This is a genomic window from Halanaerobium congolense (assembly GCF_004366375.1).
In the GTDB taxonomy this organism is placed as follows: domain Bacteria; phylum Bacillota; class Halanaerobiia; order Halanaerobiales; family Halanaerobiaceae; genus Halanaerobium; species Halanaerobium congolense.
This window is the reverse complement of sequence record NZ_SOEF01000022.1, coordinates 1-43,263: the sequence shown is the minus strand read 5'-3', so window position 1 is coordinate 43,263 and position 43,263 is coordinate 1. Positions and strand designations below refer to the sequence as shown.

General features: G+C 33.2%; 42 protein-coding genes, 3 tRNA genes and 1 other RNA gene. 4 read left to right on the top strand and 42 right to left on the bottom strand.

Translation table 11 applies throughout. The features are described from left to right. Positions 1 to 125: 125 nt before the first annotated feature. The 35 genes from C7954_RS08965 to C7954_RS08800 all read right to left on the bottom strand — a co-directional run bounded on the left by C7954_RS08965 (position 126) and on the right by C7954_RS08800 (position 32,863). Positions 126 to 1,613: a sodium:solute symporter family protein gene (locus C7954_RS08965; RefSeq protein ID WP_133618033.1), complete on the bottom strand. Its 1,488-nt coding sequence runs from the start codon at positions 1,611 to 1,613 to the stop codon at positions 126 to 128. Then, on the bottom strand, positions 1,613 to 1,813 hold the full coding sequence (locus C7954_RS08960) for a hypothetical protein (RefSeq protein WP_134059638.1): 201 nt from the start codon (positions 1,811 to 1,813) through the stop codon (positions 1,613 to 1,615). The genes C7954_RS08965 and C7954_RS08960 overlap by 1 nt, the downstream gene beginning before the upstream one ends. Positions 1,814 to 1,873: 60 nt before the next feature. Beyond that, a complete protein-coding gene (locus C7954_RS08955; protein WP_081374551.1) occupies positions 1,874 to 2,404 on the bottom strand; it encodes a transcription repressor NadR in 531 nt (176 codons plus the stop codon). Between the two features lie 176 nt (positions 2,405 to 2,580). After that, on the bottom strand, positions 2,581 to 4,068 hold the full coding sequence (locus tag C7954_RS08950) for a sodium:solute symporter family protein (RefSeq protein ID WP_133618033.1): 1,488 nt from the start codon (positions 4,066 to 4,068) through the stop codon (positions 2,581 to 2,583). After that, a complete protein-coding gene (locus C7954_RS08945) occupies positions 4,068 to 4,268 on the bottom strand; it encodes a hypothetical protein (protein ID WP_134059638.1) in 201 nt (66 codons plus the stop codon). Before C7954_RS08945 ends, C7954_RS08950 begins: the two co-directional genes overlap by 1 nt. Positions 4,269 to 4,328: 60 nt before the next feature. Beyond that, the gene (locus C7954_RS08940; protein WP_081374551.1) at positions 4,329 to 4,859 is read right to left on the bottom strand and encodes a transcription repressor NadR; all 531 of its coding nucleotides are present in this window, start codon (positions 4,857 to 4,859) and stop codon (positions 4,329 to 4,331) included. Positions 4,860 to 4,987: 128 nt separating this feature from the next. After that, entirely contained in the window at positions 4,988 to 5,416 is a 429-nt protein-coding gene (locus C7954_RS08935; protein ID WP_073158484.1) for a hypothetical protein, read from the bottom strand. A 14-nt stretch (positions 5,417 to 5,430) separates the two neighbouring features. Continuing rightward, positions 5,431 to 6,066: a class I SAM-dependent methyltransferase gene (locus C7954_RS08930; protein WP_134059635.1), complete on the bottom strand. Its 636-nt coding sequence runs from the start codon at positions 6,064 to 6,066 to the stop codon at positions 5,431 to 5,433. A 118-nt stretch (positions 6,067 to 6,184) separates the two neighbouring features. Further along, positions 6,185 to 6,664 carry a 23S rRNA (pseudouridine(1915)-N(3))-methyltransferase RlmH gene (gene rlmH / locus C7954_RS08925; protein ID WP_073158478.1) on the bottom strand — a complete coding sequence of 160 codons (480 nt, stop codon included), beginning with the start codon at positions 6,662 to 6,664 and terminating at the stop codon, positions 6,185 to 6,187. Between the two features lie 2 nt (positions 6,665 to 6,666). After that, the gene (locus C7954_RS08920) at positions 6,667 to 7,485 is read right to left on the bottom strand and encodes an MBL fold metallo-hydrolase (protein WP_134059632.1); all 819 of its coding nucleotides are present in this window, start codon (positions 7,483 to 7,485) and stop codon (positions 6,667 to 6,669) included. 4 nt (positions 7,486 to 7,489) lie between these two features. Beyond that, positions 7,490 to 8,146, bottom strand: a complete 657-nt coding sequence (locus C7954_RS08915) for a redox-sensing transcriptional repressor Rex (RefSeq protein WP_134059629.1) — start codon at positions 8,144 to 8,146, stop codon at positions 7,490 to 7,492. Between the two features lie 22 nt (positions 8,147 to 8,168). After that, complete coding sequence (gene metG, locus C7954_RS08910; RefSeq protein WP_134059626.1) at positions 8,169 to 10,136, bottom strand: methionine--tRNA ligase; 1,968 nt, start codon at positions 10,134 to 10,136, stop codon at positions 8,169 to 8,171. Positions 10,137 to 10,160: 24 nt separating this feature from the next. Beyond that, positions 10,161 to 11,030 carry a 16S rRNA (cytidine(1402)-2'-O)-methyltransferase gene (gene rsmI / locus C7954_RS08905; protein ID WP_134059623.1) on the bottom strand — a complete coding sequence of 290 codons (870 nt, stop codon included), beginning with the start codon at positions 11,028 to 11,030 and terminating at the stop codon, positions 10,161 to 10,163. Between the two features lie 78 nt (positions 11,031 to 11,108). Beyond that, a complete protein-coding gene (locus tag C7954_RS08900) occupies positions 11,109 to 11,831 on the bottom strand; it encodes a tRNA1(Val) (adenine(37)-N6)-methyltransferase (protein WP_089716741.1) in 723 nt (240 codons plus the stop codon). A 3-nt stretch (positions 11,832 to 11,834) separates the two neighbouring features. After that, positions 11,835 to 12,161: an initiation-control protein YabA gene (locus C7954_RS08895; protein WP_073158468.1), complete on the bottom strand. Its 327-nt coding sequence runs from the start codon at positions 12,159 to 12,161 to the stop codon at positions 11,835 to 11,837. Positions 12,162 to 12,181: 20 nt separating this feature from the next. After that, positions 12,182 to 12,988: a PSP1 domain-containing protein gene (locus C7954_RS08890; protein WP_134059620.1), complete on the bottom strand. Its 807-nt coding sequence runs from the start codon at positions 12,986 to 12,988 to the stop codon at positions 12,182 to 12,184. A 21-nt stretch (positions 12,989 to 13,009) separates the two neighbouring features. After that, entirely contained in the window at positions 13,010 to 13,999 is a 990-nt protein-coding gene (gene holB / locus C7954_RS08885) for a DNA polymerase III subunit delta' (protein WP_089655613.1), read from the bottom strand. 17 nt (positions 14,000 to 14,016) lie between these two features. Further along, the gene (locus tag C7954_RS08880; protein ID WP_089655612.1) at positions 14,017 to 14,376 is read right to left on the bottom strand and encodes a cyclic-di-AMP receptor; all 360 of its coding nucleotides are present in this window, start codon (positions 14,374 to 14,376) and stop codon (positions 14,017 to 14,019) included. Further along, positions 14,376 to 15,002, bottom strand: a complete 627-nt coding sequence (tmk, locus tag C7954_RS08875; RefSeq protein ID WP_089655611.1) for a dTMP kinase — start codon at positions 15,000 to 15,002, stop codon at positions 14,376 to 14,378. Before tmk ends, C7954_RS08880 begins: the two co-directional genes overlap by 1 nt. A 221-nt stretch (positions 15,003 to 15,223) precedes the next feature. Continuing rightward, positions 15,224 to 16,276: a thioredoxin-disulfide reductase gene (gene trxB, locus C7954_RS08870; protein ID WP_089656179.1), complete on the bottom strand. Its 1,053-nt coding sequence runs from the start codon at positions 16,274 to 16,276 to the stop codon at positions 15,224 to 15,226. Between the two features lie 210 nt (positions 16,277 to 16,486). Next, positions 16,487 to 17,950 (bottom strand): IMP dehydrogenase, encoded by a 1,464-nt coding sequence (gene guaB, locus C7954_RS08865; protein WP_073158453.1) that lies wholly within the window; start codon positions 17,948 to 17,950, stop codon positions 16,487 to 16,489. A 307-nt stretch (positions 17,951 to 18,257) separates the two neighbouring features. Further along, the gene (recR, locus tag C7954_RS08860) at positions 18,258 to 18,857 is read right to left on the bottom strand and encodes a recombination mediator RecR (protein ID WP_073158450.1); all 600 of its coding nucleotides are present in this window, start codon (positions 18,855 to 18,857) and stop codon (positions 18,258 to 18,260) included. Next, complete coding sequence (locus C7954_RS08855; protein ID WP_073158447.1) at positions 18,857 to 19,165, bottom strand: YbaB/EbfC family nucleoid-associated protein; 309 nt, start codon at positions 19,163 to 19,165, stop codon at positions 18,857 to 18,859. Before C7954_RS08855 ends, recR begins: the two co-directional genes overlap by 1 nt. 1 nt (position 19,166) lies before the next feature. Beyond that, positions 19,167 to 21,035, bottom strand: coding sequence for a DNA polymerase III subunit gamma/tau (gene dnaX / locus C7954_RS08850; protein ID WP_134059618.1), 1,869 nt, complete (start codon positions 21,033 to 21,035; stop codon positions 19,167 to 19,169). A 66-nt stretch (positions 21,036 to 21,101) separates the two neighbouring features. Continuing rightward, positions 21,102 to 21,368, bottom strand: an RNA gene (ffs, locus tag C7954_RS08845) — signal recognition particle sRNA large type. A gap of 32 nt (positions 21,369 to 21,400) precedes the next feature. Beyond that, positions 21,401 to 21,492 (bottom strand) — tRNA-Ser (locus tag C7954_RS08840). Between the two features lie 54 nt (positions 21,493 to 21,546). Then, positions 21,547 to 21,639, bottom strand: a tRNA-Ser gene (locus C7954_RS08835). Beyond that, positions 21,626 to 22,090 carry a tRNA adenosine(34) deaminase TadA gene (gene tadA, locus C7954_RS08830; RefSeq protein ID WP_133505587.1) on the bottom strand — a complete coding sequence of 155 codons (465 nt, stop codon included), beginning with the start codon at positions 22,088 to 22,090 and terminating at the stop codon, positions 21,626 to 21,628. The genes C7954_RS08835 and tadA overlap by 14 nt, the downstream gene beginning before the upstream one ends. Positions 22,091 to 22,110: 20 nt before the next feature. Further along, positions 22,111 to 22,187, bottom strand: a tRNA-Arg gene (locus C7954_RS08825). 271 nt (positions 22,188 to 22,458) lie between these two features. Beyond that, positions 22,459 to 25,026, bottom strand: a complete 2,568-nt coding sequence (locus tag C7954_RS08820; RefSeq protein ID WP_134059615.1) for a S8 family peptidase — start codon at positions 25,024 to 25,026, stop codon at positions 22,459 to 22,461. Positions 25,027 to 25,052: 26 nt separating this feature from the next. Beyond that, the gene (locus C7954_RS08815) at positions 25,053 to 26,024 is read right to left on the bottom strand and encodes an AAA family ATPase (RefSeq protein WP_134059612.1); all 972 of its coding nucleotides are present in this window, start codon (positions 26,022 to 26,024) and stop codon (positions 25,053 to 25,055) included. 231 nt (positions 26,025 to 26,255) lie between these two features. Beyond that, positions 26,256 to 26,405 (bottom strand): hypothetical protein, encoded by a 150-nt coding sequence (locus tag C7954_RS13670; RefSeq protein WP_166667705.1) that lies wholly within the window; start codon positions 26,403 to 26,405, stop codon positions 26,256 to 26,258. A gap of 29 nt (positions 26,406 to 26,434) precedes the next feature. Next, complete coding sequence (locus C7954_RS08810) at positions 26,435 to 29,419, bottom strand: type I restriction endonuclease subunit R (RefSeq protein WP_134059609.1); 2,985 nt, start codon at positions 29,417 to 29,419, stop codon at positions 26,435 to 26,437. After that, positions 29,361 to 30,758, bottom strand: coding sequence for a restriction endonuclease subunit S (locus tag C7954_RS08805; protein WP_166667704.1), 1,398 nt, complete (start codon positions 30,756 to 30,758; stop codon positions 29,361 to 29,363). The genes C7954_RS08810 and C7954_RS08805 overlap by 59 nt, the downstream gene beginning before the upstream one ends. Before the next feature lie 8 nt (positions 30,759 to 30,766). Further along, positions 30,767 to 32,863, bottom strand: a complete 2,097-nt coding sequence (locus C7954_RS08800) for a type I restriction-modification system subunit M (RefSeq protein ID WP_134059603.1) — start codon at positions 32,861 to 32,863, stop codon at positions 30,767 to 30,769. A gap of 141 nt (positions 32,864 to 33,004) precedes the next feature. Between C7954_RS08800 and mntA the strand changes: the two genes are divergently transcribed. Together mntA and hepT are read left to right on the top strand one after the other, a co-directional pair. Continuing rightward, positions 33,005 to 33,394, top strand: a complete 390-nt coding sequence (mntA, locus tag C7954_RS08795; protein WP_166667703.1) for a type VII toxin-antitoxin system MntA family adenylyltransferase antitoxin — start codon at positions 33,005 to 33,007, stop codon at positions 33,392 to 33,394. Further along, positions 33,394 to 33,801 carry a type VII toxin-antitoxin system HepT family RNase toxin gene (gene hepT, locus C7954_RS08790; RefSeq protein ID WP_134059597.1) on the top strand — a complete coding sequence of 136 codons (408 nt, stop codon included), beginning with the start codon at positions 33,394 to 33,396 and terminating at the stop codon, positions 33,799 to 33,801. Before mntA ends, hepT begins: the two co-directional genes overlap by 1 nt. 102 nt (positions 33,802 to 33,903) lie before the next feature. Here the strand turns inward: hepT and C7954_RS08785 are convergent, their stop codons facing one another. From C7954_RS08785 to C7954_RS08770, 4 genes are all read right to left on the bottom strand, one after another. Further along, positions 33,904 to 34,995: an NADH:flavin oxidoreductase gene (locus C7954_RS08785; RefSeq protein WP_134059594.1), complete on the bottom strand. Its 1,092-nt coding sequence runs from the start codon at positions 34,993 to 34,995 to the stop codon at positions 33,904 to 33,906. Positions 34,996 to 35,040: 45 nt separating this feature from the next. After that, positions 35,041 to 36,204 carry an iron-containing alcohol dehydrogenase gene (locus tag C7954_RS08780; RefSeq protein WP_134059591.1) on the bottom strand — a complete coding sequence of 388 codons (1,164 nt, stop codon included), beginning with the start codon at positions 36,202 to 36,204 and terminating at the stop codon, positions 35,041 to 35,043. Between the two features lie 55 nt (positions 36,205 to 36,259). Further along, entirely contained in the window at positions 36,260 to 36,814 is a 555-nt protein-coding gene (locus C7954_RS08775; RefSeq protein ID WP_134059588.1) for a nitroreductase family protein, read from the bottom strand. 88 nt (positions 36,815 to 36,902) lie between these two features. Continuing rightward, positions 36,903 to 37,337 (bottom strand): MarR family winged helix-turn-helix transcriptional regulator, encoded by a 435-nt coding sequence (locus C7954_RS08770; RefSeq protein WP_134059586.1) that lies wholly within the window; start codon positions 37,335 to 37,337, stop codon positions 36,903 to 36,905. 399 nt (positions 37,338 to 37,736) lie between these two features. Between C7954_RS08770 and istA the strand changes: the two genes are divergently transcribed. Together istA and istB are read left to right on the top strand one after the other, a co-directional pair. Further along, entirely contained in the window at positions 37,737 to 39,311 is a 1,575-nt protein-coding gene (gene istA, locus C7954_RS08765; protein ID WP_134059583.1) for an IS21 family transposase, read from the top strand. Positions 39,312 to 39,325: 14 nt separating this feature from the next. Then, positions 39,326 to 40,081, top strand: a complete 756-nt coding sequence (istB, locus tag C7954_RS08760) for an IS21-like element helper ATPase IstB (RefSeq protein ID WP_134059580.1) — start codon at positions 39,326 to 39,328, stop codon at positions 40,079 to 40,081. Between the two features lie 34 nt (positions 40,082 to 40,115). On the opposite strand, the gene C7954_RS08755 is transcribed toward istB, so the two are convergent. From C7954_RS08755 to C7954_RS08745, 3 genes are all read right to left on the bottom strand, one after another. Beyond that, the gene (locus C7954_RS08755) at positions 40,116 to 40,388 is read right to left on the bottom strand and encodes a hypothetical protein (RefSeq protein WP_134059577.1); all 273 of its coding nucleotides are present in this window, start codon (positions 40,386 to 40,388) and stop codon (positions 40,116 to 40,118) included. Positions 40,389 to 40,859: 471 nt separating this feature from the next. Beyond that, positions 40,860 to 42,224, bottom strand: a complete 1,365-nt coding sequence (locus C7954_RS08750; RefSeq protein WP_134059574.1) for a hypothetical protein — start codon at positions 42,222 to 42,224, stop codon at positions 40,860 to 40,862. Positions 42,225 to 42,357: 133 nt separating this feature from the next. After that, positions 42,358 to 43,173 carry a protein kinase domain-containing protein gene (locus C7954_RS08745; protein WP_134059571.1) on the bottom strand — a complete coding sequence of 272 codons (816 nt, stop codon included), beginning with the start codon at positions 43,171 to 43,173 and terminating at the stop codon, positions 42,358 to 42,360. Positions 43,174 to 43,263 lie beyond the last annotated feature (90 nt).

Below are 43,263 nucleotides of genomic sequence, written 5' to 3'. Positions count from 1 at the left end.
CCTGATCAATGTTTTTAATTTTTTAATTTTAATTATCACTTGATTTTTAATAATTTTATCTTATAAAAGATCTTTTGTCAAGCTCAATCTGAATTAAAATTATAGATTATAATTGTCAATAACTTTTAAATTATATTTCTTTGCCTACATTCTTCATTTATATAATCTATAAATTGATCAGCTTTTTCTGTCGGAGCTTCAGTAAATAAGCTGCCAATAACAAAAACTGCTGTTGAAACGAGCAGTGTCCAAACTCCGGCACCATGACCCAGTGGACTCCAGCTGCTAAACTGGAGGTATAAAGCAGTAATCGAACCAATTATAATACTGCTCAAAGATGCAGCAGCTGTAGCTTTTTTCCAGAAAAAAGCACCAAAAATCGAGGGAACTACAACCAGCAGTCCAATTGAAGCTGCTACTGAGAGAGTGGCAATTAAGTCGAGCTCCTGAATAGCAAAGAAAAATCCTAAAAGAGCGATAATCAAAATAGCAATTTTAGCTGTCCGCAGCTGTCTTAAATTTTGCTCTTGATCCAAATTATCCTCCATATTTTTGAAAATATCTCTAACTACAAGTGAAGATAAAGTCAGCATTATTGAATCAATGGTGGAAATTGCAGCAGCTGTTATTCCAATCATGGCTGCCAGTGCTAAAGCAGTTGGCACATATTGAGATGCTAGAAGCTCTGGTGTTGCCAAATCTGCATTACTCAGTCCAGGAATTAAAAGTCTAGCTGAAAATCCCCAAAAAACTGAAACTAAAGTATAAATAAATCCAAAAACTAAAAAGCCTTTGATCATTGTTTTCATAGCTTTTAAATCTCGGGGAATAAAAAGACGCTGACTAACCTGGGGATTAGAGATAGAAAAGAAAAACCAGGGCAGACTCAACCCAAGAAATGTTTTAAATTTAAAAAATCCTGGTCCAGGTACAGTTAATACATTTCCTTCCAGAGCTGCAAGTGAATCAAAAAAATCTTTAAAACCACCCAAATTCTGATAGATTACATAAAATAAAATAATTACACTGATTACAATCATAATTAATGACTGCAGAGAATCAGTCCAGGTAACAGATTTCATGCCAGCAATTAAGGCCCAGGCGATTGCCAGCATTACAGCTATTGCGACTCCAAAAATAAATGGAATTTCACCATCTGAGAGTCCATTCAAGAGATAGCCAACTCCCATTAGCTGAACTGCAAGATATGGAATTAAAAAAATGCAGGCCGAAAGTGAAGCTGCAAAAGCTATCCACTGATTTTGATAACGATCACCCAACATTTCATAAGGTGAAACATAATTATTTTTTTTCCCAATTAACCAAAACCGGGGACCAAAAAATGCTACTAGAGACAAGCCTGATAAATAAATAAGCTCAAATCCAAGTGCTCCAACTCCACCTGAATATGTAAAGCCTGCCAGACCAATCATCATAAAAGCACTATAGGTAGTAGCACTATAAGAAAGAGCAGCCACAACCCCCCCTGTATTCCTACCACTTAAAAAATATTCGACAACTCCATCATTCATTTCTCGTCTGGCCATTAAAGCAACTATCGAGCCAATTATTATGTATAAAATTATTGCTGTATATAAATATGATATCGGCATTAATTATCCCTCCAGTAAGTTGTAATTTTTATAGTTAAAAAGATAACAATTAAAGCAAAAAAAAGCCAGAATAGAAAAGCCCCTCTAAAAAGATTAATCGAATTTAACATAAGATAAGGAACAGTCAAAGCACTAAGTACAAGCAGTAAAATCAATGCCACATAAAGTAATCTTAATTTTTTTAATTTATCATTTCCCAAATTTATAACCCCCAATATTATAGCTGAATATACAGCTGTCTTTACAGTAAAAATAAAAAATTATTCCTCCAACAAATATCCTTTTTCTTTTAATTCTTCTTTAATCTTTTTTAAAACCTGCCTATTAACAGCTTCAATTGTATGCAAATGGACACCCTCTGTAAGTTTAGAAAGTAATGAGGCCTCATTTTCTCTGTAATTTTTTATAAAATTATCAACATCTTCTCTGCTGCTGATCATTAAGTTACCGCTTAAATCACCATAAATTGGATGTTCAACTTTAACATCAATAACTCTACCTCCATAATTAACAACAGTCAAAAGTTCATCTTTTAATTCTTGCTGATCATCGTGAGAGCAGGCAATAGAAGCTTTAACAGTTGGCATCCCCAAATTTTTTTCATAGAAATATCCCTGAGAAGTGGCAACTATCTTCTCCCCTTCTGCCCTCAAAAGAGCAATATCTTGAACAATAACCTGACGACTAACCCCAAATTCCTCTGCCAATTGAGAACCAATCAATGCCTGCTGAGACGCTTTTAATCTCTGCAGCAATTTACCTCGTCTTTCCTTAGTTTTAATTTTTATCACCTCAATAATTAAATTTAGCTGCTATGCTAAACATTCTATCATCTGTCATGACATCTGTAATGTTTTTAATTTTTTAATTTTAATTATCACTTGATTTTTAATAATTTTATCTTATAAAAGATCTTTTGTCAAGCTCAATCTGAATTAAAATTATAGATTATAATTGTCAATAACTTTTAAATTATATTTCTTTGCCTACATTCTTCATTTATATAATCTATAAATTGATCAGCTTTTTCTGTCGGAGCTTCAGTAAATAAGCTGCCAATAACAAAAACTGCTGTTGAAACGAGCAGTGTCCAAACTCCGGCACCATGACCCAGTGGACTCCAGCTGCTAAACTGGAGGTATAAAGCAGTAATCGAACCAATTATAATACTGCTCAAAGATGCAGCAGCTGTAGCTTTTTTCCAGAAAAAAGCACCAAAAATCGAGGGAACTACAACCAGCAGTCCAATTGAAGCTGCTACTGAGAGAGTGGCAATTAAGTCGAGCTCCTGAATAGCAAAGAAAAATCCTAAAAGAGCGATAATCAAAATAGCAATTTTAGCTGTCCGCAGCTGTCTTAAATTTTGCTCTTGATCCAAATTATCCTCCATATTTTTGAAAATATCTCTAACTACAAGTGAAGATAAAGTCAGCATTATTGAATCAATGGTGGAAATTGCAGCAGCTGTTATTCCAATCATGGCTGCCAGTGCTAAAGCAGTTGGCACATATTGAGATGCTAGAAGCTCTGGTGTTGCCAAATCTGCATTACTCAGTCCAGGAATTAAAAGTCTAGCTGAAAATCCCCAAAAAACTGAAACTAAAGTATAAATAAATCCAAAAACTAAAAAGCCTTTGATCATTGTTTTCATAGCTTTTAAATCTCGGGGAATAAAAAGACGCTGACTAACCTGGGGATTAGAGATAGAAAAGAAAAACCAGGGCAGACTCAACCCAAGAAATGTTTTAAATTTAAAAAATCCTGGTCCAGGTACAGTTAATACATTTCCTTCCAGAGCTGCAAGTGAATCAAAAAAATCTTTAAAACCACCCAAATTCTGATAGATTACATAAAATAAAATAATTACACTGATTACAATCATAATTAATGACTGCAGAGAATCAGTCCAGGTAACAGATTTCATGCCAGCAATTAAGGCCCAGGCGATTGCCAGCATTACAGCTATTGCGACTCCAAAAATAAATGGAATTTCACCATCTGAGAGTCCATTCAAGAGATAGCCAACTCCCATTAGCTGAACTGCAAGATATGGAATTAAAAAAATGCAGGCCGAAAGTGAAGCTGCAAAAGCTATCCACTGATTTTGATAACGATCACCCAACATTTCATAAGGTGAAACATAATTATTTTTTTTCCCAATTAACCAAAACCGGGGACCAAAAAATGCTACTAGAGACAAGCCTGATAAATAAATAAGCTCAAATCCAAGTGCTCCAACTCCACCTGAATATGTAAAGCCTGCCAGACCAATCATCATAAAAGCACTATAGGTAGTAGCACTATAAGAAAGAGCAGCCACAACCCCCCCTGTATTCCTACCACTTAAAAAATATTCGACAACTCCATCATTCATTTCTCGTCTGGCCATTAAAGCAACTATCGAGCCAATTATTATGTATAAAATTATTGCTGTATATAAATATGATATCGGCATTAATTATCCCTCCAGTAAGTTGTAATTTTTATAGTTAAAAAGATAACAATTAAAGCAAAAAAAAGCCAGAATAGAAAAGCCCCTCTAAAAAGATTAATCGAATTTAACATAAGATAAGGAACAGTCAAAGCACTAAGTACAAGCAGTAAAATCAATGCCACATAAAGTAATCTTAATTTTTTTAATTTATCATTTCCCAAATTTATAACCCCCAATATTATAGCTGAATATACAGCTGTCTTTACAGTAAAAATAAAAAATTATTCCTCCAACAAATATCCTTTTTCTTTTAATTCTTCTTTAATCTTTTTTAAAACCTGCCTATTAACAGCTTCAATTGTATGCAAATGGACACCCTCTGTAAGTTTAGAAAGTAATGAGGCCTCATTTTCTCTGTAATTTTTTATAAAATTATCAACATCTTCTCTGCTGCTGATCATTAAGTTACCGCTTAAATCACCATAAATTGGATGTTCAACTTTAACATCAATAACTCTACCTCCATAATTAACAACAGTCAAAAGTTCATCTTTTAATTCTTGCTGATCATCGTGAGAGCAGGCAATAGAAGCTTTAACAGTTGGCATCCCCAAATTTTTTTCATAGAAATATCCCTGAGAAGTGGCAACTATCTTCTCCCCTTCTGCCCTCAAAAGAGCAATATCTTGAACAATAACCTGACGACTAACCCCAAATTCCTCTGCCAATTGAGAACCAATCAATGCCTGCTGAGACGCTTTTAATCTCTGCAGCAATTTACCTCGTCTTTCCTTAGTTTTAATTTTTATCACCTCAATAATTAAATTTAGCTGCTATGCTAAACATTCTATCATCTGTCATGACATCTGTAAAGACATTAATTCTATTTTTAAAATTAAAATAAAAATCCCTGCAGAACTTTACAGGGATATTTTTTTATTTAATTTTCATTATCAGTTGAAATTAATACTCTACCGCCACCTATGTAGCTCTTGTTTGGAAAAACTACTCTTACTTGATAAGGATAATTTTCACCACTCATTGTATCCTGATAACTTTTTTTCATAATTATTACCTGAAATTGAATAGCATCATTTTCAACATAATAAATCTTATCTTCACCAGCTGGTCCAACCCATAGATCATCAACTGGGGCTTTCATTTCTAATTTACCATAGTCATTAACAAATCTAATTCTTTTATCATCTATTATCTCAACCAGCCATCCAGGCTCATTACCAACTGCCCGGAAATGAACTCCTTCCGCTTTTGCCTTTTCCCAAACATCCATTTCTTCAGCACTTACTCCTGCTGTTAAAAGTAAACCAATTGCAAAAATTACTGCTAAGGACACTAAAACTTTTTTCAAGAGTCTCTCCTCCTCTAAGCTTTAAAAAGAATATATTTTTCAAAATCAGTATCAACAATTTCTAAATCAAAGATTGAAGCAATTTTGTTAAAGGTAATTTCATTATAAAAAACAATATGAGTAGAATCCCATTTATACCACCAATCAGCAAAGTTTTCTGGCCCCGGATGCAAAAAGGTCATCACTGCCAGATAAGAACCCTTTTTTAAATGTGAAGTTAATAGTTCCATTTCTTTAATGGGATCAGAAAAATGCTCGAAAACTTCGGTAGATGTAATTAAATCATACTTCTTATTTTTAAATTTTTTTTTCGGAAAAAAGTATGGATCATATTGATCAACATTAAATTTTTTCTCTCTTAAAAGATCCGCTAAAACTGGGCCTGGTCCACAACCAAAGTCCAAAACATCTTTAACGGCTTCAAAATCTATATTTGGCTCTAATAAATTTGATATGAATTTCCTAAACATCTTAACATAACCGTCATTTTGATGATTATTATCATGACCCTGATATCTTTCCTTTTCTGCTTCCGGATCAACAATTTCTGCAGAGTCAATAAAAATCACTTCACAGTTATTACAAAAATAATAAGTATCTTTGTTCTCTATTTCTTCCAAATCATTACTGCCGCATATTTTACAGCTCAAAATTCCACTCCTCACAGCTTAATATTATTCATTCTAATCTTGATTTACATTTAGATTAATGGCATTTTTTTATTCTTATCAATATTTTTTTAGCGCTTCCAAAAATGAAAGCTGTAATTTATAAATGGTATGGTTCATTATTATTAATTTTAAAGGCTCTATAAATCTGCTCTAATAATATTAAGCGAATCATCTGATGAGTAAACGTTAGATGTGATAATGAAAATCTATAATCAGCAGTATTCAAAACAAAATCACTTAAACCAGTTGCTCCGCCAATAATAAAGGTAAAAGAACTATAACCTCGAACCTGTAAATTATTAAGAGATTTTGCAAAGCCGATAGAAGTCATCGGTTTACCTTTTATCTCAAGCGCAAATACATAACTTCGTTCAGGTATATTTTTAGTTATTCTCTCACCTTCTAAAGCTTGTAGAGCTTCTATATCTTTTTTAGAATAATTTTTAGGAACAGCTTCATCTTTAACTTCAATAATATTCAAATCACAATAACGGCTTAAACGTTTTTTGAATTCCTGAATACCCGGCTCTAAAAATGAAGATTTTAAGCTGCCAACTGTTATGATATTTATATCCATAGTTAAAATATTTCCTTTTTCTTTGCCTTTTGATCAATTCTAAAAAGTGATGTTGTCTTAGACTGAGCAGCACAGCCCATTCTTAAATCTTCCCCCACTTTAAAGCCTGCTTCTTTAAGTGCATTATTAACTGTTATATAAGCAACTTTAGGGTTATTATTTTCTTCACTCAAATGAGCCAAAACAACTGTTGGAAAGTTATCTTTTATTAGGGCAGGTAATAAGGCGGCAGTATCATCATTTGACAAATGACCCTTTTGACCTTTAATCCTATTCTTTAAAAAATAAGGATATTTACCAGTCATCAGCATTTCTAAATCATGATTTGACTCAAGTACAAAAAAATCTGCCCCTTTAATTTTTGCAATCATTTTTTGATTCATGATTCCTGTATCTGTAGCTAATACAATCTTTTTGCTGCCGGCATAACAAACATAGCCCACCGGCTGAGAAGCATCATGTGAAATTACATATGGTGAAAATTTTAAATCTCCGATTATAAAGTCTCCCGTAAAAACTCTACGATTTTCAGCTTTTATTTTACCCAATTCAGACTCTGCTGCAGCCCAGGTCCCATCATTTGCATAAATAGGAATGTCATAGCGGCGGGATAGAATTCCTACCCCTTTGATATGATCTTTATGTTCGTGTGTAATAAGTAGAGCATTTAAATCTTCCGCCTTCAAATCTAAAGTTTCCATTCTCTGCTCTAAAGCCTTACCGCTTAAACCGGCATCAATTAAAACAGAATATTCTCCAGCTCTTATATAGGTAGAGTTACCTTTACTGCCGCTGGATAAAACTGCTGTTTCGATTTTCACTTCTTTATTCACCCTTTGTTTCCATTTCTTCCTGCCAACTTAAATGATAAATCAAAGAAACAATACCAACTGCCAGGTCTTCATTTTTAACTTCTATTTCTGGCGGAACCCGAAGTCTAGTTGGAGCAAAATTCCAGATAGCCTTAATTCCAGAATCGATCATCTCATCTGCAACAACTTGAGCTGCATCTGTTGGAACTGCAATTACTCCTAACTTAATATCAGTTTCTGCTACTATTTTATCTATATTCTTAATATCCTGTACTTTTTTTCCATTAATCATATTTCCAATCTTAGCTGGATCATTATCTAAAACACATGCAATTTCAAAACCCATCATGGAAAAACTTTTATAATTGACTAGAGCATGTCCTAGATTACCTGCCCCAACTAATATTGCCGGCCACATTCTATCAACACCTAAAATTTTACCTACCGATTTCTTCAGCTCATTAACATTATATCCAACCCCGCGGCGTCCAAACTCTCCATAATAGGAAAGATCTTTCCGCACTTGAGTTGATGGAATATCCAGTTTTCCTCCCAGATCTTTAGAAGAAACTACATCTATATCTTCAAAAGTATCCATCTTATCAAGACATCTGTAATATAAAGGGAGCCTCTCAATTGTTGCTTTAGGTATATTCTCTCTGTTTTTCACTTTAATTCCTCCCAATAAATTTTTATTTTACTTGACTTCCATTTGCTATGTTGTCTCCAACTGTTGATAATACCATGTTGCCATCAGGATCTGAAGCAGCTAAAATCATTCCTTCTGATTTAACTCCAAAAATTGTTGCAGGTTCTAAATTAGCAACAATCAATATTTTGCGTCCAATCACATCCTCAGCACTAAAATGTTTGGCAATCCCAGCAACTAATTGCCTTTTTTCTAAGCCAATGTCTACCTTTAATTTTAGAAGCTTATTACTACCTTCAATTTTTTCAGCTTCTATAATTTCAGCAACCCTAATGTCAGTATTCATAAATTCTTCAAAAGTAATTCTATCTTTAACTTCTGCTAATTCCAAATTATTTTCCTCCTTATTATCATCTGCCTCTGCTGCAGATTCCTCCTTACGAGCCTCAACTTTTTCAAAATACTCTTCTAAATCTATTCTTGGAAACATTGGCTCTCCATTATAAACCTTAACACCTGTCTTTAAAGAACCCCATTTGCTATCATCCCAACTGGCGTTTTCTATTGCTTCCAGCTGTCCCAGCTGTTCACCCATTTTATAAGGGGCCTCAGTTAAAAATGGTTTTAACATGACAGCTATAATTCTTAAAGCTTCTAATAAATTATAGAGGACTGTTTTTAATCTTTCTCTTTTATTCTCTTCCCTGGCTAAAATCCAGGGGGTTGTTTGATCAATGTATTTATTTGTCCGACGAACCAAATTCCATATTTTTTCTAAAGCAACAGTATATTTCAATTTATCCATCTGAGACTCAACCTCTGTTTTGGTTTCAGCGGCCAGGTTAATTAAGTCTTGATCCACTTCTTCTACAACAGATGGCTCAGGAATTTCACTGTCAAAATACTGTTCAACCATAGAAACAGTTCTATTTAATAAATTACCTAGATCATTTGCTAAATCAGAATTTATTCTTTGAATTAAAGCTTCAGTAGAGTAGGTTCCATCTGTACCAAAAGCTACCTCACGCAAAAGATAGTAACGAATAGCATCTTTGCCAAAATCATTGATTAAAACTACTGGATCAACAACATTCCCCTTTGATTTTGACATTTTTCCAGTATCACTCAAAAGCCAACCATGACCAAAAACCTGAACAGGTAGTTCTAAATCTAGCCCCATTAAAATAATGGGCCAAATTACTGTGTGAAAACGGAGTATGTCTTTTCCTACAAGGTGTAAATCTGCAGGCCAGTAATGTTCAAAATTTTCTGGATCAGTTTCATAACCAATTGCAGTTATATAGTTGCTTAAAGCATCGATCCAGACATAAATAACATGATCTTCATCAATTGGAACTGGAATTCCCCAATCAAAGGTAGTCCTTGATACACTTAAATCATCAAGGCCATTCTCAATGAAATTGATCATCTCATTCCGGCGAGATTCTGGTTCAATGAATTCTGGATGAGTTTTGATATGTTCTAAAAGTCTATCTGCGTATTTCCCCATTTTGAAGAAATAACTTTCTTCTTCAACCCATTCTACCGAGCGGTGACAATCAGGACAGACTTTTTCCCCATTCTCTTCCTCTAACTGTCTTTCTGTCCAAAAAGATTCACAAGGGGTGCAGTACCAACCTTCATAATTACCTTTATAGATATCTCCTTTATCATAAAGTTTTTTAAATATTTTCTGTACTACTTTTTCATGCCGCTCTTCAGTAGTACGAATAAAATAATCATAGTCAATATCAAGTTTATCCCACAGCTTTTTAAATGTCTTAACTATTTGATCAACATATTCTTGAGTTTCTTTGCCAGCTGCCTGTGCCTTACGCTCAATTTTCTGGCCGTGTTCATCAGAACCAGTTAAAAACATGGTATCAAAACCACGCATTTTCTTATATCGAGCTATAGTATCAGCAGCAACTGTTGTATAAGCATGACCGATATGTAATTTGTCACTCGGATAGTAAATTGGTGTTGTTACATAATAAGTATCTCTGCTCAAAATAATCATCCTTTCCAAATTTGTTTATTCAAATTTATCTTTATCAACTGAAATGACAACTGCTTCTTTATAAACATCGCTCTTAGGAAGGTCACGTAGTTTGGCAACCTTTTTGATTGCCTGTTTTTTTGTCATTCCGTTTTCAATTAAAAGCTTTAGATGTTCTAAAATACTTAAATCTTCCCAGCCTTCACTTTCTTCTTTAATTTCACTTCTGCCAGCAATAACTATCACAATTTCTCCCTTGATCTCCTGATTTTTTAATTGCCCTTCCAGTTCAGCTGCAGTTCCATAATATTTTTGCTCATGAATTTTAGTTATTTCTCGCGCTACAACTGTTTGTCTTGCTGCTAATTCAGCACTAAAATCACAAAGATCCTTCAAAGTGTCTTTAATCCTATAAGGAGACTCATAAAAAACTGTAGTATCTTTTGCTAAAGCTAATTCCTCAAAAAAACTCTGTCTTTTTTCTCCAGAGCGGGGAATAAACCCCTTATATGAAAAAGATGAAAGATCTAATCCTGAAACTACTAATGCTGCTAAAAAAGCACTGGGCCCTGGAATCGGTATGACTTCAACACCGGCAGCTACTGCCTGGCGAACTAAAATTTCTCCTGGATCAGAAATTCCAGGCATCCCGGCATCACTAACTAAGGCAATTTCCCTACCTGATTTTAAATGTTCAATTAACTCCTGGCTCCGCTGTTTTTCATTGTGTTCATGGTAGCTGATTAATTTTGTTTTGATAGAAAAATAATTTAAAAGTTTTTGGCTTCTGCGAGTATCTTCACAGGCAATCAGATCTACTTTTTCTAAGGTATCCAGAAGTCGCTGACTCACATCGTCTAAATTACCGATAGGAGTACCACACAAATAAAGATTTGCTGCTTGCAAAAAATAACCTCCAATCTCTGCCTTAAATTTGCTAAATTTATATCAACAGTAAATTTATATCAACAGCTAGATTCACTGCTATTTTTGACCATATATTTCTTTTAATTCAGCTGTATATTCACAGCTGTCATCCTGATAAATTATAAGTACTGGTTTAACTCTGAGTCCTGGATTAGCCCCTTTTTTTGCTTTCAGCAGGAAAATATCAGCTTCCTTATCCCTCCGAGCCTGAACTAAGCGTAATTCCTTTGCCTGACAGTTATATTTAGCAAGAACCTCAATAACCTCTGTTAGTCTTTCAGTTCGATGAACAAGAAAAAAATGACCTCCATATTTTAAGAGACGGGCTGCTTCTCCAACCACATCTTCTAAATCAGCATGAATTTCATGTCTCGCAATTGCTACAAAATCATTTGCTTTCATCTTGCCACTTTCTACAGGTAAATAAGGTGGATTAGAAACAACAATATCAAAACTTCCTGCCTCCAGCTGTGGTTTAAGACTGCAGAGATCAGCATTAATTATCTTAATTTTTCCTTCCAAATTGTTAAACTTTACATTCCGCTCTGCTAAATCAGCGGCTTCGGGTTGAATTTCAACACCAGTTACTTCTACATCCCTATTCTTATATGCTAAAAGCAGTGGGATTACACCACTGCCTGTACCAAGATCAATTACTTTATCTCCAGTTCGGAGTTCAACAAAATTTGCTAAAAGTACAGAATCAGTTCCAAATTTGAAAAATCTATCATCCTGTATAATTTCAAGCTTATCTTTTATTAAATAATGAATCTCTTCCATCAATTACTTCTCCTTACCCTGATTTTCCAGCAGATTCAAACAGAACAGACAGTCCCCTTTTCTTCTTTCACCAAAACTTAAAGGACACACATGATAACCTTCATCATAAATATGAATTAAATTACTGTAACCCTCTTTTTTAACTACAGCTTCTTCTGCTTTTTCTTGATCTTTAAAAAGTAGAGATTTTAATTCTTCGTTTTCACGCTGTAATTCTTCGTTTTCTTGATAAAGCTGATAGGTAATATCTTTAAGCTTATGAAATCGAAGGGAAAGGGCCTCAATTTGCTCCTGAAAATGGGCAAGGCTGCTTAATATTTCCTGATCCATTAAATTTCCTTCCTTTCCAATCAATTTAAATCATATTTATCTAAATCGTCTACATTTACTTCTAAATTCTCATCTGTTCCAATATCAACTTCTACTGTATGTTTAACAAGATTTCTATCTACAACTTTTCCTTTACCCATTTCTAAATCTATTTTTTCACCTACATTTGGCATTAATTTTTTCAAGCTCTTATAAGTTTGGGATTCATACTGCAGACAGCACATTAATCGCCCACAGAGACCTGAGATTTTGGAAGGGTTAAGTGAAAGATCCTGCTTTTTTGCCATTTTAATTGAGATAGGTTGAAAATCTCTCAAAAAAGTAGCACAGCAAACTGGTAAGCCACAAGGGCCAAGTCCACCAAGCATTTTGGCTTCATCTCTGACCCCAATCTGTCTTAATTCAATTCTAGTTTTAAATACAGATGCCAAATCTTTAACTAATTCTCTAAAATCAACTCTGCCATCTGCCGTAAAGTAAAATATAATTTTATTGTGATCAAAAGTATATTCTACATCTATCAATTTCATTGGTAGATTATGCTTATCAATTTTCTTTAAACAAATGTCATATGCTTCTTCTTTTAGTTCCAAGTTCTTTTCATGTCTATCTCTATCTTTTAAAGTTGCCTTTCTAATTACATCTTTTAAAGGAGCAACAATCTCATCATCGGATATTTCTTTTTTACCAACAACTACTTCGGCATATTCTATGCCCCGGGCAGTTTCTACTATTACATAATCTCCAGCTTTTATTTCAAGTTCTCCCGGATCAAAATAATAGATTTTTCCGGCTTTTTTAAAACTAACTCCAACTACCGTATTCATTAAAATACACACCTCATTTATCTATTCTTGATCAGGCTGGCGCAGTTTAAAAAATAAGACTTCTAAACTAAGTTCTTCTCTAATATTGCGTTCAATATATTCTTCACTTTCAGTTATTAATTCTAAACTACGAATGATATTCTGCAAACTTAACTTCTCTGCCATAATTTTCAAATCTTCTAAATAATCTTTATTTATCACTGCATCCAGATAATCCTGTTTAATCAACATTATATCGCGATACCAGTCTGATAGCAAATTAAAACAGGGAAAACCGCTTTTAAGCAGTGAGACCAACTTTTCTGTTATTTTGAAGATCTCTATTGTGTTTTTAGATTTAATATCTTTTAAAAAATCATAAATTTCTTGACGATGTTCAAAATAATCATCTATTTTTATAATTTCCAAAGCTCTGCCCGGACTTCCAGCAGCAGTTTTGCTAATTATAGCTGCCTGTTCTTGATTTAATCCTTCAGCTAAAAGTAAATCTTTAATCTTTTGCTGACTAACACTACTTAATTTAATTTGTTGGCAGCGAGAAACAATTGTCGGTAGTAATTTGCCACTATCTTCTGTTAGTAAAATTATTGTAACAAAGGACGGTGGCTCTTCTAAAGTTTTCAAGAGCGAATTAGCTGCCTGCTTTGTCATTTTTTCTGCAGGCTCAATAATATATATTTTATGATCACTATCATAGGGTTTATAAGCTATTTCCTTTTTTAACTCTCTAATTTGATCAATCGAAATAGCAGTTTTGCCTTCCAGAATAGAAATTGTTTTAAAATCAGGATGGTTTTGGTGATCCATTTTTCTACAGTTAAGGCAGCTGCCACAGCTGTCAACTTTAGACTCCTCACAAAAACTGGCCTTAGCAAACTCAAAAGCCAGTTTTGTTTTACCACTGCCTTTTTTTGCAGAAAAAAGATAGGCATGGCTGATTCTATTTTTTTCTATTTCATCCTGTAAAATTTCTACAGCTTCTTTCTGACCAATAACTGAGTCAAAACTCATTTAAAAACTCCTTTTAATTACATTTTAATAAACTGTTCTACATCAATAATAAATACAGTTGCTCCGCCAATTTTAATTTCCATTGGGAAAGAATAATATCCTTCTAAAGAATTAGCAACAGGGGACATTGGTGCCACAGTTTTTTTGCGTGCTTCACAGTTTTTTCTAATAATATCTAAAACTTCTTCTACATGACCTTCATCAGAGCCAATAATAAAAGTAGTGTTACCTTCCCGTAAGAAACCACCGGTAGATGCCATTTTAGTTACTTGAAAACCTGAAGTAGTTAAAGCCTCCATTAGATCAGCTGCATCGTGGTCGTGAATAACTGCAATTATCATTTTAACTGTTTTGCCAGTTTTTGCTCTTTTTTTCATTAGAATAACCTCCTGCTAATTATATTTTCTATATTTTTTTGGACATTTTCTATACTTTCACCAGCATTTACTAAGGCAAAACGTTCTTTTTCTGCCATTTGTAAATAAGCATCTCTTACCCGCTGGTGAAATTCGTCTACTTCTCTTTCCAATCTATCACCTTCAGCCTCAGAACTTTGAGCTCTAGCCCTGTTTAGGCCTTCTTTAATATCAATATCTAAAATAAAAGTTAGATCTGGCCAAGTAGAGTCAATTACCCAATCATTAATCTGATAAACCATCTCATAATCTAAACCCCGGCCAGCTGCCTGATAGGCTAAATTAGAATCTGCAAACCTATCGGAAATAACTATTTTGCCTTTTCCTAAAGCTGGTTTTATTTTTTCTTTGACATGCTGAGCTCTATCAGCGGCATATAGAAGAATTTCTGTTCTGTAATCCATAAAATCATATTGAGGATCTAAAAGTAAATTTCTAATCTTCTCACCTAAAGGAGTGCCGCCTGGTTCTCTACTAACCAAAACTTCATATCCTTTATTTTGTAAATAATCTGCAAGCAGGCGAATCTGTGTTGTTTTACCTGATCCTTCAATACCTTCGAATGTAATAAAAAATCCTTCTGCCAAAACTGTCAGCCCCTCTCAAAACTTTGTTAAAATAATCTTATTTATATATTAATTATATAATAATCAACTGGCTAATGCAATAAAAGAAAAGCCGACTGAAACACCCCACCCTACTGCTGAAATGTTTTGTCGACTCTTAATTAATTAGTATTTAGTAAATATTATTTTTAGACCCAGGCTGAACTATCTGCAGCCAAAGTCTAAACTGGAACTGTAAAAAGCTAATCCAAATTAAGACTTAAACTTAATCCACCTTCCTCTTTTCCTTGATCAGCAGATTTACCAGATTTATTATCTTCATTATAATTTTTAATTTTAACTTCTTTTGCCGGGAAGGAATCCTCTTTTTCTTCAATATATTCTGAAGCCTCAATTGCTGCTTTAGCTCCAGATCCGGCAGCGATTACTACCTGCCTGTAGTCAGGATCCTGCACATCTCCACAGGCAAAAACGCCTTCAATATTGGTATGCTGTTTTTTATCTGTCACTATATAGCCGTAATCATCAAGTTCTACCTGGCCTTTTAAACACTTAGTTCTTGGATGATGACCGATAGCAACAAATAGTCCATCTACATCAAGGCCGCTCTCTTCATCTGTTTTATTATTGAAAATACGCAGACCTTCTAATTTTTTCTCACCTTTGAGATTTTTAACCTCTGTATTCCATAAAATTTCAATGTTTTCTTTTGCTTTAACCCGATCGCCAAGAATCTTGGCTCCTCTAAATTTATCGCGTCGATGTAAGATATATACTTTAGAGGCAAATTTAGCTAAAAATGTTGCCTCCCATAATGCTGTATCTCCTCCACCTACAATTGCCACCTCTTTGTTTCTAAAAAATGCAGCATCACAAGTTGCACAATAAGAAACTCCATTACCCCGCAAGCTGTCTTCTTTATCCAAACCTAAAGTTTTTGGCTCAGATCCAGTGGCAATTATGATAGAATCTGCAATGTATTCTCCTGCTTCTGTTTTTACAATGAATTTATCTCCTGAAAAGTCAACTTCTTCAGCACTTTCATATTCCAGACGAACCCCAAAATTTTCCGCCTGTTTTGTCATTTTTTGAGTTAATTCAAAACCACCAATCGATTCTGGGAAACCAGGATAATTTTCTAATTCAGAGGTTGTTGTAATCTGTCCTCCAGGTTCCGGTCCATTTAAGACTAATGGGGCAACACCATTTCTGGCTGCATAAATTGAAGCAGATAACCCCCCCGGTCCACCACCAATAATAATTAAATTTTCTTCCTGTCTATTTTTATCATTCATCATTAATTCCCCCTGTTTAAAGCTTTGATCTAATTAAATTTATTTAAATTTGATTTATATCTCAACTTTCAAATATTATCGTATTACTATTCCCCCGTTTTTTCTGTTAAACCAGCAACAAAAGCCTCGCCCTGGTAACAATTTTAAGCAAACCTAAGAAAACTCCCTGCTGATACAGCAGAGAGCTGACTTTAAAAATCTGATTTAATTTTAATCAACACTATAATTTGGAGCTTCTTTTGTTACTTTGACATCATGTGGATGGCTCTCCCGCAGGCCAGCTGCAGATATTTTAATCATTTTTGAATCTTTAATAAGAGCATCAATATCAGGAGTTCCACAATAACCCATACCTGATTTCAATCCTCCAACCAGCTGATAAATTGTTTCTGCTAAAGTACCTTTATAAGGGACTCTACCTTCTATTCCTTCTGGCACAAATTTTTCTGCTTCAGTTTCATCTTCCTGGAAATAACGATCTTTACTTCCTTTTTTCATTGCTCCAACTGAACCCATTCCACGATAAACTTTATAACTTCTACCTTTATAAATCTCTAATTCACCTGGACTCTCTTCTGTACCTGCCAGCAGACTTCCGATCATAACTGTACTGGCACCTGCAGAAATAGCTTTAACAATATCTCCGGAATATTTTATTCCACCATCTGCAATGACAGTTTTTCCGTACTTTTGAGCAACTTGAGCAGCATCATTAATTGCTGTAATTTGAGGAACACCTACTCCTGCTACAACTCGAGTAGTACAAATCGAACCAGGTCCAATACCAACTTTAACTACATCTGCTCCAGCCTGAATCAAGGCTTCAGTTGCTTCTGCAGTTGCTACATTTCCTGCTATTATAGGCAGTTCTGGATATTTATTTTTAATTTTTTCTACTACATTCAATACATTTTGAGAATGTCCATGAGCTGTATCAATTACTAAAATATCAACACCTGCTTCAACTAAAGCAGCAACACGTTCGTCGGTTTCTGCGCCTGTACCAACTGCAGCTGCAGCTAATAATCTTCCCTGTTTATCTTTGGAGGCAAAGGGATACTGTTTTGCCTTTTCTATATCTTTGATAGTTATTAAACCTCTTAAAATTCCATCATCATCTATAATTGGTAGCTTTTCGATCTTATGTTTTCTCAGCTGTTCTTTTGCCCCTTCTAAATCAGTTCCAACAGGAGCTGTAACCAGTTCTTCCTCGGTCATCACTTCAGAAACAGGACGCTTATAATCTTCTACAAAACGAAGATCTCTATTTGTTAAAATCCCTAATAATTTTTCATCTTTATCAACAATTGGTACACCAGAAATATGATACTTGGACATCAAGGCTTCTGCTTCTTCAATTAAAGCATCTGGAGATAAAAAAAATGGATCAACAATAACTCCACTTTCAGAACGTTTTACCCGGTCAACTTCAGCAGCCTGAACTTCAATCGGCATATTCTTATGGATTACACCAAGCCCACCTTCTCTAGCCATAGAAATTGCCATATCACCTTCAGTAACTGTATCCATCCCGGCTGAAATAATCGGCGTGTTTAAATAAATTTCATCAGTCAGTTTAGATCTTGTACTTACTTCTTTTGGAACGACATTAGATTCTGCGGGTACCAGCAGAACATCATCAAAAGTCAAGCCTTCTTTAATTATTTTTTCCATAACCAACCTCCTAGATTTTTGTGAATATTAATACTTATAAAATTTTAAAATATATGTAAATTAATAAAACGATTGGATATTTATTGTTCAAAAATAAATCTAATATTTTAAGTATTTTAACAGAGCTTAGAGATAATGTCAAGGGATAAACGTGCACCTACCGTTTACGAACCCATATATTTCCATAAAAATTAGTAAACCTAAGCTTTTTTTAAAAACCCACTATTTCTGGTTTAAAATAGTGGGTTCGCTTAATCTTTTACCATTTTATGGTTCCATAAATAGTAGTGCACACGCAAAGTTTTTATTATAATTCTCTCCGTCCCTCTAATGCTTTAGAAAGGGTAACTTCATCTGCATACTCTAAATCTCCTCCAACAGGGATTCCATGGGCAATACGGGTTACCTTAACCCCTAGAGGTTTAATTAACTTAGCCAGGTACATTGCAGTAGCATCACCTTCTGCATTCGGATCTGTTGCTACAATAACCTCTTTCACCTTGTCTTTCTCTAACCGAGGAATAAGGGATCTAATTTTTATTTCATCTGGCCCGATTCCATCCATTGGTGAAATAGCTCCATGCAGCACATGGTACAGACCATTGTATTCTCCAGTTTTTTCCATTGCTACCACATCACGCGGGCTTTCTACAACACAAATCGAAGTTCTATCTCTTTCTTCAGATTGGCAGAAAGTACAAGTTTCCCCTTCAGTTAAGTGATTGCAGTTAGAACAGTAATTAATTTTTTCACGGGCTTCAATTAAAGCATCTGCCAGATTCTTGACATCATTTTTAGGCTGACCCAGTATATAAAAAGAAAGACGGCGAGCAGTTTTAGGCCCTATTCCAGGCAGTTTACTGAGCTCGCCGATCAATTTCCCCATAGGTTTAGGATATGGATTCATTAAGGCATCCCTGGTAGATTCATTCCACCAGTTACTTTACCCATTTCCTCATTTACCATTTCTTGAATTTCTCTCATACCCTGATTAACAGCTGCCAGCACTAAATCTTCAAGCATTTCTACATCTTCTGGATCAACTACTTCGGGATCAATCTGCAAATCAACAACTTCCTGCTTACCATTAACTACTACCTTAACAGCTCCGCCACCAGCAGTAGCTTCAAGTGTCTTTTCTTCTAATTCTTCCTGCATTTTAGCCATCTTAGCCTGCATCTTTTGTGCTTGTTTCATCATTTTTTGCATATTCATTTTATTTTCCTCCCCTATTTTCCAATATTGATTGGTCAACTTCAATGATTTCACCAGAAAAAATTCTGGCTAAATTTTCTATATCTAAATCACCAGCAAAATTATCATTTTCCTTAGATTTAGAAGCCGGTGTTTTAGTTTTTTTATTATTTTGAGAATTACTGCTGTCTTCAACAATATCAGCATCATTTTTTTTAGCCTGATTAGTCTTTGCTTCATTTAGCTCTTTTTTTTTAGCACCCAACTGCAGCTCTAATTCTACTGCTTCATTTAAAACATTTCTTAAAACTCGAGAAATCAAAGCTTTATTAGAAACAGCACCTTTATAATGAAATTTCTTAGTCTCAGGAAAAGCTACAGTGACTGTCTTCTTATCTACAGCCAGTGGTTCTCCTTCTCTTAAAAGCGCCTGTACAGATACATCGAGCTGGCGAATTTCGTTTAAAACTCGGCCCCAATTATCTTTAACCTGTTCCAAAGAAAGATTTCCTGTTCCGGCAGAACTGTCTGATTTAGCATTTTCCTTTACTGCTGGAGTTTTAGGTTCTATTTCCTTTTTAGATTGAGAGTCCTCTTCTATCTGTGCTTTTTGCTGATCAGAGCTATCATTTGTAGACTCTTCTTTATTTTTTTGAATATTATCGTCCACTGCTGCAGAACCAAGCTCCGATTTTTTTGCAGTCAGTTCTTTTTTGAAATTAGAATTATCTTTGTTAGTTAATAAATTATTCAATTTAAATTCAATTTCAGAGAGTCTGGCTTCTAATCCACTACCACTGCTCTCTCTACTACTTAATTTTATAACACTTATCTCCAATTGTAAACGGGGTCTAGCACTTGAACGCAATTTTTCTTTTAAAGAAGCAAATTCATCTATGATCTGAGTGATCTCTTTAGTACTTAAATTGGCAGCTGCAGAAGCAATTTCTTCTAAATAACTGCGGGAATACTCTAAAATTCCAGAATCAATACCACATTCCTTAATCAAAAGTAATTCACGACAATATTCAATCAGCTCATCACTGAATCTTTCTATTCCCAAACCAGATTCTAACTGTTTATTTAATAATTCTAAAGCTTGTTGACTTTGTTTTTTACTTAAATGAACTAAAAATTGTTTTAAATCAGTTTTATTAATCCGGCCAAGCATTCTAGTGATCTTCTCAGCACTTAGCTGACCATCGCTAAAAGAGATTGCCTGATCTAAAAGACTAATTGCATCTCTCATTCCACCCCGAGCACTTCGAGCCAAAATATCAAGAGCTTCTTTTTCTATTTCATATCCTTCTGAATCTGCAATATATTCTAACCTCTGCTTTAGATTGTTTAAGGTTAAGAGGGTAAAATCAAAACGCTGGCAGCGGGACATAATTGTTGTAATAACCTCATGTGGTTCTGTTGTTGCTAAAATAAAAACAACACTTTCTGGCGGCTCCTCTAAAGTCTTTAATAGAGCATTAAAAGCACCTTTGGTCAGCATGTGCACCTCATCAATAATATACACTTTATACTTACCTTCACCAGGATAAAATTTGACCTTTTCTCTCAGTTCTCGAATTTCATCAATCCCACGATTGGAAGCTGCATCGATTTCAATTACATCAAGAGAATTTCCTTTTTCTATGCGCTGACAGGAGTTACACTCACCACATGGTTCAAAATTTGGAGACGGATTAGCACAATTGAGTGATTTAGCAAAAACTTTTGCAGTCGATGTCTTGCCAGTACCTCTAGGCCCAGCAAAAAGATAAGCGTGAGCAACTCTGTCATTTTTTAGAGCATTTTTTAAAGTCTGTTTTACCTGATCCTGTCCAATTAAATCATTGAAATTCTCAGGCCTATATTTTCGATAAAGAGAGAGAAAGGACATTTTTTTCACCTCTAAAATAGTATTATATAACAAAAACACCCTATTCCGGGTGTTTTAAAAAAGTGGCCGCACACCGTGTTTCGAAAATTTTCCCCCAGGCGTTACCCTGACAGTTAGCTCGAACCAGGCACCCTCGCGGCACATGAAGCGACTTGCTTACCGCTGCTTCCTCCCGGACCTGACGGGGTTCACAAGACTTCATTGCGCGAGACCCAATTGTCAACACTACTTATCAGGGCCAGACCCTGAAAGAAAAAATTCTCAGCCACGGCGTCAATCCTGCTTTAGCGGTTTGCAGGTTACAGGGTACCGCTACCACCCCATCTAGTGCGGCCAAATCTTAACAAAAATTATAAAGTTTTTAATGGCGGAGAGGGAGGGATTCGAACCCTCGGTAGGTTTGAGCCTACACCCGCTTTCCAGGCGGGCCCCTTAAGCCAGACTCGGACACCTCTCCGTAAAGTCTCTACTTTGAAAATTTATATATAATTCTATGGATGACAAAATCTAATGGCGGAAGGAGAGGGATTTGAACCCTCGAGACAGTAAAACTGTCTACTTGATTTCGAGTCAAGCGGTTTCAGCCAGACTCACCCATCCTTCCGTTGTCGTAACTCACGGAAAAAATCTTTTAAAAGCTGAGCTGATTCTTTTTCCAGTACACCTGCTTCAACTTCTACCTGATGATTAAATCGATTATCATCTAATAGCTGATACAGACTTCTGACAGCTCCTGCTTTGGGATCACTGGCACCGTAAACAAGGCGTTTAATTCGCGACTGTAAAATTGCACCTGCACACATTGGGCAGGGCTCTAAAGTCACATAAAGCTGACAATCTTCTAAACGCCAGCTGTCCTCATTTGCGGCAGCTTCTCTCAGAGCAATCATTTCGGCATGAGAAGTTGGGTCCTGAGTTTGCTCCCGGAGATTAAACCCACGGCCAACAACCTGATCATTACAGACAACAACTGCACCAATAGGAACTTCAGCTCTTTGATAAGCCTTCCTGGCTTCTGCCAGGGCCATCTGCATATATTTTATATCATCTTCCATAGAATATCTCCTGTTTAAAATGGCGCGCCCGAGAGGATTCGAACCCCTAGCCTACTGATCCGTAGTCAGACGCTCTATCCAGTTGAGCTACGGGCGCACAGTAAGTTGATTATGTCGGGGATCTCTCCCTCTGTTTAACCCTTTCAGAGATTAAAACCAGAAATCAACAGCCGATGAACGACTGATTATTTCAGACGACGATTATTATTATAACAGCATATAAGGGTCTCGTCAAGGACTTTTTGAAATAAATTAGTATTGTTTAGTTTGACAGCATGTAGGAACTGTTATGAATTAAAATTCAGGCGATTTAACACTAGTTAGAAAGGTGAATTATCAGAAAAACAGTTGTTATAGGCTTAGAAAAATTATGTTCTAATCTGTTCTCTCTGTTGATTAATTATTCTTACCTTTTCTTCTATTTCATTATAAATATTAATATCTTCTTCAATTTTTAGTGTAACTGCGAGTGCATAAGGAATTTTAAAATCATTCTTTTTTAATTCATTTGTTTTATCATAGCAGTTAACACTAACCTCTATATTATCACTATCATAATAAACACTGGCTTTATCACCTGTTAAAATTTCATGCTGAAGAGTCCCTCTCATTACAGCATGCCAGTCCGCCTGACTTCTTCCCAACATTAATTCATCTTGTGGCGGTTTAAAATATAATTTAGCCAATCGATAATTTTTAAACTGAGATTTAATTGGGCTAAACCAGGCCAAAGTAATAATTAGATCTCTTGGAATAGTTTTACTTTCAAGACTTTCAGGTAAAGGAAAAATATATTGATGTCCCTCCTCAGCCTTGATTTTTGATGTGGTAAATAAAGTAACCTGACTTTCAGTGCACCCATATATTTGTTCTGGACTAATAAAACCATAACCTAAAAACTTTTGTGCATGTTTTCTAAAATAATTAACATTTACTTCTTGAGACAATGTTTCTTCCAATAATTCATATCCATTATTCCAGTCTGCATAATGAACTAGCAGACATTTTATTAATGCTGTTATCTCATCATCTGGTATATTAGTAAACTCTTCATTGGTTTTTAGTAACTCATATAATTCAGCTGCTTTATGAGTTGCCAAGGCATTGGCATTACTTGTACCCGTAGTATAAGCAAAATTATTTAATCCTGGACTTGATCCAGGAAAAGCAACTTTTAAACCAGGGGGGTTATGTGGTGAAAAGTTAGGAGTAAATCTATAATTTCCCTCAGGTAAGTAATTCTTATTATATATCTGTCTTCCACCTGGCAATAAAATATCTGGTTTAACTGTTCTATTATAACCTAAACCAAAGCGTGAAATAGGACTGGGTAAATCATTATGCTCTTCGAAAAAATCGACATGTATATTACTATTTAAAGAAAACTCACTATAATCTTTATGTTGAGCTCCAACAGTAATTGAATTTATTGACTCTGCAGGTGACAAAATTTTACTATTTCTTAAATTTTCATTTATATTTTTTAATAAGCTGTCCTTTGTGTATTCTCCCTCTTCGAAATCAAAATTCTCAACTTTATTACCGGCACTAACCATAAAAAGAACTTTATATTTCCATGAAAGCCAATCTAATAGTCTGGCCAGAGAACTCATCTTATCTAAGTATGGACGATATTTATCACCAATGGAAAAATTAATGATCTTTATTTCAGAAGCTACCCCATCATTTCCTTCTTCGAATAGTCTTTTTACAGCCTGATAAATCCTTTTTATAAATAATATATCTTCAGGGATAGTTTCTCTTATTTGACCATCAAAATTATTTTCTAAGTCTGGCTTTAGTATTGGTCTAACATAAATAGGCCTTTCATGTTTAAGAAAAGAATTATTTAAATCTCCATTTAAAATCAAAGAAGCCATACTTGTACCATGTAATCTATATTTAGCCAGATAATTATCCTCAAAATCTTCAGGATCATCAATAATTAATTTATTTTTTATAGACTGATGGTTTTGCAGAGGCAAACCATCAAATAAAGCAACCACTGGCTCCATACCGGTTTGTTCTGTAGTACCAATATTGTCGGTATCGGTAGCTGATTCTTCCAATTCTTCAACCTGAAATTTATAATCCGCCTGTGGGAGTGGATTAAAGAACATTACAGACTCAGACTTTAAAAGTTTATTATCATTGTTTTCTTTAAAGTCAACAACTAATTTTTCAGCTGAAACAACAGGGATTTCTGCTAAAAAAGCATGATATTTAATCTCTTCGATTAAAGCTGAATCGATAATTTCACCTTCAAATTCCTCGATTTTACTTTTAAAATCAGACTCAATTAATCTTTGCTTATCTTGATCATTATTAAACCAGAATTCTATTTCAAACTTCACTGAGTCTTGATATTCTAAATCTTCTTTCCATCTTTCTAACAGACCCGTATCTTGAAGCCTATCCTCTACACCCCAGGTTCTAATATCTTTTAAATGATTAAAAATCTCTCTCCAACCTTTTTTACCTCGAGGAAGTTCTTCTTCCCTATTGAATTTATCCCATAACTGAAGTAACTGTTCCAGAGCAGTCCTATTTGTTAAAAGCATATATAACTTGCATTTTAATTCCTTACCTGAAGGAGCACTATCTTTATAAAACTCTTCATTTTCCTCAATACTCTCTGACATAGAATCTACCAACCAGTTAAACCCTTGAGTGTTTTTTACTGCTGTATAAAAATTACCGATATTTCCTACCGTTTCTAATACCAGAACCATATCCGGGTCTAAGCCAGTAGTCTCATCTTTTATTTCAGCGAGTCTTGACTCCATTGTACGCGTCAACTCTCTCATGGGACCATCAAATTTATCTTTTTGTTCTTTGCGTGAAGGATATTTCATAGTATCTCTTCCACCGCTATTTAAACTTTCGCGTCCAATAATTGTATAATCAGGAAAAGGAATATACTTTTTCTGGGGCAAGTTAATTTCCTCCAATCAATTATTAATTAGTCATTTATTTTATTATCCCACTGCTCTAATCTTTCATTTATTATACTTTTAAGAGAATTACCACTTAATATTAATCTTCTATAAACATCAAGGCCAAATTGTTCTATCTCCGCAAAACTCAGCCCTAACAATTTATCCGCCAGAATCTCTTTCTCAAATTTTAAATTGGTATTGATACTTTTTTCGAATTTATTAAACCATTTAATAATATCTTTTTTGGAAGGATAATCTAATTCAAGCTTAATTTGAAATCGACGCCAGACAGCTCTATCTAACAATTCCGGATGATTAGTTGCAGTTACAACAACCACATTACTTGGTAAATCATCTACCTGCATTAATAAAGAACTGACCACTCTTTTAATTTCTCCTGACTCTCTGGAATCTCCTCTTTCTTTACCCAGCACATCAAACTCATCAAAAAACAATACACAATTTCGTTTGCTAACAAATTCAAATAATTCATTAATTTTCTTAGCTGTTTCTCCCAGATAGCTGCTTATAAGTTGTTCATAAGAAACTATAAACAAAGGAATCATTAATTCTTCAGCAATCGCTTCTGCTAAGGAAGTTTTACCATTTCCAGGTGGGCCTACTAAAAGGACCCTGTGTCTCGGCTCTACATTATTAGCTCTTAATATATCAGACTTCTGCTGCTCCTCAATCAGTTCACTACAAACCTTCAATATCTTTTTATTTAAAATTAAATCTTCAAAAGTAAAACGAGGAACTCTTTCTATTAAAGCTTTGTTTTTAGCATTTTTATTTTTGAGATAATAGGTATTATTTTTATTGTTAGAAGTGCCCTTGTTCTCGTTTTTAAACTTTTCTTCGATCCTTGAAGCCAAAATGTGATGATCTTTCGCTTTTTCTTCGGAAATAATAGCTTTAGTGGTTCTTTCAAATAAGCTCTTATCTCCAGACATCCCAGCCTGAACTAATTTTAAAACTAAATCACCTCTAGCCATTTTATAACACCTCCAAATAGTTATAATTTTATAGACTTATATACATTATATATTATATTACTTCTATGGCAAATAGTTTTATCCTTCAAAATAAGGTTGATTCTTCAAACATTTCAATATAGATATATTAAATCATTTCTCAAAATAAACTAATTATTGTCTTTAGATATTCTATAAAACCAGGCAACAGTTTTGTTAAAAAAATATCTTCTGTTACCTGGCCCCATAAAACTAGTTTTTACATCCATCTTTTTTACATGTTACTCTTGAGCTTGTGCTTGCCCAATGACTTGGTTTTTTTCTAGTATCAACTCCACAACCAGTCTTTCCACCTTTTGTACCCTTGTGTACTATTCCAGTATCTATATGTTTAACAGCCATAAATACCACCTCCTTTCATTGATCCATGATTATTCTCCATTCAAGCTCCGATAAAGATCAATAATAATTAACTCCATCAGCTGCTCCTTAAAAGCTTTATCATTAAGAATCTTACCATAAAATTCAGTATTCTCATTATAAGATTCAACAACTGTGTCGGTAAACTTCTTCTTAACGGCAATCTTAAAATCTTCTAAGCTATTAGCCTGAGCACGTTTCTTTAAGTCATCATCATTTTTTAGCTTATTAGTCATCTGCTCGGTAGCAACTTTAGCTGATTCTGAAAAATCAGTCTGGAACTTTTCATTTAATCTCTCAATAATAACACTCAAATATTCTTTTTCTTCCTCGTGATAGCTGCCACTGCCCAGAGACGGTCCCGTAAGTTCTTCTTCACCAATTAATCCTATACTCTGCTGACCTTTATTCTCGAGCTGATAGTATTCAAGTACAACTTTATCAGAAATATCTACATTACCAGGGGTTTCAATATCAATCCTTTTAAGCAGGAATCTTAAATAGATATTCATCTTGTGCAGATCAGCATCTTTGATTGGATGGACCTGCAGTACTAAATTATAGAGGTTGATAAATCGCTTCATCTTGGATCTGAATTCTAACTTATCTTCTTTCGATAAATTTCTGATTCTGTCTGCACTGTGTGATAAAGCATTATCACCAGCTGCTATTATCTCCTCTGTAGAATCATTTTCATAATAGCATTGAGCAAAATCATCAATATCATCTTTATTTATCAGCATTGAATCCATTATCTCATCATAAAGAGTGTACATTTCATTAGGATTTATATTATCTGAATCCAGTCTTGTTACATCATAATAAGGTTCAAAGGCATTCTTAATATCATCAGCTTCATTAACAAAATCAAGGACAAAGGTATCTTCCTTAATCCCTTTGTATGTCCTATTTAAACGGGATAAAGTCTGGACAGCATTAACACCTCTCAACCGCTTATCAACAAACATGGTGTGCAGTTTTGGCTGGTCAAAGCCAGTCTGATATTTATTAGCAACTAAAAGGATCTGATATTCATCTTTATTAAATTCTTTAGCTGTTTCTGATTCAGGTATGCCGTCATTCATCTTAGGTTCAGTGTATTCAAAACCATCATCTTTGACTGTGCCTGAAAAAGCAACCAGACTTTTTAGATTCTTATAACCTTTTTTTCTAATATATTTATCAAAAGCCTTTTTATATCTTACTGCATGCAGACGAGAAGAGGTAACCAGCATCGCCTTAGCTTCTCCACCAATTTTGTGCATTGTCTTATCACGGAAATGTTCAATCATTATTTCAGTTTTCTGTGATATGTTGTGAGGATGAAGACTTACAAATCTGGCAATTTCTTTTGAAGTTCTGGATTTCTCAAATTCAGGATCATCTTTAATCTTTTTATTAACCCGATAGTAAGTTTTGTAGGTCATATAGTTTTCTAAAACATCTAAAATAAAACCTTCTTCAATAGCCTGCCGCATCGAATAGACATGAAATGGCTCCCTTTTACCTGTCTGACTAGTAGAACCAAATAGTTCTAGTGTTGAAGACTTAGGAGTAGCTGTAAAGCCAAAGAAACTTAAGGAATCCAGACTCTGGACCCGCATTAATTCCTTATTAATCTTATCTTCAACATCATCAGAATTCATTTCTGCCTGCCTATCTAATTCAGCTGCTTCTTCGAGTGATAGGGATTCTTTTAGAGCTAATATGTTTTTACCACTTGTAGAAGAATGAGCCTCATCAATAACAATTGCAAAGTTCTTGTCTTTAGTATCTGATACCTTATCTAATATAAAGGGAAACTTTTGGATTGTACTGATAATAATATTGGTGCCTGAATTTAATTCATCGGCTAATTGATGTGAATCTTTTTTAATAGGAGCTACTACACCCAGCTTATGGTCTATTTGATATATAGTATCCTGCAGCTGCTGGTCTAAAGAAACTCTGTCGGTAACAACTATTACACTGCTAAAAATAGGATTATTATCTCTATCATGTAAACTGGACAATCTATGAGCTAACCAGGTGATTGAATAGGTTTTACCTGAGCCCGCACTATGCTGAATCAAATATTTATGGCCAGCTTTCTTTTCTGTAACATCATTCAATATTTTAGACACTACATCTAACTGATGGTAACGAGGGAAGATTAATTTTTCATCTTTATGAAGATTGCCCTGCTCATCAATATCTTCTTCAAGATCAATAAAAACAAATTTCTGCAGAATCTCTAAAAGCTGGTCTTTCTTGAAAATATTCTCCCAGAGGTAATGAGTCTTTAATTTGCCTTCAACTTCAGGATTACCAGCTTTTTTAGATTTGCCCTTGCCTTGACCTTTATTAAAAGGAAGAAAGAAAGTATCTTTTCCATTAAGGTCAGTTGTCATATAGACCTCATCTTTATCAACTGCAAAGTTTACTATTGCCCGCTGCTTAAATCTAAATAATTTTTCATTTGGAGATCTATCATTTTTATATTGATAGATTGCATTCTTATAATCCTGACCTGTATCCTGATTTTTTAATTCCATTGTTATGATAGGTAAACCATTTAGAAAAAGAACAACATCAATTCTTTTTTCATCCTGATAATTTAGTTCATCGATCACGGAAAAGATGTTCTGACTGTACAGTTTATTTAGCTTTTCATTGAAGTCTGTCGGGGGCTTAAAGTATGCTAAGTCCAGTTTTTTACCATAATCTTTAATACCATGCTTTATTACATCAATCATGCTTCGCCTGGCTAATTCTTCATTTAACCTCTTAACTATTTTTTGCTTATACTCAGGTCCATAAATATTTTTTAGTTCCTTCATGGTTTTTTCCTGAGTTGTTTCTAAGAATTCAAATAACATTTCTGTATCTATAGCATGATATTTATCATAGCTTAAATTACTGCTTTCAACATAATTATTCTCACTAATGAGATATTCTTTAATCAACTGCTGAAATGCTTTCTCTTTCAGTTTCGCTGGAGTTATTGTGCTCAGCAAGTTCTTCTCCCCCTTCTAATTCGTAATCTCTTAAATCTATCTTACCAGTAACAGCTTCAAAGATAAGAGACTTTTTGTATTCTTTGTATTTTTCTATTGATTCTTTTGTTCTTTGGATTAGGTTGTTTATTTGATTTGTTTTTTTATTAAGATAATTTATTATTTCATTTTGAATATTGAGTTGAGGAACAATAATAATAAATTTATTTATATCAGTAATAGTTATTCTCTTTATAGCTGCTCCAGCCATAAAACTATTCATTTGATTTTCTAAGTAATTAGATTTCAAAATATAAAACAAAAAATTAGATAACAAATTATTGCTCTTTGGTCTTAAAATTGCTATTGAAGATAAAACCACAAAATCATTGTCATTTACTATTACAACTTTCCCAACTGTACCATCTTTGCTTAATAAAACATCTCCAGATTTTGGTTTGCACCCACTTAAAACCAATTCATTATAATTGTCTTCTGATAAATATGAACAGGAATTGAAATTTATATTATTTTCTTCAATATTTCTCACTGTTATATATGGTCTTCCTTCAGATTGTTGAGCTGGAGAATGATGTGAACCATCTGTTATTTTAGAACAATAGTACTTTATATAATTTACTTCCCAATTATTAGGTACATCATCAATCCATTCAATTCCACTATCTTTCATTTCAATTTCATCAACTAATTCTCCATCTTTATTGATATATTTATCTCCTAATTTACCTTTAGTTACAGCTTCAGTTATAACTGATTTTTTAAATTTTTCTAGATGGTCTATAAGAGTCTCTTTTTTGGATATTATCTCATCTATTTCAGCTGTCTTTTGGTCAAGGAAAGATGCTATTTTTTGTTGTTCATCTTTTTCTGGGACAGATAGATGTAAGTTCTTTAAAATTTTTGAATCAACATGAGGAATTCCCATACCAATTGTTTGATCTTTTAAATATTTTTCTGAAGACTTAAAATAATGATAAGAAAATTCCTTATCTATTTTTATGTCAGTAATCAAAGACATAGTTGAAGATAATAATCCCTTTTTAGATTTGATAAATTCTCCAGAATTTGAACCATCCCATAATAATAATATCTGATTATTTTCTACTTTAATCATATTAGGATCATTACTTACATATGTTATTTCATCATTATTTCCTCTAAGGTAATCCATTGAAAGATAGGGTATACCTTCACTTTTACCTACATATTCATTTGGTGAATTACCTTTTTGATATGAAAATAAATATTTAAATCTAATTAAATTCCATGCTTTAGGTATCTCACCTATCCATTCAACTCCACTATCCTGATACTCCTCATATCTCTTATATTCTCTCATCATAACCACTAACCTAAAACTTTCTGCATAATCTGATTGATTTCTGCTTCCAATTCTTCAATATCTTCTTTAATCTTATGAGAAGGCTCTAACTCTTCAAACTCATAAAAATATCTTGTAAAAGGAATCTCATAGCCAACTCTAGTATAAGAATAATCTACCCATGCTTCTGGCACATGTGGTTTTACTTCTTCTTCAAAATAAGCTGTAATGTTATCTTTTTCTTTTTCCACAAAATCAGAGTAATCCTGTTTGTATTCTTCTACCTTGTGACTAAAAGGAATTCGCTCATAATCACGCAGATCTGTATCTGATTCTATCTTGCCTCGCTTTTTACAATAATCAGCAGTTTCATCTCTTTTAGCAAGACCATTTCTGACAGCTTTCATTAAGGAACGCTTTAAATCTAAATCACCTAAAATTTCTTTCAGCACTTCTTTAAATTCTTTTCTGTTTTTCCAGACTTTATCCTGCTCAATATTTGCTCTCAATCTATTTAAAATTTTCTCCTGCAGTTTTTTACCTGCTTCCAGTTTTTCTAATTTCTTTTTATCCTTAGATTTAAACTCTGGAGCTTCAGATAATTTCTTCAGTTTCTTATATTTTTCTTCATCAAATAATTTTGAGAAAGTATTTTCAGCATAAATATTTTCAATTCTATCTTCAGTGATTTTGAAGTTTAATTTAAGTGGTCTTTCAATTCGAACTTTAAGATAACCAAATTCTTCTTTATCAAAGATTTTAGAGTATTCATTTTCCTGGAAAGCACCATAGATTTCACTTATTCTATTAATCTGCTGCTTAGAAATTTTGTTTCTTTTGGCACCCAGTGATTTTCTCATTTTTTTATAGAAGCTTGTTGCATCAACCAGTTGAATTTTATCTTTTCTGAGCGGACCTTTTTCTAAATCATCATTTTTTCTATTAGATAAGACCCAGATATATGTAGCAATCCCAGTGTTGTAAAACAATTCTTCTGGCAGAGCAATAATACCCTCCAATAAATCATTCTCTATTATCCAGCGTCTAATTTCACTTTCACCACTATTTGCATCACCCGTAAATAGGGGTGACCCATTAAAGATAATAGCCATTCTACTACCTTTTTTATCAGTTTTCATTTTAGAAAGCATGTGCTGCAGGAAGAGGAGAGACCCATCAGAGGTTCTTGGTGTACCAGCACCAAATCTACCATCAAAACCCTGACTCTTGTGTTCTTTTTTTACTTCCTTGCTGTCTTTTCTCCAACTGACACCGAAGGGAGGATTCATTAAACCATATCTAACCCGTAAACCATGATGTAAATCATTGGTTAAAGAGTTACCTAAGGCAATGTTATCAGCATTTTCTCCCTCACCTTTAATCAGCATATCTGCCTTACAGATAGCATAGGACTGATCATTGATTTCCTGGCCATATAAAGCTACTTCAGCATTAGGATTCATCTCGTGAATGTAGTTCTCAGCTACTGAAAGCATACCACCAGTTCCACATGCAAAGTCTCCAATGGTAGAAATATTCCCTGGATTGGTCAGTTCATCTTCTTCACCATTAAAAATAATATTAACCATTAATTCGATTACTTCTCGTGGTGTATAGTGATCACCAGCCTCAGCATTTTCAGAAAATCTTCTGATTAATTCTTCGAATATGTAACCCATTTCCTGATTGGATACTTTCTCAGGGTGTAGATCTAATTTGTTAAATTCTTTAACTACCAGAAAGAGAAGATTATTTGAGTTAAGTTTAGTTATCTCTTTATCAAAATCAAAGTTCTCCATAATCTCTCTGATGTTAGAACTGAAACCTCTGATATATGCTCTTAAATTCTCTGCAATATTATCTGGATCATCAAGCAGTTTTTCAAAGTCATATTTGCTTTTGTTGTGAAATTTAAATCCCGCTGCTGCATTCAACAGTTCAGGAATATCTACTTCCTTTGCTTTCTCTAAAACTTTAGGTTTAGTCGGTTCTAAAATGCAGTCAAAACGTCTTAAAACTGAAAGAGGTAGTATTATATCTCCATATTTTTCTGGTTTATATGGACCTCTTAATAGATTTGCTATGTTCCAAATGAAATTTACTTTTTCTCCGAAGTTGTTCATTATATCAATTTCCTCCTATGTAATTTCTATTAAGTACATACTTCTTTAAATATCTGCTTTTTCCTTTATTTACAAATCAACAAAATTTTTCTTTTTAAGTTTTCAAAAATGATGTATAATTTAAATGAAGAGGTGGTTGAAATGAAATTAAAAGTACCCAATGCTATTATTGATAAGTATAATATAGAATTATTTATTGTTTTTGGTTCCTATGCTAGTAACACAAATAACCAAAACAGTGATCTTGATCTTGGGTATAAATGCTCTGAGCTGTTAACAGAATCAAAAGAGATAGAACTTTTAAATGAATTATCTCGATTTTATAAACGTGCTGATATTGATCTTGTTAATCTAACTAAAGCTGAACCTATTTTAAAAGTAGAAATTGCAAAAAAAGGAAAATTATTATACGGTAGCAAAAAAGAATTTGAAAAATTCAGTATCTATGCAGCAGGTATTTACGCTGATACTAAGTTTTTATATAATGACAGGAGAAAAACTCTTGCGAAAAAACTTGAGGCGAGATATTAATGAATGAAATAATAATAAACAAACTCATCAAAATGGAAAGCTATATTAGTGAACTGGAAAAATTCAAACCTAAGACTTTTAAGGATTATAAAAATGATCAGCTTAAACGCTATGCAATTGAACGTCTTATCCAGTTGATTATTGATTTAGCACTCGATATTAATAATATGCTAATAAAAAAAGCTGATAGATACCCAGCTCAAGATTATTATTCCTCTTTCTTAGAATTGATTGATCTTGAAATATTATCAGAAAAATTTGCAAAAGATATTGCTCCTAGTACAGGAATAAGAAACAGGCTTGTCCATGAATATGAAAAAGTAGATAATAGAATTGTTTATCAAAACCTTGATAAATTAATAAAATACTACCTTTCTTATATTCAACAGATCAATCAGAATATATAATTGTGAACCTCTCCACCTAAATCACAGATTTAGATGGAGGTTTCTTGGCTTTTTTAGATAAAAAAAGTCCACCGCTAATCAAAGCAGTGGACCTCTTAAATCTTATTTTTTTCGCTTAAATATACAGGAATTACCAGCTTCAGCTCTGCACTGGCCGCAGGAAATACATTTTGCCTTAGTTTTATCTCCATTTTTCCATCTATTTATTAAATCAGGCTCTCTTAAAAATGGTCTGGCTAAAGAAAAATATTCAATTTCTGTCTCTTCTAAGAGCTTTTCCAGCAGCTGTGGTGAGCGATTACCACCAACTAAAATGATTGGGACTTCAACTTCTGCTGCTATTTCTGCTGCATATTTTCGGAAATAGGATTCTTCTTTTAAATAAGCAAGGCCCCGTTTCCTAACACTAATATCTTCTTTTTCGGCCCCCACAACTCCACTAATTTCTATCGCATCTATTCCTAACTCATCTAAACGCTGGCAAATATATTTGCAGTCTGCAAAAGTAAAGCCATCATCTTTAAAGTCAGAACTATTAAGCTTAATCATTACTGGAAAATCTTCTCCGACTTTTTCTCTCACAGCAGCTAATGTTTCAAAAATAATTCTACCTCTATTTTCAATGCTGCCTCCATATTCATCAGTTCTCTGATTATAATGGGGACTCAAAAACTGACTATAAAGATAGCCGTGAGCAGCATGAAACTGAACTCCATCAAAACCTGCTTTTTTGGCCCTTAAAGCAGCCTCAGCAAAACTATTGATTAGTGACTTTATTTCTGCCTTAGTCGCCTTTTTGGGACTAACCCCATAAGTGGCATGTGGTACAGCCGAAGGACCTAAAATAGTTCTATTCTCAACTTGAAAGTTTGTTTGAGAACCGCCATAAGCCAACTGCATTATTATATTTGTCTCAAATTGATGTATTTGATCAGTAAATTCCTGATATTCTTTAATAAAAGAATCATCATAAATCCCCATCATCCCTGGGTTTGGTTGTTCATCTTCGGTAACAAAGGCATAGCCTGTAATTATTGTGCCGACTCCACCTTGGGCCAGCTCTTGATAAACTTTAACTAATTTCTCTGTCAAATGACCTTTCTCATCTGCCATTGCTTCCCAAGTCGCTGACCTAAAAAATCTATTTTTTAAATTCATATTCTTTAATTTTGTCTCTTCAAATAATTTGCTCATAATTCCTCCCACCAAATACTTCTTTTAATCTCAGCTATTTGAGATTTATAAGGCTTTTTGATAAATATTTAAGACATCTTCTTTGCTTAAAGGTTTAAAGTTACCTAGTTCGCCTCTTCTAGTAGCTTGTTCTGCCATTTTTTCTAATTTTTCTGCTTCAATCCCAACTTCACTTAACTTAGTAGGGATTCCAAGTGAGCTAAAGTATTCTCTTGTTTTTTCAATCGCAGTTTGAGCAATTTTATATTTATCCTGCTCAGAATCAATTCCCCAAACATTAACCCCGTATTTAACAAATTTATCTAGAGTATTATCATTTAAGGCATATTCCATCCAATAAGGTGTTAAAATAGCAAGGCCAGTACCATGAGTAATATCGTAAAAAGCACTCAGTTCATGTTCCATAGCGTGGACACTCCACTCAGTTTCTTTGCCAGAACTTAAAAGACCATTGATAGCTAAGCTAGCTGTCCACATTAAATTAGCTCTAGCCTCATAATTTTCAGGTTCTGCAAGAGCTTTTGTGCCATAATTAATAGCTGTTTTTAAGAGGGACTCTGCCATTCTATTTTGGACATAGGCTCCTTTTGTCTTGCTGAAATATACTTCGAAAATATGACTCATTATATCTGCTGTACCAGCAGCGGTTTGTTTTTCAGGAACTGTAAAAGTATAAGTAGGATCTAAGATAGAAAATTTAGGTGCCATACTTGGATGACCAGTTCCTAATTTTTCTTGGGTTTCTAAATTAGTAATTACTGCACCTGCATTCATTTCCGAACCTGTAGCAGCTAGAGTTAAAACAGTTGCAATTGGTAGAGAATCCTCTATTTTTCTGGAATCAGTAACTATTTCCCAGGGATCTCCACTATGATAAAAACCTGCACCAATAACTTTGGCACAATCAATTGTACTTCCTCCCCCAACTGCAAGGATAAGATCTATTTCCTGCTTTTTACAAATTTTTATTCCTTCTTTTACACTAGCAATTCTAGGATTAGGCTTAACTCCCCCTAATTCCCAGGAACTTATATTATTTTCAGCAAAAATATCTATTATAGTATCATAAATACCATTTCTCTTTATACTGCCTCCACCATAAACAAGCAAAACCTTAGAACCATATTCTTTTATATTTTCTGCTAACAAATCAATTTTATGCTTACCAAAAAGTATTTTTGTTGGAACTGAATAATTAAAATTTAGCATGCTTTAGTTCACTCTCCCTAATTTATAGTTAATTAATTTATTTTTGTCTAATTAATTATCTTATATAATTTATGACATCCATCTTTCTTTTAGAAGGCCCTGTTGGAATTTTTTCTCCTTTATAACCTAAAGCTACTGCATAAAATGGTTTATAACCTGTAGGTAAATCTAATTTTTTAACATTTTCTTCCTTTTGAAAAAAGAATCTAGTCAGACCAATCCAAACTCCACCTAAATCAATACTTTCAGCAGTTATTAACATATTCTCTATAGCAGCAGCACAATCAACTAAAGCTGACTCAATATCTTTTTTACCTGAAGCTATGATGACAGTTGGTGCATTATAGAAGATGTGAGGAATATTTTCTCCCATCTGAACTAATTTGGGATTATCACTTTTAAGCATCATTTTTTTAGATTCAGCACTCATCAAATCAATCAATTCTTTATTTTGGACAACTGTAAAGTGCCAAGGCTGTAAATTATTCGCACTCGGAGCCTGAATCCCCGCCTCTAAAATTGTTTTTAATTCTTCTTCTTTTATTTGTTCTTCTTTATAATTTCTAATACTTCTTCTGTTCTTAATTGTCTTAATTACTTCATTTTCCATCTTAATCAACCCTTTCTTATATTATTATTAGTATTTTTAATTAAAAAATTTAGTTAGTTGTACATACAAATGTAAATTAAAAAGAAGATTATTTAACTTCTTTTTCAATCTGATTACTTATTTTATTTATATTTTCCACTATTTCTGCCTCTTTTGAGCCAATAACTTTTTCATATCTTTGATGCAAATTTTCCCAAGCTTGATCAATTTCTGCCTGCTTTTGCTTTCCTTTTTCTGTTAAATAGATTAAGGAGTTCTTCCCTTTTTTGACTCTTTTAAGCAAAGCTTGATTTTCTAATTTATCGATAAATCTAGTTATAGTAGAAGATGACATATGCAATATTTCGCCGATTTCTTTTTGGACTATACCTTCTTTTTTATTGACAATACTTAGCAAAAAGGCATATGTTGGCGAAAGGCCTGTTATTTTAAATTCTTGGTCTGCCATTTTCCCAATCATTCTGGAAAGCTTATTTGAAGTAAAATATAAACAGTTATTTAATTCATCTTTTATTTCTGACATCTACTTTTCCTTTCTTTTCTTTCTATTTATTCAAATAATCAATAACACTTGTATATACACATAATAAATCATATTTTTTCTTTTGTCAATATTTTTTAAGATTAATTAAAGATGGTGAATTGCAACTTGCAATTCACCATTTCAATATTATTTAGCAAAAAAATAGCATAAAACTCCCGTTTTTGGTATAATTGAATAGCAACAAACAGAAAACAATAATGAAGGTGTAGATGATAAAATAAATTTTACAGAAAACGCTCATTAAGATTTTACGGATATTGCTAGATAATGTAAAAATAACGAATTTGAGATGGTAAATATGTTAAATTAATCCAGTACCATAATCTGCTCTTTTAGGATATAATATTCTTTTAAATATCCTAAGAGGGGGCAGAAATTTTGAATAAAGAAGATGGATACAAAATGCATATAAAAATCCAGCAGTTAAAAGAAATGGGCTTCAATAAATCCCAGATTGCAAGAAGATTAAATATCAGCAGACCAACACTCAATAAATACTATGATTTAAATACAGAAGAATTTAAAGATGTTCTTGAAACAATGAACTCTCGAGCTAAAAAAGCTGATAAATACCATGACAAAATACTAAACTGGCTTAAAGAACATCCTGATATCTCAGCCTCTCAGATCTATGACTGGATCGAAGAACAGGCTAATGGACACCCTGGTTTTGCTGAGAATACTCTCAGAAGATACATCAGAGATTTAAGAAAAGAACATAACACCCCCAAAACAAAGCATCCCCGACTCTATGAGGCAATGGAAGATCCACCAATGGGTCAGCAGATGCAGGTAGATATGGGTGAAAAATGGGTCTACAAAGCAGATAAAATCACCAGAGTTAAACTCTATCTGATTGCTTTTGTTCTCTCCCATTCTCGATATAAATATGTAGAATGGTTTGATAGACCATTAACTACAGCTGATGTAGTAGCAGCACATGAAAATGCATTTGAATACTTTGAAGGAATACCAGAGGAGGCGGTCTATGATCAGGATAGTTTAATCTTGTACAGTGAAAACTATGGTGATTTAATCTACACTCATCAGTTTGCATCCTACAGGCTTGAAAGAAAATTTAGAGTATATATGTGTCGTGCTGCTGATCCAGAAACAAAAGGGCGCATTGAAAATCTTGTTGGGTATGCTAAAAATAACTTTGCAGCTCATAGAATATTTATCAATTTAGAAAAGTGGAATGATGATTGTCTTAAGTGGCTTGAACGCCGTGCTAATGGAAAAATACATGGCACAACGAAAAAAATACCAGCTCAGGTATTCACCGTCGAAAAGAAATACCTGAAGCCAGTATCCGAAAAAATTAAAACTACTTGTTCTGATTTAAGTATAACTTATCAGGTGAGAAAAGACAATACTATCCCGATAAAAGGTAACAGATATTCTGTTCCCTTAGGTACCTATCAGGGTCCTGAAAGCTATGTTAAAGTGCTTGAGGACAATGATAAATACTTGATATATGATTTTGAAAGTACAGCTAAACTGGCAGAACATAAAATAATAAAAACTAAAGGTAAACTCTCTAAAAACAGAGATCACGGAAGAAAGAAATCTGATAATATTAATAAACTGATAGAAAAGATAATTCTTCTCTTTCCTGATAACAAAAGAGCAAATAAATTTCTATCAAGAATCAGAAAAGAAAAACAGCGATATATCAGGGATCAACTGCTTGTAATAGAAAAAGCTTTACAGGATAAAGATCCTGAAACTATCACAAAAGCACTAGAATACTGTATTGGCAATAAACTCTACAGTGCCAGTGATTTTAGAGATGTTATCAATTTCTATGATAAAGAAAAAATAAAATCTAAAAATGATGATATTTTACTGGTAGCTGATAATATAGCCTTAAATGAAAAAGATAAAGCAAAACTTGCTGCTAAACCAGCAGTAAGAGATCTTGATGTATATCAAAAGATATTTGATTCTTAAAACTGGAGGTATCAATGACAACCACAATTGCAAACCTAAAAGATAAATTTAAAGTTTTAAAGTTAAAAAACGCCTCTGAGAATATATCAGAAATCATATCTCACTCTGTTGAAAATTCCTTCTCCAATGAGAAACTGGTTGAGTATATATTGGATCAGGAGATTCAAGCACGAGAAGCAGCCAGACTGGAAAAATACCTAAAACAGGCTGCATTCCCAGAATATAAAACTCTGGCTGAGTTTAATCTTGAAGAACAGCAGACTCTATCTAAAAAACAGTTTAACCAGCTTAAGGAACTATCCTGGCTTGAGCGGGGCTACAATATAGTCCTGCTTGGACCTTCGGGTGTAGGTAAGACTCACCTGAGTATTGGCCTCGGTATTCATGCCATTAACGAAGGCTACAAAGTAATTTTTGCAGGAATTAGTGATTTGATTTATTGGCTTAAAACTGCTGAAATGATCAGATCTTCTAAAACTAAACTCAATAGAGTTTTAAAGTGTGATCTTTTAATTATCGATGACATTATGTTTATGGCAATGGAAAAACAGGAATCTAACCTCTTTTTCCAGCTGATAAACAAGCTGTATGGTCAGACTTCAATTATCATCACCTCAAATAAAGGGCCTTCAGATTGGGGTGAACTAATAGGTGATCAAGCTATTACAGCTGCAATTTTAGATCGCATAGTTCATAAGTGTGAAATCATCAATTTAGATGGTGATAGCTATCGATTGACTCACAGAGAAACCATTTTTGGAAAATCTTAGGTGTAAAATCTTAATGAGCGAAAAGTGTAAAATATTATTTGACATTCACATCAATACCCTCATCATTGATAGGAAACTCAAAGTAATACCAGTTACCTTCTAAATCAGTTCTATATTGATCGCTGCCTTCTAATCCTTCGAGCCACTGTTCTTCTGCAATGACTAATTCATCTTCATCATTGACAGGCTTTTCAGGGAAGTCTTCTCTAATTATTTTTAGTTTATATTCACCTTCTGGAAAGTTAAATCCACTTTCTCTATAGGGTTTTCCTTTATAATAATTTCCAACTTGATAATTTGTACTCATTTATTTCAACTCCCAATAAATTTTAGTGATTATAATAATTTTTAGACTCCCATTTATAACTTTTAAATTCAAATATAATTATCAAATTTAACTATTTGTAACAAAGTCCGCAATTAAGTTCTTTAAATATAATACCCAGGTTTGTTACAGATCATTAATTTTTAAACTATTTATAGATATCTCGGTCACGAGAAAGACCTTTTGTCTTATTTTAAATGGACTGATAAAAAATAATAGGTAATTGTTTTAAATATAGACTTTAAGGAAATAAGAAACATTTTCTTTCGTGATTGAGAAATGGTGATGCCAGTGGGACATTTAAATTTATTATTAATGCCCTGGATTTTACAATTTAATTTATATCACAATAAACTTGCAAAAACCTTTCTTTTCATATCAGTATTTGGTTAAGCTGCAAATTTAATTATAGAAGACATATTTCCAAACCCATGTTAAATAAAAGATAGCTTCTCATTCTAAAACTAAGCTTTGTGGGTTATTTGGATTCGACCTGTCAATGTACTTTCCTTTAAATCCGATTAATGTCAAAAAAATTTTATCTAACATATTTATCATAAACAAATACTCTGCATATGGACTAGAGAATATACTTTTTTCAGAGTCTATTTGACTACAAAAGCAACCTTGATGAACTAATTTGTTTCTGCTTGATTTAAATAATTTTATTTCTTTATAATTATATTTTAATCCTATTTGTTCGAACATTTTTTTAATTAAATTTCCAAAAGATTTTCTGTTTAAACTTTTTAAGTTAATATTATTTTCATTCCCAATAAGTTCCTGTATTTTATCATGTCCTATCTCTAATTCTTTTAATTTATCATTTAAACAATAATAAAGTTCTTTTTCTATTTGTTTTTCATATTTTTTAGGAGGAAAAATATATCCTATATTTTCACTATTGTTAATAAAAGAATTTATTAAAATTTCTAATACCACGGCAAGTTTTACTCCTCTAAGTTCTAAAAAATCGTGTGTTGATCTTGCATAAATTAAGGCTTCTATTCCTTTATTCAAATTATAATCCTTCTTATTATTTGCATATTGATTATACGTTTGATTAATAAATTCTGATATTGGCATATTCTCAAAAAAATCAATCACCTTAAATGGAACATATTGATTAGTTACCCGACTAAAATGTTTAATTTTAACTAAATGATCATCAGAAACATTCTTTTCTTTATAATAAATATACTGAATTTTAGTTCCTCTAGCTAAAGACAATAAAAAACATATGTTATCAACTATTTCAATTATTTTTTCAAATTTATAGCTAATTGAACTTAATATTTCAATTTCTCCTGTTATATCTATTCCCTTTTTGGCTTTAATATTATTAATTTTTTCTCTATAGTTATTTATCACTTTAATTTTTATATCCAAATCTTTTTTAATATCAAGATTCTGACCTTTTTTATTAATTTTTGCAAATTCAAAATTGGTTATTCCAAAACTATATTTAGTATTTTCAGACTTATCATCCTTCATTACTATCAACCTGCTAGTGTGAAATAAAATCCAACTCCCATAAAAATCTTTTGTTATATCTGGTTTAAAAAACATTTCACTAAATGGACCAGTAGTCTTTAAACTCCAGCTTTTATCAAAAGTATTTCCTGAAAATTCTTTAATTTGTTTATTCAAAACAAGAGAATCGGGAATAGAAAAACCTATCATAACCTTACCATTTTTGAATTGACAAGCATAAAATTCACATTTATATTCATCATTTTCTTCAGTATATATGATTCCTTTTCCTTCATATTCAAATAAAACTTCACCATATTTAACTATTTCATCAGATAAACTCATATTTTCACCTCTATAAAATCAGATATATCGGTCAGCAATATTAAATTCTAAAAATTAATAAAGTTAGATAAACATATTTGGATACAAAAATATTTAAACTATAGACCTCAATTACATTAAATTATCCGTCTTATTATTCTTCCAATATATCTTCAATTAGAGGTTCCACACCTTTATCAATCAGTTCCTCAATAATTCGTTGAGCATGGAATCTATTAACCTCATTTGCATTATAATTAAGTACTTTTGCTGCTATCTCTTTAGAAACAAATGGAAACTTAGCTTTAATTATGTTTTTTGCAATTGATGAAAATTTATCATGATGTTCATATCTACTGCAAGAATCTATGAAATTTTTTTCAATAAGCTTCATGATTTCTGAAGAATTAGTTTTATTAATAGTCATAAATTTAATTATAATATTTTTGAAATTTGATTGTGATATTATTTCATCGCATAATCTTTGACCACTTAATTCATATATGAAGTTTTCTACATCTTCATCAAATTTATTTGCCTCTATCTTTGTTTTCACTTTCTCTTCTCTTCTTTTGTCTTTAAGATATTTAATTGTTTGTTTTACACTTTCAAGCAATACTTCTGCATTTTCAAACCTAATATTTGGACTTTCATTCCTGGCTTTTTCAACTACACTTCTCAAACGATGTCTTTTATTTGAAGGATCCCTAGTAAATATGAAATTTATTAAACTTCCTAGTGAATAAACATCACTTTTTTTATTCCCATCTTTTAATTTCATAAATTGTTCGGGGGCACAATAAGCGTACTGGCCAAACGAATGTGTGTCCACTGTTCTATGTGAATGAAAAACATCTAAATCCTTACCCAAACCAAAATCCGAAATATTGATATTATCATTTATAATTAAAATATTATTAGGATTAATATCCCTATGAACAATTTCTTTATTATGTACTTCTTTATGCATATGCTAAACTAAAAGTGTACCAAAAATAATGTTCTGCTAATCGAAAAGTGTACCATCTCAACACCATCTCCTGTATAATTGATTTATCCA

Bases quoted from the DNA above. Each gene is read 5' to 3' on its own strand.
- C7954_RS08965 (WP_133618033.1), bottom strand. From the start codon at position 1,613: ATGCCGATATCATATTTATATACAGCAATAATTTTATACATAATAATT.
- C7954_RS08950 (WP_133618033.1), bottom strand. From the start codon at position 4,068: ATGCCGATATCATATTTATATACAGCAATAATTTTATACATAATAATT.
- rlmH (WP_073158478.1), bottom strand. From the start codon at position 6,664: ATGGATATAAATATCATAACAGTTGGCAGCTTAAAATCTTCATTTTTA.
- C7954_RS08900 (WP_089716741.1), bottom strand. From the start codon at position 11,831: ATGGAAGAGATTCATTATTTAATAAAAGATAAGCTTGAAATTATACAG.
- C7954_RS08895 (WP_073158468.1), bottom strand. From the start codon at position 12,161: ATGGATCAGGAAATATTAAGCAGCCTTGCCCATTTTCAGGAGCAAATT.
- C7954_RS08890 (WP_134059620.1), bottom strand. From the start codon at position 12,988: ATGAATACGGTAGTTGGAGTTAGTTTTAAAAAAGCCGGAAAAATCTAT.
- holB (WP_089655613.1), bottom strand. From the start codon at position 13,999: ATGAGTTTTGACTCAGTTATTGGTCAGAAAGAAGCTGTAGAAATTTTA.
- C7954_RS08880 (WP_089655612.1), bottom strand. From the start codon at position 14,376: ATGAAAAAAAGAGCAAAAACTGGCAAAACAGTTAAAATGATAATTGCA.
- trxB (WP_089656179.1), bottom strand. From the start codon at position 16,276: ATGAATGATAAAAATAGACAGGAAGAAAATTTAATTATTATTGGTGGT.
- guaB (WP_073158453.1), bottom strand. From the start codon at position 17,950: ATGGAAAAAATAATTAAAGAAGGCTTGACTTTTGATGATGTTCTGCTG.
- recR (WP_073158450.1), bottom strand. From the start codon at position 18,857: ATGAATCCATATCCTAAACCTATGGGGAAATTGATCGGCGAGCTCAGT.
- C7954_RS08855 (WP_073158447.1), bottom strand. From the start codon at position 19,165: ATGAATATGCAAAAAATGATGAAACAAGCACAAAAGATGCAGGCTAAG.
- dnaX (WP_134059618.1), bottom strand. From the start codon at position 21,035: ATGTCCTTTCTCTCTCTTTATCGAAAATATAGGCCTGAGAATTTCAAT.
- tadA (WP_133505587.1), bottom strand. From the start codon at position 22,090: ATGGAAGATGATATAAAATATATGCAGATGGCCCTGGCAGAAGCCAGG.
- C7954_RS08815 (WP_134059612.1), bottom strand. From the start codon at position 26,024: ATGGCTAGAGGTGATTTAGTTTTAAAATTAGTTCAGGCTGGGATGTCT.
- C7954_RS13670 (WP_166667705.1), bottom strand. From the start codon at position 26,405: ATGGCTGTTAAACATATAGATACTGGAATAGTACACAAGGGTACAAAA.
- C7954_RS08805 (WP_166667704.1), bottom strand. From the start codon at position 30,758: ATGAGAGAATATAAGAGATATGAGGAGTATCAGGATAGTGGAGTTGAA.
- C7954_RS08800 (WP_134059603.1), bottom strand. From the start codon at position 32,863: ATGAACAACTTCGGAGAAAAAGTAAATTTCATTTGGAACATAGCAAAT.
- mntA (WP_166667703.1), top strand. From the start codon at position 33,005: ATGAAATTAAAAGTACCCAATGCTATTATTGATAAGTATAATATAGAA.
- hepT (WP_134059597.1), top strand. From the start codon at position 33,394: ATGAATGAAATAATAATAAACAAACTCATCAAAATGGAAAGCTATATT.
- C7954_RS08785 (WP_134059594.1), bottom strand. From the start codon at position 34,995: ATGAGCAAATTATTTGAAGAGACAAAATTAAAGAATATGAATTTAAAA.
- C7954_RS08780 (WP_134059591.1), bottom strand. From the start codon at position 36,204: ATGCTAAATTTTAATTATTCAGTTCCAACAAAAATACTTTTTGGTAAG.
- C7954_RS08775 (WP_134059588.1), bottom strand. From the start codon at position 36,814: ATGGAAAATGAAGTAATTAAGACAATTAAGAACAGAAGAAGTATTAGA.
- C7954_RS08770 (WP_134059586.1), bottom strand. From the start codon at position 37,337: ATGTCAGAAATAAAAGATGAATTAAATAACTGTTTATATTTTACTTCA.
- istB (WP_134059580.1), top strand. From the start codon at position 39,326: ATGACAACCACAATTGCAAACCTAAAAGATAAATTTAAAGTTTTAAAG.
- C7954_RS08755 (WP_134059577.1), bottom strand. From the start codon at position 40,388: ATGAGTACAAATTATCAAGTTGGAAATTATTATAAAGGAAAACCCTAT.
- C7954_RS08750 (WP_134059574.1), bottom strand. From the start codon at position 42,224: ATGAGTTTATCTGATGAAATAGTTAAATATGGTGAAGTTTTATTTGAA.
- C7954_RS08745 (WP_134059571.1), bottom strand. From the start codon at position 43,173: ATGCATAAAGAAGTACATAATAAAGAAATTGTTCATAGGGATATTAAT.